This is a genomic window from Paenibacillus sp. JNUCC 35 (assembly GCF_058269095.1).
Window position 1 is genome coordinate 4194325 of the sequence record NZ_CM177771.1, and the last position, 56494, is coordinate 4250818.

60 protein-coding genes and 3 pseudogenes (2 of these 63 running past the window's edge) are annotated in these 56494 nt (G+C 51.9%); 11 read left to right on the plus strand and 52 right to left on the minus strand.

All coding sequences use genetic code 11. The annotated features are described in order from the left end of the window. The 4 genes from AC2TF6_RS18850 to lpdA all read right to left on the minus strand — a co-directional run. Positions 1–962, minus strand: partial view of a dihydrolipoamide acetyltransferase family protein gene (locus AC2TF6_RS18850; protein WP_491308029.1) — the 5' portion only. 442 nt of this gene lie to the left of the window's left edge; 962 of the gene's 1404 nt are visible here — the first part of the coding sequence; it begins with the start codon at positions 960–962; its stop codon lies beyond the left edge, outside the window. 14 nt (positions 963–976) lie between these two features. Further along, positions 977–1957, minus strand: a complete 981-nt coding sequence (locus tag AC2TF6_RS18855) for an alpha-ketoacid dehydrogenase subunit beta (protein ID WP_491308030.1) — start codon at positions 1955–1957, stop codon at positions 977–979. Positions 1958–1983: 26 nt separating this feature from the next. After that, a complete protein-coding gene (locus AC2TF6_RS18860; protein ID WP_491308031.1) occupies positions 1984–2985 on the minus strand; it encodes a thiamine pyrophosphate-dependent dehydrogenase E1 component subunit alpha in 1002 nt (333 codons plus the stop codon). A 120-nt stretch (positions 2986–3105) separates the two neighbouring features. Next, on the minus strand, positions 3106–4530 hold the full coding sequence (gene lpdA, locus AC2TF6_RS18865) for a dihydrolipoyl dehydrogenase (protein ID WP_491308032.1): 1425 nt from the start codon (positions 4528–4530) through the stop codon (positions 3106–3108). A gap of 340 nt (positions 4531–4870) precedes the next feature. Between lpdA and AC2TF6_RS18870 the strand changes: the two genes are divergently transcribed. Continuing rightward, positions 4871–5128 (plus strand): DUF2627 domain-containing protein, encoded by a 258-nt coding sequence (locus tag AC2TF6_RS18870; protein ID WP_009674884.1) that lies wholly within the window; start codon positions 4871–4873, stop codon positions 5126–5128. A 234-nt stretch (positions 5129–5362) separates the two neighbouring features. On the opposite strand, the gene AC2TF6_RS18875 is transcribed toward AC2TF6_RS18870, so the two are convergent. Next, entirely contained in the window at positions 5363–5728 is a 366-nt protein-coding gene (locus AC2TF6_RS18875) for a carboxymuconolactone decarboxylase family protein (protein ID WP_491308033.1), read from the minus strand. 143 nt (positions 5729–5871) lie between these two features. Then, the gene (locus tag AC2TF6_RS18880; RefSeq protein WP_491308034.1) at positions 5872–6081 is read right to left on the minus strand and encodes a hypothetical protein; all 210 of its coding nucleotides are present in this window, start codon (positions 6079–6081) and stop codon (positions 5872–5874) included. 216 nt (positions 6082–6297) lie between these two features. Between AC2TF6_RS18880 and brfA the strand changes: the two genes are divergently transcribed. After that, positions 6298–6552 carry a ribosome rescue factor BrfA gene (gene brfA, locus AC2TF6_RS18885; protein WP_016423985.1) on the plus strand — a complete coding sequence of 85 codons (255 nt, stop codon included), beginning with the start codon at positions 6298–6300 and terminating at the stop codon, positions 6550–6552. Here the strand turns inward: brfA and AC2TF6_RS18890 are convergent. After that, a complete protein-coding gene (locus AC2TF6_RS18890) occupies positions 6495–6770 on the minus strand; it encodes a hypothetical protein (protein WP_042228594.1) in 276 nt (91 codons plus the stop codon). The two genes, brfA and AC2TF6_RS18890, sit on opposite strands and share 58 nt — an antisense overlap. A gap of 108 nt (positions 6771–6878) precedes the next feature. Between AC2TF6_RS18890 and AC2TF6_RS18895 the strand changes: the two genes are divergently transcribed. Next, entirely contained in the window at positions 6879–7148 is a 270-nt protein-coding gene (locus AC2TF6_RS18895) for a hypothetical protein (RefSeq protein ID WP_009674880.1), read from the plus strand. A 129-nt stretch (positions 7149–7277) separates the two neighbouring features. Here the strand turns inward: AC2TF6_RS18895 and AC2TF6_RS18900 are convergent, their stop codons facing one another. Both AC2TF6_RS18900 and AC2TF6_RS18905 read right to left on the minus strand, forming a co-directional pair. Further along, positions 7278–9200 carry an ATP-binding cassette domain-containing protein gene (locus tag AC2TF6_RS18900; RefSeq protein WP_491308035.1) on the minus strand — a complete coding sequence of 641 codons (1923 nt, stop codon included), beginning with the start codon at positions 9198–9200 and terminating at the stop codon, positions 7278–7280. Beyond that, positions 9181–10134: an energy-coupling factor ABC transporter ATP-binding protein gene (locus tag AC2TF6_RS18905; protein WP_491308036.1), complete on the minus strand. Its 954-nt coding sequence runs from the start codon at positions 10132–10134 to the stop codon at positions 9181–9183. Before AC2TF6_RS18905 ends, AC2TF6_RS18900 begins: the two co-directional genes overlap by 20 nt. A 77-nt stretch (positions 10135–10211) precedes the next feature. Here AC2TF6_RS18905 and AC2TF6_RS18910 point away from each other — a divergent pair, with 77 nt between their 5' ends. Continuing rightward, positions 10212–10811, plus strand: coding sequence for a biotin transporter BioY (locus tag AC2TF6_RS18910; protein ID WP_491308037.1), 600 nt, complete (start codon positions 10212–10214; stop codon positions 10809–10811). Between the two features lie 74 nt (positions 10812–10885). Here AC2TF6_RS18910 and AC2TF6_RS18915 read toward each other — a convergent pair whose 3' ends face one another. Then, on the minus strand, positions 10886–11335 hold the full coding sequence (locus AC2TF6_RS18915; RefSeq protein WP_377660323.1) for a FixH family protein: 450 nt from the start codon (positions 11333–11335) through the stop codon (positions 10886–10888). A gap of 317 nt (positions 11336–11652) precedes the next feature. On the opposite strand from AC2TF6_RS18915, the gene AC2TF6_RS18920 reads away from it, so the two are divergent. After that, the gene (locus AC2TF6_RS18920; RefSeq protein ID WP_491308038.1) at positions 11653–13485 is read left to right on the plus strand and encodes a UbiD family decarboxylase; all 1833 of its coding nucleotides are present in this window, start codon (positions 11653–11655) and stop codon (positions 13483–13485) included. 354 nt (positions 13486–13839) lie between these two features. Here the strand turns inward: AC2TF6_RS18920 and AC2TF6_RS18925 are convergent, their stop codons facing one another. Further along, positions 13840–14307 (minus strand): DUF6884 domain-containing protein, encoded by a 468-nt coding sequence (locus tag AC2TF6_RS18925; RefSeq protein WP_491308039.1) that lies wholly within the window; start codon positions 14305–14307, stop codon positions 13840–13842. A 336-nt stretch (positions 14308–14643) separates the two neighbouring features. On the opposite strand from AC2TF6_RS18925, the gene AC2TF6_RS18930 reads away from it, so the two are divergent. Beyond that, positions 14644–15567, plus strand: a complete 924-nt coding sequence (locus AC2TF6_RS18930; protein WP_491308040.1) for a S66 peptidase family protein — start codon at positions 14644–14646, stop codon at positions 15565–15567. Between the two features lie 349 nt (positions 15568–15916). Here AC2TF6_RS18930 and AC2TF6_RS18935 read toward each other — a convergent pair whose 3' ends face one another. Next, positions 15917–16675: an NPCBM/NEW2 domain-containing protein gene (locus AC2TF6_RS18935; RefSeq protein WP_491308041.1), complete on the minus strand. Its 759-nt coding sequence runs from the start codon at positions 16673–16675 to the stop codon at positions 15917–15919. 187 nt (positions 16676–16862) lie between these two features. Between AC2TF6_RS18935 and AC2TF6_RS18940 the strand changes: the two genes are divergently transcribed. Further along, positions 16863–17441, plus strand: coding sequence for a hypothetical protein (locus AC2TF6_RS18940; protein WP_491308042.1), 579 nt, complete (start codon positions 16863–16865; stop codon positions 17439–17441). A 628-nt stretch (positions 17442–18069) separates the two neighbouring features. Here the strand turns inward: AC2TF6_RS18940 and AC2TF6_RS18945 are convergent. The 12 genes and pseudogenes from AC2TF6_RS18945 to AC2TF6_RS19000 form a co-directional block, all read right to left on the minus strand. Continuing rightward, complete coding sequence (locus AC2TF6_RS18945; RefSeq protein ID WP_491308043.1) at positions 18070–18615, minus strand: hypothetical protein; 546 nt, start codon at positions 18613–18615, stop codon at positions 18070–18072. Between the two features lie 122 nt (positions 18616–18737). Next, a complete protein-coding gene (locus tag AC2TF6_RS18950) occupies positions 18738–19184 on the minus strand; it encodes a site-specific integrase (protein ID WP_491308044.1) in 447 nt (148 codons plus the stop codon). A gap of 25 nt (positions 19185–19209) precedes the next feature. Continuing rightward, positions 19210–19440, minus strand: a pseudogene (locus tag AC2TF6_RS18955) (sporulation initiation factor Spo0A C-terminal domain-containing protein); the annotation flags it as partial. A gap of 249 nt (positions 19441–19689) precedes the next feature. Then, complete coding sequence (locus AC2TF6_RS18960; RefSeq protein WP_491308045.1) at positions 19690–24012, minus strand: polysaccharide lyase family 8 super-sandwich domain-containing protein; 4323 nt, start codon at positions 24010–24012, stop codon at positions 19690–19692. Between the two features lie 34 nt (positions 24013–24046). Further along, complete coding sequence (locus tag AC2TF6_RS18965) at positions 24047–25105, minus strand: Ig-like domain-containing protein (protein WP_491308046.1); 1059 nt, start codon at positions 25103–25105, stop codon at positions 24047–24049. 297 nt (positions 25106–25402) lie between these two features. Next, positions 25403–25527: pseudogene (locus AC2TF6_RS18970) on the minus strand (sporulation initiation factor Spo0A C-terminal domain-containing protein); the annotation flags it as partial. Between the two features lie 144 nt (positions 25528–25671). Further along, a complete protein-coding gene (locus tag AC2TF6_RS18975) occupies positions 25672–26211 on the minus strand; it encodes a hypothetical protein (protein WP_491308047.1) in 540 nt (179 codons plus the stop codon). 147 nt (positions 26212–26358) lie between these two features. Then, a complete protein-coding gene (locus AC2TF6_RS18980; protein ID WP_491308048.1) occupies positions 26359–26898 on the minus strand; it encodes a protein kinase in 540 nt (179 codons plus the stop codon). 309 nt (positions 26899–27207) lie between these two features. After that, a complete protein-coding gene (locus AC2TF6_RS18985) occupies positions 27208–27663 on the minus strand; it encodes a DinB family protein (RefSeq protein WP_491308049.1) in 456 nt (151 codons plus the stop codon). A gap of 56 nt (positions 27664–27719) precedes the next feature. Next, positions 27720–27836, minus strand: a complete 117-nt coding sequence (locus AC2TF6_RS18990) for a hypothetical protein (protein WP_491308050.1) — start codon at positions 27834–27836, stop codon at positions 27720–27722. Positions 27837–28131: 295 nt separating this feature from the next. Further along, on the minus strand, positions 28132–28776 hold the full coding sequence (locus AC2TF6_RS18995; RefSeq protein ID WP_491308051.1) for a hypothetical protein: 645 nt from the start codon (positions 28774–28776) through the stop codon (positions 28132–28134). A gap of 600 nt (positions 28777–29376) precedes the next feature. After that, positions 29377–29685 (minus strand): hypothetical protein, encoded by a 309-nt coding sequence (locus AC2TF6_RS19000; protein WP_491308052.1) that lies wholly within the window; start codon positions 29683–29685, stop codon positions 29377–29379. A gap of 108 nt (positions 29686–29793) precedes the next feature. Here AC2TF6_RS19000 and AC2TF6_RS19005 point away from each other — a divergent pair, with 108 nt between their 5' ends. Continuing rightward, positions 29794–30648 (plus strand): hypothetical protein, encoded by an 855-nt coding sequence (locus tag AC2TF6_RS19005; protein WP_491308053.1) that lies wholly within the window; start codon positions 29794–29796, stop codon positions 30646–30648. A gap of 168 nt (positions 30649–30816) precedes the next feature. Here the strand turns inward: AC2TF6_RS19005 and AC2TF6_RS19010 are convergent. The 27 genes and pseudogenes from AC2TF6_RS19010 to AC2TF6_RS19140 form a co-directional block, all read right to left on the minus strand. Beyond that, positions 30817–30942: pseudogene (locus tag AC2TF6_RS19010) on the minus strand (recombinase family protein); the annotation flags it as partial. A gap of 388 nt (positions 30943–31330) precedes the next feature. Next, entirely contained in the window at positions 31331–32125 is a 795-nt protein-coding gene (gene spo0A / locus AC2TF6_RS19015) for a sporulation transcription factor Spo0A (protein WP_317954349.1), read from the minus strand. 199 nt (positions 32126–32324) lie between these two features. Continuing rightward, entirely contained in the window at positions 32325–33659 is a 1335-nt protein-coding gene (spoIVB, locus tag AC2TF6_RS19020) for a SpoIVB peptidase (protein WP_326056725.1), read from the minus strand. Positions 33660–33770: 111 nt separating this feature from the next. After that, a complete protein-coding gene (gene recN / locus AC2TF6_RS19025; RefSeq protein ID WP_491308054.1) occupies positions 33771–35507 on the minus strand; it encodes a DNA repair protein RecN in 1737 nt (578 codons plus the stop codon). 32 nt (positions 35508–35539) lie between these two features. After that, positions 35540–35986, minus strand: a complete 447-nt coding sequence (gene ahrC, locus AC2TF6_RS19030; RefSeq protein ID WP_009674923.1) for a transcriptional regulator AhrC/ArgR — start codon at positions 35984–35986, stop codon at positions 35540–35542. Then, on the minus strand, positions 35983–36453 hold the full coding sequence (locus AC2TF6_RS19035) for a hypothetical protein (protein WP_326056718.1): 471 nt from the start codon (positions 36451–36453) through the stop codon (positions 35983–35985). Before AC2TF6_RS19035 ends, ahrC begins: the two co-directional genes overlap by 4 nt. A 128-nt stretch (positions 36454–36581) precedes the next feature. Further along, entirely contained in the window at positions 36582–37424 is an 843-nt protein-coding gene (locus tag AC2TF6_RS19040) for a TlyA family RNA methyltransferase (protein ID WP_491308055.1), read from the minus strand. A gap of 121 nt (positions 37425–37545) precedes the next feature. Further along, positions 37546–39447, minus strand: a complete 1902-nt coding sequence (gene dxs, locus AC2TF6_RS19045) for a 1-deoxy-D-xylulose-5-phosphate synthase (RefSeq protein WP_491308056.1) — start codon at positions 39445–39447, stop codon at positions 37546–37548. A gap of 94 nt (positions 39448–39541) precedes the next feature. Next, entirely contained in the window at positions 39542–40432 is an 891-nt protein-coding gene (locus AC2TF6_RS19050; RefSeq protein ID WP_491311688.1) for a polyprenyl synthetase family protein, read from the minus strand. A gap of 8 nt (positions 40433–40440) precedes the next feature. Beyond that, complete coding sequence (gene xseB, locus AC2TF6_RS19055; RefSeq protein WP_009674928.1) at positions 40441–40716, minus strand: exodeoxyribonuclease VII small subunit; 276 nt, start codon at positions 40714–40716, stop codon at positions 40441–40443. Further along, entirely contained in the window at positions 40700–42067 is a 1368-nt protein-coding gene (gene xseA / locus AC2TF6_RS19060; RefSeq protein ID WP_491308057.1) for an exodeoxyribonuclease VII large subunit, read from the minus strand. Before xseA ends, xseB begins: the two co-directional genes overlap by 17 nt. Before the next feature lie 3 nt (positions 42068–42070). Next, entirely contained in the window at positions 42071–42943 is an 873-nt protein-coding gene (gene folD, locus AC2TF6_RS19065) for a bifunctional methylenetetrahydrofolate dehydrogenase/methenyltetrahydrofolate cyclohydrolase FolD (RefSeq protein ID WP_009674917.1), read from the minus strand. Positions 42944–43091: 148 nt separating this feature from the next. Next, the gene (gene nusB, locus AC2TF6_RS19070) at positions 43092–43553 is read right to left on the minus strand and encodes a transcription antitermination factor NusB (RefSeq protein ID WP_218229763.1); all 462 of its coding nucleotides are present in this window, start codon (positions 43551–43553) and stop codon (positions 43092–43094) included. A 104-nt stretch (positions 43554–43657) separates the two neighbouring features. Next, on the minus strand, positions 43658–43888 hold the full coding sequence (locus tag AC2TF6_RS19075; RefSeq protein WP_491308058.1) for a DUF2273 domain-containing protein: 231 nt from the start codon (positions 43886–43888) through the stop codon (positions 43658–43660). 14 nt (positions 43889–43902) lie between these two features. Then, positions 43903–44469, minus strand: a complete 567-nt coding sequence (gene amaP, locus AC2TF6_RS19080; RefSeq protein WP_009674929.1) for an alkaline shock response membrane anchor protein AmaP — start codon at positions 44467–44469, stop codon at positions 43903–43905. A gap of 79 nt (positions 44470–44548) precedes the next feature. Then, entirely contained in the window at positions 44549–44959 is a 411-nt protein-coding gene (locus tag AC2TF6_RS19085) for an Asp23/Gls24 family envelope stress response protein (RefSeq protein WP_009674927.1), read from the minus strand. An 85-nt stretch (positions 44960–45044) separates the two neighbouring features. Then, positions 45045–46403 carry an acetyl-CoA carboxylase biotin carboxylase subunit gene (gene accC / locus AC2TF6_RS19090; protein ID WP_491308059.1) on the minus strand — a complete coding sequence of 453 codons (1359 nt, stop codon included), beginning with the start codon at positions 46401–46403 and terminating at the stop codon, positions 45045–45047. An 18-nt stretch (positions 46404–46421) separates the two neighbouring features. Next, positions 46422–46916: an acetyl-CoA carboxylase biotin carboxyl carrier protein gene (gene accB / locus AC2TF6_RS19095; RefSeq protein WP_491308060.1), complete on the minus strand. Its 495-nt coding sequence runs from the start codon at positions 46914–46916 to the stop codon at positions 46422–46424. Positions 46917–47074: 158 nt separating this feature from the next. Then, the gene (locus AC2TF6_RS19100; RefSeq protein WP_491308061.1) at positions 47075–47848 is read right to left on the minus strand and encodes a SpoIIIAH-like family protein; all 774 of its coding nucleotides are present in this window, start codon (positions 47846–47848) and stop codon (positions 47075–47077) included. Between the two features lie 97 nt (positions 47849–47945). Further along, entirely contained in the window at positions 47946–48587 is a 642-nt protein-coding gene (gene spoIIIAG / locus AC2TF6_RS19105) for a stage III sporulation protein AG (protein ID WP_491308062.1), read from the minus strand. Between the two features lie 43 nt (positions 48588–48630). Further along, positions 48631–49407, minus strand: a complete 777-nt coding sequence (locus tag AC2TF6_RS19110; protein WP_491308063.1) for a stage III sporulation protein AF — start codon at positions 49405–49407, stop codon at positions 48631–48633. A 163-nt stretch (positions 49408–49570) separates the two neighbouring features. Next, complete coding sequence (gene spoIIIAE, locus AC2TF6_RS19115; RefSeq protein WP_491308064.1) at positions 49571–50770, minus strand: stage III sporulation protein AE; 1200 nt, start codon at positions 50768–50770, stop codon at positions 49571–49573. A 51-nt stretch (positions 50771–50821) separates the two neighbouring features. Then, entirely contained in the window at positions 50822–51214 is a 393-nt protein-coding gene (spoIIIAD, locus tag AC2TF6_RS19120; protein ID WP_326056325.1) for a stage III sporulation protein AD, read from the minus strand. A 10-nt stretch (positions 51215–51224) separates the two neighbouring features. Next, positions 51225–51428 carry a stage III sporulation protein AC gene (gene spoIIIAC / locus AC2TF6_RS19125; protein ID WP_009674926.1) on the minus strand — a complete coding sequence of 68 codons (204 nt, stop codon included), beginning with the start codon at positions 51426–51428 and terminating at the stop codon, positions 51225–51227. A gap of 15 nt (positions 51429–51443) precedes the next feature. Beyond that, positions 51444–51965, minus strand: coding sequence for a stage III sporulation protein SpoIIIAB (spoIIIAB, locus tag AC2TF6_RS19130; protein WP_491308065.1), 522 nt, complete (start codon positions 51963–51965; stop codon positions 51444–51446). Between the two features lie 4 nt (positions 51966–51969). Next, complete coding sequence (locus AC2TF6_RS19135; RefSeq protein ID WP_491308066.1) at positions 51970–53163, minus strand: stage III sporulation protein AA; 1194 nt, start codon at positions 53161–53163, stop codon at positions 51970–51972. Positions 53164–53232: 69 nt separating this feature from the next. Then, positions 53233–53499: a YqhV family protein gene (locus AC2TF6_RS19140; RefSeq protein ID WP_009674897.1), complete on the minus strand. Its 267-nt coding sequence runs from the start codon at positions 53497–53499 to the stop codon at positions 53233–53235. Between the two features lie 147 nt (positions 53500–53646). Between AC2TF6_RS19140 and comA the strand changes: the two genes are divergently transcribed. The 3 genes from comA to AC2TF6_RS19155 all read left to right on the plus strand — a co-directional run bounded on the left by comA (position 53647) and on the right by AC2TF6_RS19155 (position 55780). After that, on the plus strand, positions 53647–54492 hold the full coding sequence (gene comA, locus AC2TF6_RS19145) for a phosphosulfolactate synthase (protein WP_491308067.1): 846 nt from the start codon (positions 53647–53649) through the stop codon (positions 54490–54492). Next, on the plus strand, positions 54482–55219 hold the full coding sequence (locus tag AC2TF6_RS19150; protein ID WP_491308068.1) for a 2-phosphosulfolactate phosphatase: 738 nt from the start codon (positions 54482–54484) through the stop codon (positions 55217–55219). Before comA ends, AC2TF6_RS19150 begins: the two co-directional genes overlap by 11 nt. A 96-nt stretch (positions 55220–55315) precedes the next feature. Further along, entirely contained in the window at positions 55316–55780 is a 465-nt protein-coding gene (locus AC2TF6_RS19155; RefSeq protein ID WP_009674889.1) for a DUF441 domain-containing protein, read from the plus strand. Positions 55781–55948: 168 nt separating this feature from the next. Here the strand turns inward: AC2TF6_RS19155 and AC2TF6_RS19160 are convergent, their stop codons facing one another. After that, on the minus strand, positions 55949–56494 hold the 3' end of the coding sequence (locus AC2TF6_RS19160) for an aspartate kinase (RefSeq protein WP_491308069.1). The gene runs 711 nt beyond the window's last position; 546 of the gene's 1257 nt are visible here — the last part of the coding sequence; its start codon lies beyond the right edge, outside the window; the stop codon is at positions 55949–55951.

The window sequence follows — 56494 nt, forward strand, 5'->3', positions numbered from 1 at the left end:
TCGACCGCCCAGACCGAGTTCATGATCGGGTAGTCTTTAATGGCATTGACCACAGCTTTCAGAAGAAACGGAAGATAGGTAAGATTGATCCCTTCGCGGCGCATGAATTCTTCTTTGACCTTGCTCCGCAGGGTCACGAGATTCGTTACGTCCACTTCGATCATCGTCCAGGCGTGCGGAATTTCCGATACGCTCTGGCGCATGCGGCTCGCGATCGTGTTGCGGATAGGCGTCACATCGATGAACGTTTCCCCGCGCGAATCGGAATTCTTGTCGAATTCGAGCGGCGTCGGCGGATTCTGCGATAGGTGAATGCCGCTGCTGCGCACCGGAATTTGCGGTTCGGGTCTGTAAGGATTAACAACCGGCGCTTCCGCAGACGGTTGATGCGCCGGCGCGGATGGCGCTTGCTGCGCCGCGGGAGCCGCATGCGTCTGCCGTGCAGCCTGGCTGCCGCCGTTCGGAGCCTCAGGTGCCCCGCCCTGCGCTATGTAGGTTTCGACGTCCTTGCGCGTGATGCGCCCGCCGAAACCCGTGCCCTTGACGCGTCCGAGATCCACGGCGTTCTCCGCGGCAAGACGCTGCACGGCGGGCGAGTACCGGCCGCGCATGCTCTGGTCGGCGCTGTCTTCCGCGATTGCCGCCGCGGAGTCTCCCTGCGATGCAGGGCCGCCGCTTGCGCCCGCGGAAGCCGTTTCCGCCGTCTCCGGCACTTCCAGGAGGCAGATCGGGTCTCCTACGGCCGCGGTCTCGCCGCTGCCTACGAGGATTTTGACCAGCCTGCCTTCGATCGGGCTGGGCATTTCGACGTTGACTTTGTCCGTGTACAGCTCGCAAAGCACGTCGTACTGCTGGATATAGTCACCGGGCTGCTTCAGCCAGGTACCGATCGTAGCGGAAACGAGACTTTCCGCCAGATGAGGCACCGGCACTTCGGCCAGCCGGAATTTTGATTCGCTCATATCGCGTTCCCCCATTAAAACTGCGCGAGTTCTCTCATCGCGTCCGCTAATTTGTCCGTGTTAAGCAGGAAAAACTTCTCCATCGGCGGGTTCATTCCGACGGCCGGAACATCCGGGCCGCATAACCGGCGGATCGGCGCATCGAGATCGTACAGCAGCTCTTCGGCCACGATAGCCGCAACTTCGGCCCCGATCCCGCCTGTTTTGTTATCCTCATGGGCAATCAGAACCTTGCCCGTCTTGGCCGCCGCTTCCAGAATCGCCTCGACATCAAGCGGCTGGATCGTGCGCAGATCGAGCACGTGGGCGCTGATGCCTTCCTTCGCCAGCTCTTCCGCCGCCTGCAGGGCGTAGTGCACCGCAATTCCGTACGCGATCACGGTCAAATCCGCGCCTTCGCGCTTCACTTCGGCTTTGCCGATCGGTACGATATAATCGCCCTCCGGCACTTCCGCCGAAAGCGAGAGGTAGCATTTCTTATGCTCAAAATAAAGTACCGGGTCCGGGTCCCGGATAGCCGCCAGAAGCAGCCCTTTGGCATCGTAAGGATTCGACGGCGCGACCATTTTGAGGCCGGGCGTTCCGAAGAATACCGATTCCGGGCACTGCGAATGATAAATCGCTCCGCCTCCCGCCGCTCCGTAAGGGGCGCGGATGACGATCGGACAGCTCCAGTCGTTATTGGAACGGTAGCGGATTTTGGCCGCTTCGCTGATAATCTGGTTCGTCGCCGGAAAAATAAAGTCCGCGAACTGGATTTCCGCGATAGGTTTCATCCCGTACATCGCGGCTCCGATCGCCGTTCCGACGATAGCCGATTCGGCCAGCGGCGTATCAAGAACGCGGCTTTCGCCGTACAGGTCACGCAGACCTTTCGTCGCGTTGAGCACGCCGCCTTTGCCGACGTCTTCTCCCAAAACAAATACATTTTCGTCGCGCTGCATTTCGTCCTGCATCGCCGAACGGATTGCTTCCAAATAGGTGATTACTGCCACGTTGCTGCCTCCCTCTGCTCTTGCACTTACGCCTGGGCGTATACGTGCTTCAGCGTATCTTCGCCTGTCGGATAAGGAGCCGCGTCCGCGTAGGCTGTCGCTTCATTGATTTCCTTCTGAATCTCAGCCTGCAGCTCCTGGTCCTTCTCTTCGCTCCAGATGCCGCATTCGATCAGATATTGACGGAATTTCGGCAGTCCGTCTTTGGCGCGGTTCTCTTCCACTTCTTCCTTCGTGCGGTACAAGAGATCGTTGTCGGACGTGGAGTGCGGAGGAACCCGGTACAAATCCGCCTCGATCAGCGTCGGGCCTTCGCCCCGCAGAGCGCGCTCGCGGGCTTCCTTCACCACGCGGTACACTTCCAGCGGATCGTTGCCGTCCACCTTCACACCGGGGAAGCCGTAGCCGATCGCCCGGTCGACGATATTGCCCGCAACCTGCTTGTGGTGCGGAACCGAAATCGCGTACCGGTTATTCTCGCACATGAGAATGACCGGCAGCTTGTGCACGCCGGCGAAGTTGCAGCCTTCGTGGAAGTCTCCCTGATTGCTGGAACCTTCTCCGAAGGTCACGAAGGAGACAAGCTCGTCGCCCTTCATCTTGGCGGCCAGGGCAATCCCGACCGCATGCGGCACCTGCGTCGTAACCGGGCTGGAGCCCGTCACGATCCGGTACTTGCGGTGTCCGAAGTGGCCCGGCATCTGGCGGCCGCCGCTGTTGGGATCTTCCGCTTTCGCAAACACCGAAAGCATCAGTTCCTTCATAGTCATGCCCACCGAAAGAACAAACGCGTAATCGCGGTAGTACGGCAGGAAATAATCTTTCTCGGCGTCGAGAGCGTATGCCGCTCCGGCCTGAGCCGCTTCCTGACCTACGCCCGATACGTGAAAGGCAATTTTGCCGGAACGCTGCAGAAGCAGGGACCGCTCGTCGAATTTGCGCGCGAGCAGCATGGATGTATACATTTGAATGACTCTTTCATCGGAAAGTCCTAATTGCTGATGCTTAACGTATTGACCGATGGACATTGGGGCTGCGCCTCCTTTTTGTTACCTGGTCTTAATACTAGACACTATATGCTTATTATAAACGGTATTCTTGTCCAATTCAACGGACATTTGGCACAGACAGCCGGTTTCTACCCTTGGTTAAATGTGGATGGCCCGGCCTTCGGCGGCGAGAACCGCTTCCGCGAACGCCTCCGAAAGCGTCGGATGCGGATGAATCGTGCTGCCGATTTCCCACGGGGAAGCTTCCAGAAGCTGAGCCAGCGCGGCTTCGGCGATATAATCCGTGACGTGAGGTCCGATCATGTGAACGCCGAGCAGATCGTTCTTGTCCGCGTCGATCACGACTTTGACAAACCCGTCGTTCTCCCCGTACACGATGGCTTTGCCGAGCGGCTTGAAGCCGAACTTGCCGGTCTTGATCTTGAAGCCGTTCTCCTTGGCTTCCGCTTCCGTCCAGCCCACGGACGCGATTTCCGGCCGTGTGTAGACACATCTCGGAATGCGGTGCGCCTCGTGTGTGTGCGGCTTCAAGCCGCAGATGTGCTCGACCGCGACGACGCCTTCGTGGCTGGCCGCGTGGGCCAATTGCAGACCGCCGATCACATCGCCGATGGCATAGATGTGGGGGATGTTCGTCTGCATGTGCCCGTTCACGCGGATGAAGCCGCGCTCCAGCTTCACATCGGTGTTTTCCAGCCCGAACTGTTCCACGTTCGGAGCTCTTCCCACCGATACGAGGATTTTGGCGGCGGCGAGCTCCACGCGCTCGCCTTTCTGCTCGGCGGCGACCGTGACGCCGGAAGCGTCCTTGCGGAGCGTGTCCGCGAGCACGCTTGCGTTCGTGAGCACCTTCACGCCGCGCTTGCGGAGCAGCCGGTCCAGCTCGCGGGAGATTTCCTCGTCCTCTGTCGGCACGAGGCGGGGGCCCGCTTCCACAACGGTTACGTCCACGCCGAAATCGTTCATCATCGACGCCCACTCCACGCCGATTACACCCCCGCCGACAATGATCAGGGAATCCGGCAGCGCTTCAAGCGCCAGAGCCTCGTCGCTCGTCAGGATGTGTTCGCCGTCCGGCTCCAGACCGGGCAGGACGCGCGGACGCGATCCCGTGGCGAGGATGAGGTGTTCCGGAACCAGTGTCTCGAAACTGCCATCCGGCATTTCGACGGAAAGCGTTCCGCTTCTCGAAGAGAAAATCGACGGGGCCATAATGCGGCCGATTCCGTTAAAGACGTCGATTTTATTTTTTTTCATGAGATACTGCACGCCCTTGTGAATCTGAGCCACGATGCCGTCTTTACGTGACTGCACTCGGGTGAAGTCCAGGGAAACGTCAGGCGCAATGACGCCGAACTCTTCCGCTTGCCTGGTTGTCGCCAGAACCTCCGCACTTCTCAAAAGCGCTTTGCTCGGGATACAGCCGCGGTGCAGACAGGTTCCCCCCAGTTTGTCTTTCTCCACTAACGCCACTTTCTTGCCGAGCTGGGCCGCACGGATAGCGGCGACGTAACCGCCCGTTCCGCCTCCCAAAATTACGATATCGTACGCTTGTCCACTCATTTTTATGTTCCTCCTGTTCTTTAACGAAGCCTTTGGGTCTTTCATGATTTTTCATGGTTATTCATGGTCATTCATGTTTTTATGTGTATGAACCTGTTATGTATGGCAGGGTTGATTCGTCCTCATTGTACAACGTACAAGGGCCTTCCGTAAAAGTCGGCTGCCGGGCAGGCGCGTGCCCCCGTACGGCCGATCCCCGTCCCGTTCATTGTAACCCCTGTACGCCCTTAAAATATAGTAGGCGTCCAAAATAGACAGAACCATCCGGACACGGTATCATGGGAATAAAGGCGCTGAGCCCTCACTTATTCTCTTCTCTGATTTGAAAAGGAGCCGCATTATGAAAGATAAATTAAGCCGTTTTGTCGCGATCATGCTTCTCGTTATTCCCGGCGTTATGGCGACCTACGGTTTTCTGTCCATGAAAGACGCGTTTTTCCATCAATTCGAGGCGGAAGGCTATATGCATTGGGGCAAATTCGTCCTCGGTTTCATTCTATTCGGTCTCGGCGTCGCCTTTATCGGCGGCTGGACCTTTTTCCGGGACCGCAAGCGCAATTACGTCGCACCGCGGTTCAAAGCGAAGCGCAGACGGTAGTGATCCGTCCGGCCCGCCGGCATGAAGGATTCCCCAGCTCCCGGCGCCCGGTTTGGGCATCGCATGATCCATGACGGAGGATATCCGCCCGGCAGAAATTCATTCCGCTCCGGCCGTTAAGTTGAGGACAAGCACCTGTGCAACCTCCGCTACAGACAAACAGCCCCGCCGCCCGAAAGGTCCTCCTTTCAGCAGGGAGCTGTTTTTTTATGCCGCGGAAAAAATCATCAATCGTTAATGAACGACACCTTGGAGAGCCTGCTCCACCCGTGTGACTCCCTGGGACATGGCATGTCCTCCGCCGATTGCGGCCGCGACCGCTACCGTTTCTCTGATTTCCTCGGCGTTCGCCCCTTTGCTCAGCGCTTCCTGGACATGGTAGAACGTGCAGACTTCATTGTTGGCAAAAAGCCCCATGCCCAGTGCGATCAGCTGCTTGGTTTTCGCGGGAAGCGCACCGTCTTTGAAGCACTCGCCCGTAAATTGATCATAAGCGTCCGCTACCGACGGAAGCTGTTCCTGCAGCTGTGAAATTCCGGTTTTATAGGCGTCGATCTTGGCGTCCATCGCCCCGCCGCCCGCATGTGTTGCAGAACTCATTGTATTCACCCCACTGGCAGATTCCGTTTGGTCTCCTGTAGAGTGCCCCCAGCGCCTTGCGCCCATACGAAAAGCAAATAAGGCGGCGTCGGCACCGTTCCGCGCTCCCGCAACCTGACAGCCTGAACACCGGCCGCTGCGCTTTAGCCTTCTTCTTCGTCTTCGGGCCGCACGGGAAACTCCACGATTTCCCAGGAGATTCCGATTTCCCGGTCCGCCCAGCTGCGGATATTGATCTCAACGGCTTGCAGCAGTTCCTCCTCCGTTAAATGATCCACTTTACGATCCTCTATCTGAAGAAAAGCTTCTTTTATGTTCTCGCCGCCTACGGAAAGGTCTATTCTGATTTTCACGCTTCCCGGCACCTCCTTCCATGTTCGCGGTCTTTGCAGGACAGTAAGCGTCCCGTTAGCTTCAGGCCCGGCCGTCCCGCCTTGCTCGCTTGGTGCGGGTTGTTAGGGCTCACATCTTCGCTGCCCGTACTATTCATTGTCAATCCGGCGCCTTAAGGAGTATACTAGATAGAGTATTCAAAAGTCTGTGAAGACTTAAAAGGAGGCCCATCCGACATGGCGATCAGCCGAGCACGCAAGCTGCGGGACAAACAAATCCGCGAAGGAAAACTCGATCCCGCAATTAAACGGAAATCGTGGGACGGCGTTCAGCCCGCCACCAAATCCACACCGACTCTGCAGGAGAAAAAAAGAAGAGTCGCGCACAAACATAAACGGAACTCGTTCCCGCATACGGAGGACGGTTCCGTTTATTATTTTACACCGGCTTCTTCATCCGGGATCACCCAGGGCAGAGCAAGCGGGTTATGAGCGTTTAAGTAACGGACAAGCTGCTCCTTCTCGTCCGGCTTGAAGGTATATTTGCACGAAAAACCGTTAAACAGCAGCTCCAGGCTGCGGATGCGTCCTTCCGGCGAAGCCAGAATATCCACGACGTAGTAAGAATCCGGTTCGTCTTCGAAATGGACGCCGACGGCAAGATTCAGTTCGTTTTCCGCCGAAATTACTTCCGCATAATCGATCTCCAAAGGGCCTCCAACCTTTCTATTGAATACAACGTGCTGAATTTATTATAATATAAAAATCCACTGCCTGTCTTTGTCCGAAGACGCAGGAGTGACTAAGGAGGAAGAAACATGGCATATGATCCGCAGGTTGTTGAAGCAACCAAAGTAAGCGATAACCCGAAAAACGGCTTGTTTGAAGTCGTTGTCGTTCTGAAAGACCGTACACACGGCCGTATTTTCTTCGAACGCAATCTGCAATCCGGAGAAATCAAAGCATCCCGTATTTCCCGGCTGCTGAAGGAGCCTTGCCCGATCTGCCGCAAAGATTTCCTTTGCAACTGCCTAGATCGGTACCTGGACAACATCTCCGGCCAAGCCCTTCAAAAAATCGAATCCTAACCCTTCCCCGGAAGGAAGCATAAAAAGCCTGTGGAACGTTTATCCGTTCTGCAGGCTTTTTATATACCGGACGTATGAGACGGCTCACGGACACTGCGTCCGCCGGAATTTGCGGGAAGGCCGGTGCGTTTATCCGAGTATGTCGGCCAGGGCGGCCAGGCAGAGGAATACGAGTAGAAAAACACACATCGCGGCATAATCGCGAGCCTGCATCCGTAGTGTCCGGCTTCGGGTCCTTCTGCCTCCCGTCCGGCTGTAGCCTCTGATCTCCAAAGCCGTTGAGAACTCGTCGGCCATACGGATCAGAGAGAACATGAACGGCAGCGCCATAATTCGGAACTCGGCTAGCCCTAGCCCGCTTTTCCCGCTGCGCCCCTGTCCCCTGGCTTTTGCGATACGGCCGAACCGGTTCCACTGCCCGCCGATAAGCGGAATAAACCGGAACATAAGCGAAGCCGTCAGCGCAACGGCCTCCACCGGGAACTTCAGCCCCGCGAGAACGGCCAGCCCCTGCTCCACTCCCTGCTTCATCCGCAAATAGCCCACCGTAAGCGGAAAAAGGACGCCCAGGACAAGCACCAGCATCAGGTTCGATAATGCCCGGACCGCCGCAAGCGCCGCCTGGGGGTCGAAGCCTATCGGGCTTTCTCCTTGACCGGCCCCGATCGTCAGTCCGGCGATTGCGGCCGACAGACCCGTAAAAATCAGAAAAGCGCGCAAAGGCTTCCAGACGGCTCTGAAGGGGACCTGCGACAGCAGAACGGCCGCCGCGGTTATTGCCGCGGATACAGCCAGGCCGATCAGCGACTTTTGCAGCAGGATTCCCGCTGACAAAAGTACATACCCGATCCAGAAGGTTCGGGGATCGAAACGGCGTCCGACCGGCAGGGCGGGGGGAGAGGGCTCCATTGCCGGGGATGGGCCGCTGCCGGAAGACGGAGACCGGTCATCGGCCGATGTGCCTGCCTGTACGGTCTCCGCGGCAGATGAGTCACCCTCGATAGCAGGCGAGCCGGCCGATATGCCGCATTCAGACGGGCCGGCTGAAACTACGCCTCCCTGGGTTGGCGGGCTGCCGCAAAGCACGGCCTCGCGGGGCGCGCTGCCGGGGCTCGCGGGCGCATCCGCGGAGGCCGCGGCGCTTAGCCGCTCCTCCGGCGCGGAAAGACCCGCCGCCGCGTCCGAGCCGTGCCCGCGCCGCGCCCCTGCCGCCAGCACGGCGGCAATCGCCTGCGACGTCTCCTCCGGCGCGGGAAGCCCTGCCGGCACGTCCACGCCGTGCCGGCGAAGCAGGCTGCCGAGCGCCAGCGCTTCCGGCGGCAGAAGCCCCGCGTCCCCCAGCATAGCGGGACGCGCAGCCAGCTCCGCAGGGGTACAGTCGTGCACGACTGTACCCTGCGAGAGCATCACGATGCGGTCCGCCACCGGCAGGAACGCATCGAGATCGTGCGTCGCGACGAGCGCGCCGCCGCCCGTCCGCCGCGTCCAGCTGCGCAGCGTGCCGGTGAGCCTCGCGGCCGCCTCGTGGTCGAGCCCCGCCGTCGGCTCGTCGAGCAGCAGCCAGCGGGGCCGGGACGCGAAGACGGACGCGAGGGCCGCCCTGCGCTGCGTGCCGCCGCTGAGCTCGTGAGGGCGCTCGTCCAGCAGCTCAGGGCCGAGGCCGAACAGCTCCAGCGCTTCGGCTATGCGGGCTTCCCGCTCCTCCCCGCTCAGCTTGAACGGTCTCAGCGTATAGTCAAACTCCCCCCGGACCGTAGCCGCGAAAAGCTGCTCGTGCGGGTGCTGGAAAACAAGCGCCAGCTTCCGCCTCGCTTCCCTTGCGCTTTGTTTGCTGCCCGGCCACAGCTCGGTATCTCCATACCGGATGCCGCCTCCGCCCGGAACGGACAGCCCTCCCAGCATATCCAACAGCGTCGATTTCCCCGCTCCGCTTCGGCCGATGAGCAGCGTGATCTCCCCGGCCACGGCCGTGAAGGATACGTCCCGGACGGCAAAAGAAGTGTCCGGCCCGCCGACGGTTTTCGAAAGGTTTTTAACGTGCAGGTAGTCCATATCGGTTCAAAACCTCCATCAATTCGCCCGGCGTTACCGGCCGCTCTTCAAGGCCGAGGGCTTCCAGCCTGTGAAGCTCCCTTGCGACCTCAACCGTGTAGGGGAGTTCGTATCCCAGCTCCAGACAAGGGGAAGGCGCCGGCATGTTTTCCCGAATTTTGACCCAAGAGCCGTCTTCAGATGATGTTCCGTAGAAAAAATCCCGCACATCGCCCGAATAGGCGATCTTCCCTTCGTCCACAACGATAACCCTGTCCGCGAGAGCGAGTTCATCCAGCCTCTGGGTGATCCAGACGATGGTCACGCCCTGCCCGTGAAGCTGCGAAAGCGCGCCGAGCACCATGCTGCGAGAAAAGGAATCCAGCATCGAGGTCACTTCATCCATCAGCAGAACGGAAGCGCCGACAGCCAGCGCTCCCGCCACAGCCGTCAGCTGTTTCTGGCCGCCCGATAAAGCTTCGCAGTTGTCATCGCGCTTATCCGCCAAACCGACGAGTCTTAATACATGACGGGCTATTTCCGGCATCCGTTCGGGATCTATTCCGGCGTTTTCCATTCCGAAGCATACATCTTCGTACACGGTCTCGCCGATAAGCTGGGTATCGGGATTTTGCAGCACCATGCGCATCCGCTCCCCTGCTGTCCAGCCGGGTTCGATAGATCCGCCCGCCGCCGGAATGAGCCCGGCCATCACTTTCGCCAGGGTGCTCTTGCCGCTTCCGTTGCGGCCGACAACGGCGAGCCACTCGCCTTTATGCAGCTCTATATTTATTTCGTTCAGAAGTGTTTGATCCGCGGCTGAGACGCCCTCCGCAGGCTCTCCTCTTTTTACGACGGACACTTCGTGCATTCTATAGGGAGATTGCGTATGTTTCTCGTGATCGTTTTCCATTTCCCGTGCAAATACCTCCAGCCTGTTCACAAACCTATTCACAAAACCGCCCCTGCTGTGCTACAATGCGGATTGTCAACCGAAATACATAATATAAAGTTAACAAATGATTGGAGAAGATGCAATTGAAACGTTCGTCATTCACCGTCCGCGGGATTACGTTCAGCGCCATGTTTGCGGCACTGCTTGTTGCGCTTAGCTTCGTCAACATTCAATTCGGCTTTTCGCAGGTGCCTTTTACGCTGGCGAATTTCGCCATCATGCTGGCGGGAGCTCTGCTGGGGGCCCGCTACGGCTTTTTCAGCATTGCCCTTGTAGTAGTCTTAACGGCTCTCGGGCTTCCGCTCTTGCACGGAAGAGGAGGACTGGATCTGGTTCTCGGTCCGACAGGCGGGTTTATCTGGGCCTATCCTTTCGCCGCTCTGTTCATCGGCATCCTCGTTCCGCTTATCAAAGGCAGCGGAGTCACCGCTTTCGTGCTTACTTTCGTGACTCTCTTCGTATTCGGCTCGCTGCTGCTTTATGTTACCGGTGTGCCCTGGATGGCCCATGTCGTTTCCAACATGACTCTGACGAAGGCTCTGTCCGTCGGCTGCTTTCCTTATCTCCCCGGCGATGCGGTAAAAGCGTTTATCGGGGCTTTGATCGTCCTTCCCGTCCGGAGAATGTATCCCGTTTCCCGTCTGGTCGGTGCGGAGAGCGCTTGGGCTTCCAGATAAACGGTGCCCAGGCCCCGCGTTTCACAGCAAAAGCCGTGTCTGCTTCCGCAGATCCGGCTTTTTTACGTGCGTTGCTATTTCTTCTTCACATTCTCTTCAAACGTCTTGATCTCTTCGTCGGACACGTTGCCGGCAATAATTCTCTGCTTGGGCATGATGTGCTGATTGCGAGCGATTACATGAGTCCGGACAAAATAAATCCCGTCCTCTTTAAACGTGTTTTTTACGCTATAGACCCCCTTGTCCTCGTAGGTTGCAACCACATTTACGGCGGTGTCGACGTTCTTGATATTCCAGATTTCGAACTGGATATCTCCCGCATCTTTGACGGGCTCCTGGCCCTGCTTGACCTCTACCTTCAGAACGGTTTCCTGGTTCAGCGGCACTTTTTCCGGCGCCATAATGGTCACGGTTAACTCCTTTGCGGACTCCTGCTTGGTCCCGCCAGAAGTGCTTGCCGTCTGCGAACAGGCCGATAGCGCCAATGAAGCGGCCAGTACGGTTAATGCGAGTATTTTTTTCATAGTAGACGCCTCCGGTTATCCGTTTAGCTTGACGGGCCGCGGTAACCTTCTATTCGTATCCACGCGTTCTCACTCTCTTAGAATAGGAGATTTAAGCACGTTAAACAAGCTTTTTTTACAAAATGTTACACGTAACGACTTTTATTACAGCAAACACAAAAAAACTTTAAAACTAGATGAAAAGTGACTATTTCCTGCCGTTTCCGAAAATCCGGAGAGATTCATTTGACACCCGCGCGAAATTGGCTTTAACTGATTTTAAAGGCTGGCGTCTCTCGCGTAAACAGCCGACCTCAAGAGAACGGAGACTATCGACCATGTACGCCCATTTAGAAGACTGCATAGCTGATTTGGAGAAAAACGGACACCTGATCCGCATCAAAGAAGAAGTCGATCCTTACCTGGAAATGGCGGCCATTCACTTAAAAGTCTATGAAGCCGGAGGTCCCGCCCTGCTGTTCGAAAAGGTCAAAGGCTCGAAATTTCAGGCGGTTTCCAACCTTTTCGGCACGCTGGAACGAAGCAAATTTATTTTCAGACATACATGGCAGGATGCCGAAAACATCATCGCCCTCCGAAACGATCCCGTCAAGGCGCTTAAGCAGCCGTTCAAAACCGCGGGCAACGGCCTGGCCGCTTTTAAGGCTCTTCCGTTAAAAAAATCCGGCCTTCCCGCGGACTTCAGGGAAATCTCGATTTCCGATCTTCCCCTGATCCAGCACTGGCCCATGGACGGCGGAGCTTTCGTCACCCTGCCGCAGGTTTATTCGGAGGACCCGGAGAAGCCGGGCATCATGAACTCCAACCTGGGGATGTACCGCGTCCAGCTCACCGGCAACGATTACGAAACGGACAAGGAGATCGGCCTCCACTACCAGATTCACCGGGGCATCGGCATTCATCAGGATAAGGCCAACAAGCAGGGCGCTCCTTTAAAAGTAAGCATCTTTGTCGGCGGGCCTCCCGCTCACACGCTGTCGGCGGTTATGCCTTTGCCGGAGGGCCTGAGCGAAATGACGTTTGCCGGCCTGCTTGCCGGACGCCGCTTCCGCTACAGTTATGCGGAGGGCTACTGCGTCAGCCACGATGCGGACTTCGTCATTACCGGGGAAATTCATCCCGGCGAAACGAAACCGGAGGGTCCTTTCGGCGACCATCTCGGCTACTACAGCCTGACGCATCCGTTCCCGGTTTTGCGCGTGCACAAAGTGTACGCCCGGGAAAACGCCATTTGGCCGTTTACCGTTGTCGGACGTCCTCCCCAGGAGGACACCTCGTTCGGCGAACTCATACACGAGTTGACGGGGGATGCGATCAAGCAAGAGATTCCCGGCGTCAAGGAAGTTCATGCCGTCGATGCGGCGGGTGTGCATCCGCTTCTGTTTGCAATCGGCAGCGAACGGTACACGCCTTATCAGCAGGTCAAGCAGCCTGCGGAAATTCTTACGCTGGCCAACCGGGTGCTCGGCACAGGCCAGCTGAGCCTCGCCAAGTATTTGTTTATGACGGCGGAAGACAAGCAGCCGCTCGATACCCATAAAGAAAAAGATTTTCTCGCCTATATCCTCGAACGGATCGATCTGAGGCGCGACATTCACTTTTACACGAACACCACCATCGATACGCTCGATTATTCGGGTACGGGCCTGAATACCGGAAGCAAGGTGCTTTTTGCCGCTTACGGGGATAAGAAAAGGGACTTGTGCACGGAAGTTCCCGCTGCTCTGACGGAACTTTCTCCGTTCGGAGAGGCACGGCTCGTCATGCCGGGCGTTGTCGCGATGCGGGGACCTGCCTTCGAGACGTACGAGAAGGCTTCGTTGGAGCTGGAGCATCTGTGCGGAGCCATTGCGGGCAAAGGGCCGCTTCCAGGCTGCCCGATGATCGTTTTGTGCGACGACAGCGAGTTCCTGAGCGCGGACTTCGCCAATTTTCTGTGGGCCACGTTTACGCGCAGCAACCCGTCGCACGATATGTACGGCGTGAACAGCGCCTACGAGTATAAGCACTGGGCCTGCGACAACGTCATCATCGACGCGCGCGTCAAGCCGCATCAGGCTCCGCCTCTCGTTCCCGACCCGGAGGTCGAGAAGAACATCCGGCGGCTGTTTGCCCCGGGAGCAAGCTTGGGCGGTGTGCTAAAAAGCTAACCGGCAGCGGCATCTTTCACTGTTTCAGCGACTTCAGCGCCAAGCCGGTATTGAGCTTCACACAGCCCCAAGCGGTCGTACCGGCTAAGCTGCAATCGACCATTTGTGTGGAACATCACAGGCCCCGAGCCTGTGGTGTTTTTTTATTTCAGAAGGGAACAAATCGGTTGGCTCTAACAGCTAAACTGTATTCGGCCAAGACAATCGCGAAAAACAACAGCGGCCAATTGCGAAGATTTCGGTAGGCGCTTCAATCCTTTGCTTACATTTGTCGCACAGTTTTTCCTTCGGCTGGCTCTAATCTTCGGTTTATTTCGATGCGCACGCCATCGCCTTAATCGTTCATAGGACCTTTCATTCCACGTCCGCCTCCGTCGTTATCCGGGCTGTCCAAGCATCAAGCAAATGCAGCATATCCCCGATTCCACGGCTATTTTCCAGAGGAAAATAAACGGCTGCCGTACCCGCCAGCGCCCCGATAATCGGACGGAACTTTTTGCCGCCGAGCACTTCAATCCGTTTGTAGGTTTGAAGCTCCATCTCTTTCCATTGCCGGGCGAGCTCCTCGGAAGAGATGATGTCGGCATTCGCGGCTCCGAAAGCCGTATCGTAATTGCCCGGGACCATATCCGCTGGCATCAGGAAGCCGTGTTTGGCGGATAAAATGACCCAATCGTAGCCGCTGGCTTCCGCGTAAGCCCGCGCTTTCCGGTTCAAGGTTCCGGTGTAAGCGTCTCTTGCGGGTGCCGGTCCGTGAGCGGCATCCCAGTCCCATATTTTTCTTTTGCCGGGAGGGATAATGCACAAGGTGTCGGATTGCATAGTCTGACTTCTCCATTCAAGTGAGTTTGCCTTAAGTGTATCAGAGATCATCCTCCGGCGCTCCCGAAACCGGATCAGATCGGATCGGGCGAATTGACCGTGCAGAGACAACCGTACAGAGACAGACGGAATTTACGTTTCGCCGTGTTGTACAGAAACGCACGGTGGTTTTCGCGACGCGTGTAGACGCCCTCGCATGATGCAGCGTCAGAGGACTATAGGGCGCGTGGCCTCTATCGTTCGAATGTAAACATACGGTTGCGCCCAAGTTACTAGCCTATTCCCTCTCCCTCTCTCATACGTTAGTAATAAACGAGCGGGAAAGGAGGCGATTCAATGGCGATCAAGCCAGGCGCACTGCTGCCCGGCGATACAGTCGGAATCGTCACCCTGGGCAGTCCGCTGAGCGCCGAAACCATTCAGGCACGGATTGCCTATTTGCAAAGCTTGGGGCTAAACGTTCTTCTGGGCCGCTACGTGTACTCCGCAAACGGGTATCTCGCCGGAACGGACCGGGAACGCGCCGAAGATTTTATGTCGGTCTACGCCGATCCCCGCGTGAAAATGATCCTGCCGACAAGAGGCGGTGTAGGCGTCGCGGACATCCTGCCGTACTTGGATTATGCTTTTATCCGGCAAAATCCCAAAATCGTGACGGGCTACAGCGATATTACCGTGCTGCTCAACGCCCTATATAAGCTGGCGGATCTGATTACGTTTCACAGCCTGCTGCTCCTCGACTTCAGGCCGGACACGCCGCCGTACAACTTCGAGCAATTTTTCACGGCGACCTCATCTGTTGCGGCTCCACGCCCCATCGCGAACCCTCCGGGCGTCCCTTTAATTGGGCGAGTCCCCGGCAATGTCTCCGGCCCGATTATCGGAGGGAACCTCACCTCCCTGGTGGGGTCGCTGGGGACGCCATTTGAAGTCGATACCACAGGAAAAATATTGCTCCTGGAAGAAACGCACGAGCCGGTCAACACCGTGTACCGCTACGTCGACCAGCTTAGACTGGCCGGCAAACTCCAGGATTGCGCCGGTATCGTCATGGGCGAATGCACCAACTGCGAGGCCGCCTACGGCAAGACGTACGAGGACCTGATCAGCGAAGTGATCGTCCCCTTGGGGAAACCGCTGCTGACCAACCTTGCTTCCGCGCACGGCTTTTACAAAGCCGCCATCCCGATCGGCGCCAATGTGAATTTGAACGCGTCGGCCGGAACGTTAACGCTGCTGGAGCCGGCTGTAAGGTACTGAACATAAAAAGGCTCACTCCGCCGCAAAGGCGGGAGTGAGCTTTTTTATGTTCTCGGGCTTTCTTAATTGATTCTTGCGAGTCGTTTCAGTAGTTAGCGTCGTTGTAGATCACTAGGGTACATCGAAAAAAGTGTGCTGCTACTTGTGCACTTGTATCTTTTTTAAAATCGAAAGTATTAGAGCAGTAACTGCGATGATTCCAATTAGTTTATTTTCATATCCGACCCTATCTTATGCTTAAGAGGCAACTTTTTTTATTTGTAGTGATCTGGCAATGGCACTACCAAAAATTTTAAACCGTACTTCCCCAATTATTGTTTCATATTCTCCGCTGCTGAAGTTTCTTTCCTTACTCAAATAGCTTGGCTTCAACAAAATCTACATAGGTATTGTCTTTATAAAATTCCTTGGCTTCAGTGAATATAATTTGCATTTTAATGACACCCGTCATGTTAATGTCAATTGGTATAGCTTTATCGCCACCCATCATTTTAGGGCTTGAATAAATTTCCTTCCCATCAGCTAGTACTTTAATAGTAGCAAAATTTTTGGAGTTTTTTGTATGGTCATCAACACCAATAAATCCGGATAGCTTTTTATATTTTCCATCGAGATTGTAGTCTACTGAGCCCATCCCACCTGCTGACAAATAAAAAACACTTTCCATTCCTAACCCATGAGAAAATTTGGATCCTGCAATCGAAAAGTCACCGCTGAATTCAGCAGCATTACTTCTCACATTTTCCCACTTATCTATATGTAAATTTTTCGCACTATCTGTATCTTTCCGTGCGTATTCAATATCAGACAAATAAGTCGAACGTCCCTCCTTTTTCCCCATCCAAATCGTTCCTGTGTCTCCTTCATACTCTACGTTCTTACCAAGGGCTTCACCTATAAATCTTAAAGGGACATATGTAGTTCCTTCATATATAAATCCTTGACCTTCTGAAGGCTTCTTTTCGACACCATCAATCTTATATTTAAGATTGTTATAGTAAACCTCAATTTTAGTACCTCCAACAGCCGCATAAGTTAAACCACTAAAACAAACGGCTCCAATTAAGAAACCACATAATAAGAGTCTAATATTTTTTATTTTATTCATAATTAATGACCTCCAAATGATTAATCTTTAAAAGGAAAAATTGCCCACCAAAAACGTGACTCCTCTTTTATTTTTACTTTTTATAAATTATTAATGAAGTTATCATCCGATTTATAGATCCTAAGTTTCATATTATGATAATATTAAAAATGTTAAAATTATAGCATTTTTTACGAGGGAGAAAAAGATGTTAAATTACGGAGAAGAATTAGTTTACTGGTACTTAAGATTCAATGGCTTCTTTCTTATTGATAATTTTGTATTGCATATGACTGATTCAAGATTGGGAAGAAGTTCTGATTCAGACTTGCTAGGAATTCGGCTGCCTTATGTTTTTGAAGAGATAGGTGGACAAGCTAATGATTGGGACGAACAGTTATTCGGACAAATAGACGGCAACAAAAAAATTTGTTTCATCTGTGAAGTCAAAACTGGAAGATTTAATCCTGATCGAATATTTAATAGAAATCATCTTGAAAAAGCAGTTGGTCGATTTGGTATCTCCCCCAACTTTCAGAATCATATAAACGAGGTAAGCGAGAATGCAGTGACTCAAATAGAAGATTTTCTTGTGGTAAAGGTTTTATTTTCAAGGAAAAAGGAAAACCCCAGAGAAGATTGTATTCACATAAAGTTAAACGATGTAAAAAAATTTTTAAAGAGAAGACTAAATAAATATTTGGATCGTAAATTTAATGATAGGATGTTTTTCCCATCCCCACTAATACAGTATATGGTTTGGGAAGAATCACAAAAGCAAAGGTAATTTGTTACTTTTACAGAGATAAATAAACTCACATCCCAATTCGCATTTCGGCCTCGAACAGGTGTTAAGCATCGTTAATCTCCACTTCATTTGATTTGCCATATCGAATATTATTTCTTGCGCCATTATTATAAGCAATCTCAATGCCCTTAGCTTACGTAATGTTGGAATAATCATAGGACTAAAAGTATGCCTTCCAAATCACCACCGAGAATCCTGCTACATGTGTACTAGCTTTCGCTAATTCATCAAATGTTTTCCAACTATAAACCTAGCCCCTCCCGATACATATTAAGTATAAAAAAACCACTCATAATGAGTAGCTAATCCTTAAATGTTCTATCTACCTCACTCGGCATCGAATACCTTAGAATCATATCCGCTAAACTATTCCCACTCTGTAACCATGGCATTATTTCACTTATTAAATATTGATTTTGATGGATTTTTTATCGTTCTATGTCTTTGAAATCAGTAACAAAACAAGGCATCTTAATTTTTGTGTATCATTTTTGTATCACATCTTATTGTTTATTTAGTGCGTCAAAAGCCCTTTTAAACAATGCATTTTCAACTTGAATATCAACAACTTCTTTTCCCTTTAGGACATGAAAAATCTGAACATACCCTAAAATTCAAATCCACGAGAACCTTTTCGTCTATTTGTTTGTGCAATACGTTTTACGGATGCTGCTTTACGTAATCTTGAATTCTCCAATGCTTCCTTTGTTTCATCACTGGTCAATAATTCTTCAGGAGTGAAGTTTATAATTTGACCATCCATTTTTCTGCATTCAATCCCTGACCTTGTTTTATTTACGACACTTAACGTTTCAGCCGCTGAATTTTCTGCTTCGATTTTACGAATTATAATATCACCTTTATTGAATTTATTGACGTTTGGATTTGTAGGATACTGCAACTCATAGTTTTCTTTATTCAATGCTTTGTTCCGTTTAGAAATTTGAACTATAACAAGCACCAATATGGTTATCAAAGCTATTGCACCAATAACTATTGGTAAGTTAAAAGCTAGTTTAATATTTTTCAAATTTGTAAAAAATGAAGTTGCGAATGGTGTAGATAAAATGATTAGAGCAGTAATTGCAGTCTTAATATTATCTTTCAGCAAATCCCATATACTTTCTTTAAACAGCTTAACTATCTTATTCATCCGTACCACCCCAATAATCTATATCATTACCATCACCTTCCAATATATCATAATTGTTGCGTCTTGACGTTAAGAATCCCTCTAAACCAATACAGTTCAGAGAGATTCTAATTCTTATATTTTCACCAACTTATCAAACACAACGAATTTTTGACTTTCTTAACCTTCCGCTGAACTTTTGGATTCTCAACATTTTCAACAGGATTTTTGGGAATATCGCGCTCAACCTCAAACAGGTAATTGAAGAGCACTTTGATGTTACGAACGTAGTTTGCAATTGTCGTCATCGACACTTCTTTTTTGTAGTCAGCTCGATTTTCTGGATGATTCTTGTCCTTGGACTGCGCTATATTTACTAATGTGTACTTCCCCCGCTCCCGCAAGTACTTGATATACTGACGGATATGCCCCGATTGAACTTTTTTTACTTCCTCAATTTGAAAATGCTCTTGCAAGTACTTACCGAATAGCTTCAATGTTTGCTCATAACTTGCTAAGGTCTTACGTGAAAGGTTTTTGGATGAACAGTACAACATGAAATTATCCAATTGAAAATCAAAATCAGTCATTAAAATACCACTCCTTCATCGGCTTCTAGGAAGACCAATAAACAAGTGGTATTTGTTGGTTTGTCACTTCGATATTTATCCGCTCCGCCACCATCGCGATAAATTCTCTATTCCTCGGTTTCGCCTTGCTGATATTGATTGTGTAGCCGAACAGGTGGCTGTTGCTGTCGATGTTGCCGTGCGTCCAGACGACTTCAATCGCATGGCGGATGGCGCGTTCGACGCGGCTAGGCGTCGTTTTGTATTTTTCGGCAATGGGAACTTTTTTTATGTAACCTATTCAATTTTTCGTTATTCATTGGGTTTGCTCTTGAGAATTGCAACTTCGCGATATTCGTACGACCTGGTTTACCCATAAAAAAAACCCCTTCGAATAGACAACATAAAGACCATCTTAGCAGATGTCTCCATTTCGTTGTCTACCGTAAGGGGATATTACCATCGTAAGAATCTACGTGAGAGGCTCCTATTTTTTTTCAATATAAAGTGCTCTTTCGACTCTGATCTACTTCCTCAAGGATAATAAATTCAGAAGAATGACAACCGCTTCCGCACGAGTTGCCGGTGCCAGAGGAGCGAATGTCTGGTTATCCCGACCTGTAACGAGGCCTTTGCTTACTGCAGTTGCTACCCATCCCCGTGCCCAGACGGGAACATCGGCTTGGTCAACGAAGGATGTTAAATCTGGAGATTCTTCCGCCAAATTCAATGACTTCACCGCCATCACCGTAAGCTCTGTTCTCGTTATATCCTGTTCAGCACGGAATGTGTTGTCTTCATAACCAGAGACAATTCCCTTTTTAACCGCCTTCGCGATGTCCGATTTTGCCCAATGATCAATTAGATCGTGATCGCTGAACGTAAGCTCGCTCTCTTCATTCAGCTTTAATCCTCTAACGAGCAAGGAGGTAAATTCGGCGCGTGTGATCTTCTTGTTCGGCTGGAATGATCCGTCCGGATACCCTAAAATCAACCCTTTTTTAGCAGCTTCTTGTATTTTTTCTTCTGCCCAATGACCATTCAAATCATTTAAAACAACAGCTTCTGTGTTGTCCGTTGGAATTTCGGGCTGTACAGGGCCTCCATTATCCGTACCGTTACCGGTACCATTATCAGTTCCGTTACCGTTGCCGTTTCCGTTATCAGTTCCGTTACCATTGCCGTTACCATTGCCGTTATCGGTTCCGTTTCCATTGCCGTTATCTCCCGGATTCGGTTTAACCGGACCAGGCTCTTCCGTTGAAGCTTGGACGTTAAAATGAAGAGAACTCGGTGTCACCGTCATTTCGCTTCCCTGTTTATCGGCAAGGATCGCTTGGGCCACCTCAATCTTGCCGCTTACAGCATCCGTTGCTTTTTTGGCTTTAAATGTAAGCTTCAATAAGTCGGCGTTCCCTTGGATTTCTTGTCCCTCGCCAGCAATCACGAGCCGCAGACGTCCGGTGTCTTCCGCCTTCGACTTGAGTATGGATACGCCTCTTTGCATAGACTCGGCTGAGACAAACTCCAGCACATGAGCATCATAATCGAGTGTCAAGTCATGGGCATACATATCGCTCACAGCTTTTTTGATTCGGTAGGTAACAATCAGTGGCTCACCCTTAACTACGGATTGATTTCCGCTTAATTCAGTATCCGCATTGGCTAGGACGACGGTCAATTTCTGTGCTTCTTCCATATTGCCGGCCTTGTCTATCGAGCGATATTCGATGTTATGCACACCTTTTTCTCGAATAACGACCTGACCTGCTTTAACTGCCATCCATTTCCCGCCATTGATTCGATACTCGCTCCTTAAAACACCCCAACCGTTCGGATCGTCCACCGCGGTAAAGTGTAGGGCCACGTCCTTGTAATTCTCTTGATCGGCTCCGCTATTTCCATCGACACGTACGGAGGTTGTAGGCGCTTTCGTGTCTTTAAGCAGCACTTCCAAATAAGCTTGGTATTTTCCTTCTTCACTTTTGCGGCTTCGAATCGTTGAAGCGAGGTTACTTCCGACCTGCTGCAAAGCAAAGCTTGCCACTTTGTCGCCTTGCTGTTGTGTCATCACGAACGGAGTCACATCGAATTTACGCCATTGTTCCGGTGTTGTGAACGTAGCCACATCAATTTGTTTACCTGGCGCCGGCTTATTCGCAAAAGTTAAGGTTGTTTCTGTCCAGCTATCGTCAGGCACCTCATAAACGCCAATATCCGAAATATTACCGCTTCCGTCTTTCGTCTCCCCATATACATTAAGGCTCACAGAATGAATTTCCTGCATAGAGGAAGGCAGTGCAAATTTCAGAAAAACTTTGCGATCTGTGTTGCCGCTTCCATTTCGAATATTTAAAAATCCTCTTGTTCCAAAATTGTTGTTCGCATCAGTCCCGCCATTGACGAATGTATCTTCCGTGACTGGAACTCGAACCTTTGCGGCCGGGTCAGGTTCATAATCGGTTTCCCCAGGAAGCTCTACTTCCTGATCCGGGTTAATTTTCAATTGAATCGTATGGCTTTTTCCCAAAGAACCTCTAGTATCTACTTCCAGTTGCAGGGTTGGCAGCATCCGCAATACTTTAACGCTAGGATCATTTGCAAGCACCTGCGAGGCGGCGGCCGCCAGCTCCACTTTCACTTTGGACTGGGATTGCGTTGGGTCTGACACCGAGATCGTAAGCTCATCGCCTTTTTCCTTCATCATGAGCGAAACAGGCTGGTAAGCACGTATGCGATCCAGCGTCCCCGGTACCCAAAAGTGAATGCCGGTCAAGCCCAATTTGGTTTCTTGAACGGCTTGGATTTTCGCCGTGTTGCTCAAGATACGCACATCCGGGTTTTCGCTATAAGATTGGGTAGCCGCCGCATTTAAAGTAGGCAGCAGCACGTAGGAATAAGATTGATCTGTCGGCTTGGTTCCATGATCAATCGCTAAGCTTACATAATTACGCGTGATGGTGTCCGTCGGGCCTGTTGGATTAATATCTCTCCACGAACCGCTTCTCGCCTCCCGTAAAGCGCTGACATTTGCCGTTTCGGGAAAATAATAGCCGATATCGGCTCCGGCTGCCGTACCTTGCAGGTTGGCCCATTTCACTCCTGTTAGATTCTTGGACCAGCCCAGATCACTCGACATAGTCTCGCCGTTCACAATCAGCTTGTTGTTCCCCGCCGAATTAATCATCCGGTTCTCAACAATCGTTTCGACTTTTCGGCTATCGGAGGTTGTGATCCCCGCTCCCAATGCAACAATCTCGTCATCGAACATAAACCACGATTTTTTTCCTGTTAATTTACTGCCTGGCGGAGCCAAGTCCATTCCTGCCGCACCATACAACTGGTCCATCGATGCTCCGCCGACCCAGCTTTTAGATGTTACTTTACTGCCTGTCCTTGGCAAGCCGTCAGAGGTTGTTCCCGGCATCCGATATGAATCCACCGTCGGCCAGAATGCGTCTCTGAACTGAGCGGCATCGTTGTTGTACAAATACGTCATGCCGTCGCCCGTGTACCAGCCCTTCGTATGCTCGCCGTTGATTCCTCCCTCATAGTTGGAAATCCGCGAGGACGACATGCTGATCGCATAGGCATATCCCTTCCGCGCATGAACAATACGGTCCATTGCCGAAAATTGATGATGTCCAATCAAATCCCCGCGAGGCACGACAGACGTATCCTTCATTAAAGCCTTGAAAAGAACAAGATCCCGAATCGGCATGCCCTCATATTTGTTGGACACACTCGTATCCGATAAAACCCATTCTTTGACCATGCTCTTGTAACGGGCCGCAAGCTCAGGAGGAGCAAATTGCGACATCCGATTAATTGTCCACGCAGTTCCGCGGGTATTGTTGTTATACCGAGATACCGCTCGCCCGCTAACACTTTCCATCATATGTCCGCTGTAAATGAGCGGCTCGAACGAATTGGTGATCCAATCGTATGTATTCGCCAAGTTTGGATCTTGAATCGGCCAAGGCGAATCATTCAATATCGTCAAAAGCTTAGCCATATCGCCAAGCAGGACGCTTCCGTAACTTCCGGTATACGCAATATTGTTATGCTGAATAAAAGAACCGTCGGCATAAAAACCGTCGCCGCTTGTTACCGGCGGGAACACCGAGCTAATGGAGCTGCGCGCCTGAACGATTTTCGTTTCACTTTTGCCAATAACCCCTCGAATCAGTACCGCCAATGCTTTATCCAAAAGGTTTGCGCCTGTTTCTTTCAACGTACTGCCCAACCGTAAGGTGGGATCGGGTATAAACTTGTCAATCGTTCGGGTATAACGGGCAACCTGCTCAGGAGAAAGGTGATCATACATTAAAGTCATGATATCGCCGAGAGACAGCGGTGATCCGATTTCCCAGTCCCACCAGTTATTGTATTTCGCTTTATTCTCATTAAAGCGATTCGTATACATCCAATCCAAACCCGCAATAATATCTTGTTTTAGCTGCTCATTTCGGTACAAGTTCGAGCCTTGAGTCGAGTAAGCAATCGCCATGTCTTTCAAACGGTTATAAGAAAGGGTGATATGGCTTGAATCCGTCGTACTTGCATAATCCGCCCACAACGATTTGCGGGCCGGGTCTTTAAGGAGCAGGTCCCAAAAGCCGGTTTTTTGGTCGTTGGTTACTTTCTTGGCATTGGCCTCCACCGCTTGACGAATATCTTCATCGTTCAAATCGATTTGCTGGCCGCCCGTCAAAAACGCAAGCCATTTGTCCCTCATGGAATCAATCGGGTCCGGCTGCTGGGCCTGAACAGAAACGGGATAAGAGGTAAAAATGAGCGCGACTATCGTTAAAGCAATGACTGTATACTGCAAAATGGACTTCTTCATGAAAATAAACACTCCTTTCGTTCATGTAACTGACTTATGGAAAAATCCGCTCCGTGAACCACATCAGGTCACTACGATCGATTTTATGGTCTCCATTCACATCAGCAGCCTTTACCGTTTCCCAATCCGGGCTGCTTGTATCTTTACCGAAATGTGCGGCTGCCATGGCTAAATCACCGACGGTTATTTTTCCATCGTTCGTAAGATCTCCCTGGATGCTTGCTTCTTTTACTGTAATTTCACTTGTCGCCGCAAAAGTACCGTCATCTGTCATCACCGTTACGATTGCCTTCCCCGGCTTCAAAGCTGTTATAACTGCAAGAGGACCTTGAGCCTCCACCTGCACAACATCTTTGTTGTCTACCCGCCATTGCAGTGATAAACCGCTTACATTTTCAGGCGTCACCTTGGCCGTTAAGACTGCGGTTTGCATCTTTTCCAGCGTTACGTTCGTTTGGTCCAGCGCCAGGCCCGTCACGCTGTTCCATTTGACCAAAGAAATATCATCAAACCACACAGTGCCTGTCCCTGTTTCGAAAAAGGGTTCCAGCCGGATATATTTCGCTTCCTCTGGAGCGGATATGATGACTTCCCGCTTCATCCAGTCTTGAGTTCCCGTTAATTCCTCTGTCGAGGGCCCGGCCCCTATCTTTTCATCTTGCGTTTTCCCGTCAAGACCTTTGATGCTTTTAAAAAACTGCGTTCTTACAAATACGCCGATGCCCGAATTGACATCCTTCGTTTTTACCCAAACGCTCAGTTTATACGTTTGTCCACCCGTAATCGGTACATCTTGAGAAAGACCCGTTCTGCTCAGTGCCAAATGTTCAAGCTGGACCGCTTGAGTCCCTGTATGGTAAACATCCCTGGTCACAGAGGCCTTTCCTGTCCCGTTTGCTAACCATAACCCCCAACCGACGGGTTCAACTCCAGCTTCCCATTTTCCTACCCCAGACTTTACACTTTCAAATCCCCCATTTGAAACCAAATCCGGCTGCGGTTCGCTTGCATGGACTGCCGTCCCAAATGAAAGCGCCTGCATCATGAAGCAAAAAAACAGAAATACAGAGATTCTTTTGCTCATCGAAGTCATTCCACTTTGCTCCTCTCTCATTCTGAATTTACAAGAAAAAAATTCCTCTCAACAATATCATAGAGAAGTATTTAGCAGCGTCATAGTTCATTTTTTTGCTCTATCGTGAACGATTTTGACTTTATTAGGTCTATTTTTTACCTTAGGCTGGCATCTTTTGCAATAAACACTTCCCTTTTTTGAGAATTGTCATAATAAAAAATACCGTTATTCATCGGATTTTTGCAGACCCAATAAATAACGTTATTGGTTGATATACTGTATAGAAAATCGGCTTAGAATTACTGAATCTAACCCTCAGCTCACCTTATGCTCAATGCGCAGCTTGTCAGCGACCATCGCCATGAATTCGCTATTCGTCGGCTTCGTCTTCGAGATGTTTATCGTGTACCCAAAATAAAGCTGATGCTGTCGATGTTGCCTAAGCCTTATGTATCAAGGATTTCAAAATGAGGGACAGCTTATTCTAAGTCGTCAAACTATAAAAAAGCCTCATGAATGACAGCAAATGGTGTTATCAGGATGCTTATCGCGGCGAATAGCCGTTGATGAAACTTCTCTTTTATTTAGAAAATGGTTGTAACTTCAACATCATTCCAAATATCTTTTAAGTGCTTCCCATCAATTGTTCCTTTTTCGAGCAAATCAATTTTGCCCGTAAACATTTGGTATTTAGAATCAGGCTCTGACAAGTACCATCCAGCTTTGTTATTAGTTATTGAATATTCTCTACCCCTATATTTAAATTCTACTTCATGCCCAATAGCTAAATCTCTTTCTAAATCTTCATATGAATATGGCATATACTTTGTATGAATCCATTGATTTGAACGAATACCATAAGAACTTTCAGCACACTTAAAAACTTCGTCTAACGAATAATGTAGGGAATCACCTATGACGTTCCAATTTTCATCGCATGAAAATAAATAATAACTATTATTGCTTCTGTCGTTATCGTACTGTGCTATGGAAAGTGACTTGATTAAAACATCATGCTTTACTCCATTTTCATCTTGAAAACGAACATAACCTAATCCTTCGGTCGTCATGAATGTAAACGCTAAAACCCTTGCCCCATCGAGTTTATTGGGTGCAGAAGACATAAACTCCATCCTCCTCACATGGAATCCATGTTTGATTAAGCAGTATGGTATGAATATTTATTTGGTGCAGAAATACAATCGCTTCTTCCTACAGTCACTTCTTCCTGTCTGATACGCCAAGGACATTCAATCATTAACCAACCGTTTTCAAATATAATTCTGAATGATAACTCTGCTCGAAACCCATTCACAATTCATTACTGCCAAATACATTCTTTGGAACTCGTCAAAAAAATTTCTGAAAATGCTGATTTCATTTAGGTAATCATCTGCAACTTCTGTTAAATCACCATAGACCCCATCTTTTGCCAATTCAAGACTGTCGTCCATATTGTATAAGTTATAGTATCCTTCTTCATAAATTAACCCTGTTTGAACCAAAAGCCTTGTACTGCATTTAATAGCTTGTTCAATGTCCAATTGATTACGTTTTATTTTTTCATACAATATACCTAGCAATATCTTTACGAAATGATTATCTTCCGCTTTTTTGCTAAACTCAAACAACTTTCCTTCAATATCATTTATTTTTTCATTAGACATTAAAGAAATTTCAATAATCTCAAATGGTGGATTTTCCTTTACCTCAATTACCTTATCACACCAATCAATGACTTCTTTCTTGCTCCATATACCGCAACCAAGCCCAAGCATATAAACATATGCCAGTGATGCTAAAGAGTTCATCAGAATCACTCTCTTTTTCCTATAAAATCGTGCTTCTATGTAAAGTCTTATTGGAAAACAATACGAAAAGATATCTGCTACCGGATTACAAAGGGGTGCCAATCCTTCCAGTCATGAAATAAATAAAATTTTTAGATACACGTGGAAAAAGTTCAAATACTATAAAAAGTAAAATGGGAGAACGCCAAAATGCAGTATACCCGGCCATGATACATGCCGGGTATAAAATTTATTTTGTTTAAATGAACTAACGTTTCCCGTTAATTCAATGCCAACTCCATTCCGAGTAATGGTGATTATTAGGCCCTGTTAGAGCCTCGCGAACGTGATGTAATCGACTTGGACAGGCTCTGCCGATTCGATCCGAAGTGCCCGGTTGATCTGTCCCCGGTGATATTGCCCATGTAAGAGGACCTGCAACAGGATGTCCCGGACGGACGTTCGGAACGGATCCCCGCTCTGGCTCGCATAGTCGATCATCTCGTCCAACTCGGATTCCTCAAGTCCTTCTATATAGACGCGATATTGCTCGGCGTTTTCTTCGAACATCGTCCGGATCGCCGTCAGGTCTTCCGCTTCCTCCCACAACGAATATTGCGCGCTGCCCTTGCCCTGCAATCGGGACAGCCAGACTCGTTCCGCGACCGCGACGTGCCGAACCAGCTTCAGAAGGTCCTTGTTCTTCGTCTCACTCTCCTCGAGCGCGTCCAAGATGCGTCCGTCCGCCCAGTACAGGTGGTCCATCATGCACTTGATCGTCTTCATTTCGGTTTCCCCCTCTTCGTCTCATCGATGACTTGAATCTACTGGTATCCGTTAGTTTAATCATTTGTATGAACTAAAACAACCTTTTTGGGGTGAATTCCTTGTTGCTGTAACACTTCCAAGGAGAAACGTGCATTTTCAAAGGTATTAGTTGCTTTATCTTCTTTAAGCAATGATTCTGAAGGTACTCCTAACGCCAGCGGCGCCTAACCCTGACATAGTCCTTTAACTATCGTACTCCGTTATCGTAGTAAACTGTGGCATGTCCAAAAAACTGCTCATCAACGAACTAATTGCGCTAATCGAGATTTCAAAGGATTATAAAAACACATTAGCTGAGTAGTAAGGTTATTACATATTGGTGATATAAAATATGTTAACGGTACTTCCGCTTACCATATGTGATTAAAATCAGATCTTCATAAGATTGAATTTAAGTCAAATTTTATTGTTTCACTTCTTTGGGATTCAAACGAGTTCATCATATTCCAATCTAACTGGGAGTTTTGAGACTTTCTTTTTGAAACCATCCGCTACAACTGTAACAGTTATATTTAAATCCTCACCCGAAAAATAGTGACCCGAAAAATACAGAGTTGGAATCTCGACTGGAAAATGTGGATGAACAATTGTTTTGTCTTCAGATGTCCATTGAATACCATAGTAACCTAGAGCATTTGCATGATGACTAGCCCTCCATCCTGGGAATGCGTCGTTACTAAAAAACATTCCATCAAATACTATTTCAACAACTACATACTTGGCTGCTACGTCTCCATTATTTTCAATTTCAAGTTTCCAGTTAGTTAACGGCCTTGTGGAATCAATTTGCTTAGTATACTTGTTTACCCTTAATGCTATATCTCCCTTTTCCGCCATCCAAGGTATTATATTCAGTTTTAAATTAGGACTTAGTACGGCCGCACGATACGCGAAAGTAGCAATAAACAAAGCAAAAATGGCAAATATCATACTTAGAAATGAAATAAAATTAGAAACTTTCTGTAAGTCTGTATTTTTATTTTCGAAAATTGAGGGAGCGACAAAAAGGATTGTACTGAAAAGTATCATTAATATACAAAAAACAACAATTACTAAAGTAGTTTTTTTCAACATAGCTCTCCATCTTGAAATTTATTTCTTTTAAATGATTTATTGATTTGAATTTTATTAATATGAATAGCGATTTAATAAAAAAAATCCTCTCACTCATATTCAATTAATACCAGGGATTGGTTTATTGATCTACGTATATTTCATAAAAAAACGCAAATGAGGTGGAGAAACTTTGAATAAAAGATGTATAGATATAAATGATCACTTAGCATAAATTTATCCCAAACTCTCTTTTAGACTATTTTGAGACTGAACTTATAAAAGCTCTTAAACCGAAATACAATAAATAAAAAAAGTCACCAACAAGATTTTTAAATTGAATAAAAGAGCCAATCTAACTTTGTCTAATTGCATAGATATCCACGTATATCGAATTTTCTAATTTAATGGGGTATGTTCTTTTCTAAGCAAAGTATAAGAACATACCCCATTTTCTTGTTTTCTAGGAATACAAACCTGCCTTAATTGATAAACAAACAATTAAAAGTCTTTGACTGTTGGACCAATTTCGAGAAAAAAAGTAAGCAAATATTGTAGTGTTTGCAACCACAGTAATTATGTGCAATAATTTAACTTAAATGGTATTTTTTTCTTTTATTACTTATCTTTTTCTGCTTGTCGGATTATAACCAAGGTTCCACCTTTTTCTTTCTCTTTGAAATCATAAGAAATCGTATAAAGCTCTTTTTCATTGATTAAATTCCAAGTATTTTCGTTATCAACCTTCAATTTGATTTGTTCGGAATCATTCTGGCTCATATCGGCTATTGTAATCCAGAAATCACTATTTGTGTGATCTTTTGAAACCACTTTTACAATGGCACTCGTTGTACTTATCTTAGTTCCACAGGATGTTGCCACAACTACAATCAAAAGAATAATAAGTGGGATTATGTTTTTTTTCAAATGACTCCCCCCTAGCATTGTTTTCTTTATATTACCTTATAAGGGAGGTGAAGGAAAGGAAGCGGAGTTTGAAATTATTAAATCATAATTAATGTGGAGGTAAGGAAATTGAAAAAAGTGATGAGTCTTGTCTTGCTTTCTATGTTAACAATTGCCCTAATTCCCTCGGTCTCTTTTGCTAAAGATAAGAACTACACAGAAAAACAACTTAACCAGATTTTAATTAAATCTGGAATGCCAGTAAACGTAATTGAAAGCTTGGATGTAGACTATAAACGAACTATTGTCACCAATTCAGGTGAAAACTTGAAATACGCAGGTTCGCAAGTAAAAACATTTCACCGTGACGATGAAACCGGTGAGCTAATTGAGAACCCTGAATCATCTGGAGGCATGTTTCCTCAAGCAGCAATTCCGAGGAGTGACTTAGTTTTTAAAATAACGGTTTTCGATGGTAAGTACCCAGCGTTTAAAGAAGTTTACGGTAATTTCGAATGGCTTACTACAGGTAAAGGACCATCGCCAGGTCCATACGGAATTAATAAAGACATGTTCTCCATTGCAGTACCCGATGGTTGGGAGATACAATCTGGCAAATACGGTGCCTTGATGTATAAGAACTGGTTTAATCCTGTTTCTGGCACATACACGGGATGGGTAGACAACGGAACAAAAGGTTTCGAGAACGGAGGACAACCTGCATCTGATGGATACAGTATGTATGGAGCTGCTTGGAGAATGAACACTTCAGACAATTCCTATATGTACAAAGGAACAACATGGCTGACTATGCGAAGAGTGGACAGTGACGCCCCACAGCGAATTATTGTTCAATATATGGAGGCAAAGGAAAATGCTATCGGACAATTTGGTGTTAGTTTAGCTTGGAAAGCGCTATCTGTGACTTATACACCTACTGCTGGAAGTAAAAATGAAGCTAATGCGGATGCAACATTTGATTAAAAGCTAAAGTCCTCTGAACCCTGATCTGTTTTAATTGAACACTTGTCAAAAACGACTCCAGGATATTATCTGGAGTCGTTTTGCTTCTTACGCAGTAGTAGCTTCTTTCTAGGAGCTAGTAGCTATGGTAACTTGAAAAAGGCATGCGAACCCAAATTGAATGCTTATCAGCTCGAAATATCCTTGAAAGTCGAAAAGGGGTTCATTTTCAAGAACTATAATATCAGCTTTCAACTCACGTGTTATGTACTTCCAGTCTGCAATGATGCCATCATAGTTCCTACCTAAACGGTCAGTATACTTTCCCCGTGCTTGAACAAAGGAACGTACTGCCTTATATGCCCAATCTTTACCGGTTTTAATGTATAAACCTCATGCTCTTTTTTCAAATAAGCAAAAAAACAGTTTTAACGACTGCTCTTACGAAGTAATCGTTTTACTTGACAAGTTTTTGTTTTGGCAGAAGGTTAGAAAATCCTCAGTGTAAAACTCTAATTCAGTCACTTTCATTTTTAGTTTCCCCTATCTCCTTTAAAAACACAAGCCCAATAAACCATAATGGTTTATCGGGCGAGATGGGAAAAGTTTATCGGCTTCAAAACAGATCTATAGGCTTTCATTAATTGAGATTAAAGCAAATTCTGCATGCTAAATCCCTTACCACACAAGGCTTCTAACCCTCTCAACTCACCTTATGCTCAATCCGCAGCTTATCCGCCACCATCGCGATAAATTCGCTATTCGTCGGCTTCGATTTGCTAATATTCACAGTGTAGCCGAAAATAAACGAAATGCTGTCGATGTTGCCGCGCGTCCAGGCGACTTCAATCGCGTGACGGATGGCGCGTTCGACGCGGCTCGGGGTAGTCTTGTATTTTTCTGCAATGGCGGGGTACAGCGTCTTGGTGATGGCGCCGAGAATTTCGATGTTGTTGTACACCATCGTGATCGCTTCGCGCAGATATTGATATCCCTTAATATGCGCAGGTACGCCGATTTCATGTATGATTGTCGTAATGTTGGCGTCCAGATTTTTGCTTTTCGGCATCTGAACGACATTCGCTTTGATGGAACTGGTCGACGTGACAGCCGGCTGGTTGCCCACCAGTTGACGGATGCGGTTCGTCAGAACTTCCATGTCAAACGGCTTCAAAATATAGTAGGAGGCGCCAAGCTGCACGGCTTTCTGCGTAATATTCTCCTGGCCGAAGGCCGTGAGCATAATGATCCGCGGAGCCGGATTTAAGTTCATTTCGCGAAGCTTCTCGAGTACACCCAGGCCGTCCAGATGAGGCATGATAATATCCAGAATGAGAATATCAGGCACATCCTTCTGCGATTCCATAAAACGGAGCACTTCGTTTCCGTTATAGGCGATGCCTGCAATCTCCATATCTTCCTGTTCACTGATAAATTCGGAAAGTAAATGTGTAAACTCTCGGTTGTCGTCCGCTAACAAAACTTGAATCTTTTGCAACTTGAAAGCCTCCTTTATTTGTAAAAAAATCGAGGGTTTTCTAATTCCTTGTTTTATCATTTCGACACGCCCAATCAAATTCCTTCTGTCGAAAAATTATTTTCTTTATTTTTGTGAGCAGTTATTTTATAATAGAGTTTTATTTTGGTATTTCAACATTTTTCGACAAATCGTTCGCAAAAAAAGAAAGAACCAAAGGCTAGCTCGCCTTCAGTCCTTTCGCATCTGATTCGGGCCGGAGCAGAATGCCTGCATCCTGGAGCATCCATTCGATAAAGCAGCCGTACCCGCTGGACGGATCGTTCACGAATACGTGGGTGACCGCGCCGATCATTTTGCCGTTCTGGATAATCGGGCTTCCGCTCATCCCCTGCACGATACCGCCGGTCTTCTCAAGCAGCCGCTTGTCGGTTACTTTGATGACCATCCCCTTGGTGGCGGGACTTCCCTGCTTGGCCACATGTACAACCTCGATATCGAATTTCTCCACTTTCTGTCCGTTCACGACCGTGTAAATTTGAGCCGGCCCTTCTTTTACCTCTTCCGCGAATGCGACCGGAATCGGCGTTCGGGATAAACTATACTCAGGAGCTTCTTCCATTTTGCCGAAAATGCCGAACGGAGTATTTTTCTCAATCGTACCGATCACCTTGCTGTCCCGGAAAATCTGCGCATGCTTCTCGCCGGGCTCGCCGTTCTGGCTCTTGGCAATGGACGTCACGTTGGAGTGAACGACCTCGCCGCTGCCGACCACAATCGGGGTCTGAGTGTCCATATCGGTGATCACATGACCCAAGGCGCCGTAAACGTTCTGCTCGGGCGCGTAGAAGGTCAGGGTGCCCACTCCGGCCGCGGAATCGCGAATGTACAGGCCGAGCCGGTACGACTTGTCCACGACGTCATACGCGGGCTTCAGCTTCAGCTCGAAGCGCTGATGGCCTCTTTGAACCGTCAGTTCCAGCGGCTTCTTGCTTTGACCGGCTTTATTGACGAGACCGGATACCTTGGACACGTCCGCTGAGGGGCTACCGTTGATCGCAACAATCAAATCACCGACCTGCACCTTCGCTTCTTCACCCGGCGAGATCTTCTGTTTCTCGGTCACGGCGACCAGATGATGGCCTACAACCAGAATGCCGGCTGACTTGATTTTGACGCCAATGGTTTGCCCGCCGGGGAGGACTTTCAGGTCCGGCACGACATTGACCTTAACGGTCTTGAGAGGAATGGCTCCGAACAGCTTCAGTTTCATCTCGGTGTAGCCCTGCTGGTTGGATTGGAGGGAAATCGGATCTTTCAAATTAACTTGAAATGAGTGCCGGGAGTTCCCGTTAACCTTGACTATTTCGGGGTCTTCCACCGTAAGCATGGCGTTGACCGGCATGGAAAGCCTGAGTTCTTTGGCTTGCCCGCTAAAAAGCCGGAGCTCATCGGGGAAGGAGGCGAAGCTTTGGAAAGGGGCGGATACACTTAGGATACAAACGAAGAAAACGAGCAGGAGACCAATGAATCTTCTACGACGATTCGATTTCACAAGACACCCTCCTTCTGCTTTCTTGCCCTGACGAACCCTCGTCAAATGCGTACCCTTAAGGTAACCTCCCTCCATTCGTTTTATAACTGCAAATGCTTCTAGAGGCCTCAGTTAGTTCCTTGACTTTTTTTCGTCTGCCAAAGCAAGCATTTCTTGAGCATGATGCAGGGTCGTTTCCGTCACTTCGACGCCTCCGAGCATCCGAGCAAGCTCTTCGATACGTCCGCGGCGGTCAAGATCGGTCACGCGGGTAAACGTGCGTTCCCCCTGTACTTCTTTATGAATGTAAAAATGTACGTCGGCCATGCATGCCACCTGCGGTAAATGCGTAATGCTAAAGACCTGGCAGCTGCGCGAAAGCAGCGAAAGCTTCTCCGCAATCGCCTGAGCCGCGCGTCCGCTGACACCCGTATCCACCTCGTCGAAGACGAGCACGGGGATCTGATCCAGCCGGGCGAAAATGCTCTTCATGGCGAGCATGATCCGGGACAGCTCACCGCCCGAAGCGATTTTGCTGAGTCCGCGGAGCGGCTCTCCGGGGTTCGGCGCCATCAGGAACTCGACAAGATCGATTCCGTCCCGGGTGAATTTAACGGGCTCGTCGCCGATCTCCAGCCCTCCGCCGCCCGCAGGAACCGGCGTATGCGACACCTGGACTCGGAACTGCGTGCGCTCCATATGCAGGTCGCGGAGTTCCGTTTCGATTTCGCCGGCCAGACGGTCCGCGATTTTTTTGCGGGAATCGGACAGCTTCCGGGCCGCTTTCGTGAGCTGGACGATTTCACGGTCGAGCTTTTCCTGCAGCTTCTGGATAATCTCGTCCTTGTTCTCGATCGTGGCGAGTTCTCCGCTGACTTTCTCGCTGTACGCCAGAATCTCCGCAATCGTATCGCCGTATTTACGGCGCAGCGAAGCGATCAAATCGAGGCGGAGCTCGATTTCGTCCAGCCGCTCCGGATTGAATTCAATATCGTCGCGGTAATCCCTGAGCTGGTAAGCGGCATCTTCAAGCTGGTAAAACGCGCTTTGCATCTGCTCCAGCAGAGGAGCGATTCCCGCGCTGTCGATGGCCGCCACGTCCTGGATGCGGGCGATGGACTTGCCTATGGCGTCCAGCCCGCTGCTCGCGCCATACAGCGTATCGTAGGAGCCTGCCACGCTCGAATACAGCTTCTCGGCGTTCGCCAGCTTGCTTTTCTCCTCCGCCAGCGTGACGTCTTCGCCCTCCTTCAAGGAAGCCGTGGCGATTTCGTCCACCTGGAAGCGGTACAGGTCGATCATCTGCAGGGACTGCTTGCTCGTTTCCTGGAGCGCCTTCAGCTCTTTGCGGAGCTTCGTGTAACGGTCGTACGATTCGCGGTATGCCGCCAGGTTGGGACCCACCTCTTTATCTCCGTAAGCATCCAGCCAGTGGATGTGTTCGTCCGATTTGAGAAGAGACTGATGCTCATGCTGGCCGTGAATATTCACGAGCCAGCCGCCGACTTCGCGCAGCATCGTCAAATTGACGAGCTGACCGTTGATCCGGCTGGAGCTTTTGCCGCTTGCCGTGACTTCGCGGCGGATAAGCAGCTGCTCCTCCCCCGCGGCCTCGATACCGAGCTGGGCGAGCGTCGTCCATACGGGGTGTCCTTCGCCGATTTCGAAAACAGCCTCGATCTCGGCCTTCTCGCTCCCGTAGCGGACCAATTCGGAGGAACCCCGGCCGCCGACAATCAAGCTCAGCGCGTCGATAATGATGGATTTACCGGCGCCGGTCTCACCCGTCAGAACATGAAAGCCGGATTTAAATCCGATGTGAACGTATTCGATAACCGCCAAATTGCGGATAGACAGTTCTGTGAGCATAGGTCCTCCCCTGAATTCGCTGCATGACCGAGTCAGATCAGCGACATAATCTGATTCACGACTTTCTGGCTGACGTCCTTCGTCCGGCAGATGATCAGAATCGTGTCATCCCCGCAAATCGTCCCCATGATTTCATTCCATTCCAAATTATCGATCAAGGCGCAGATCGTATTTGCCGTTCCGGGCATACACTTCATGACAACCAGATTTTCGGTAAAATCGATGTTGATAAAATGATCGCTTAGCGCCCGTTTGAGCCGCTGCATCGGATTGTAGCGCTGATCAGCCGGCATCGAATATTTGTATCTTCCGTCATCAAGCGGGACCTTGATCAGATGCAGTTCTTTGATGTCCCTGGAAACCGTTGCCTGAGTCACGTTGAAACCCGCGGTGCGCAGCGATTCAACCAGCTCGTCCTGAGTTTCGATCTCATGGCCCGTAATGATTTCCCGGATTTTAACGTGGCGTTGCCCTTTCATTCGAACACCTCAATGTGAAACGTAATTTGTTTGATCTTGCGTCCGTTCATGTCCACGTACAGCACTCCGGCCGCTTCCGGCACGAGGAGCGAGTACACCAGCAGCATGTCGCGGATAGCGCTTCCTGTCATCTCGAGCGGCTTGCGTTCGCGCGCCACCTTGACGAGATACAGATTGTCCTCTTTTTCAGCAAAATAGTCGATAAACAGGCGGCTGTACAGCTCTTCCTTCTGATTCAGGGTCATCGAAATCGGGATTTTGGTTTTCCCGCCCACCACGTCAAACCCGGCACCGATCAGAAGTTCGACGACTTCATCGTCTTCCGGAACTTCGTTATAGTCCGTAATGCGGATGGGTTGGAAGGAATCAGCGTAAGGCTCATACAGCCACTTTCGGAAACTTATGCCGGCCCATGCTGCGAGAAGTCCTAAGAGCAAAATTAGGATAAGCGTATCCCCGTGCTGCATACCGGATCACCTCGACGTACCTATTCGCTAAGCGAGGCGGGGATTCCTTTTGGCTGTGACGTCTTTTTCCAAGTGTTTTCCTGTGTTTACTTGCGGAAAGCCCTGCTTTCGTTAAAACCGCACTACCATCAATACCGGGTTTCCGGTTTGGCGAACATGGCCTTGGCCTCCGGAACGACACGGTCGATCAGGGATTGAAGAGGTTCTTCCAGCTTTTCCGGATCTTCGGGGTTGCAGGTCCAATACGCAAGGAATTCAATGTTTCCTTCGCCGCCGGTAATCGGGGAAAACGTAAGCCCTTTTAAGTAAAAACCGATCTCCTTCGCGAATCCGAGGACACTTTCCAATACGTCCTTATGCACTTCGGAATCCCGGATCACCCCGGATTTGCCGACTTTCTCGCGTCCCGCTTCGAATTGAGGCTTGATGAGGGCAACCGTCTCCCCTTTTACACCCAACATCGTTTTCAGCGGAGGCAGAATTATTTTCAGGGAAATGAAAGAAACATCGATCGTGGAAAAAGACGGGGGCGGACCGGTCAGTTCCTCCGGCGTCAAGTAACGGAAATTCGTGCGTTCCATAACCTGGACACGCTCATCCTGACGAAGCGACCAGTCGAGCTGGTTATAGCCTACATCGATCGCGTATACATAGCAGGCTCCGTTCTGAAGCGCGCAGTCGGTAAAGCCGCCGGTAGAAGCCCCGATATCGAGCATAACCGCGTTTTTTACGTCGATGTTAAATTGTTTCAGCGCTTTTTCCAATTTCAAACCTCCGCGGCTTACGTAAGGATGCACCGCACCCTTTACTTTTAAAGCGGCCGCGCGGCTAATTTTCATTCCCGCCTTATCGACAGGCTCCTCATCAGCAAAAACAAGGCCAGCCATAATGGCGGCCTTGGCTTTTTCCCTGCTTTCAAAATAGCCTTGTTCGACGAGCAGTACATCAATTCGTTCTTTATCTGTCGCCATTCCATAAGCTCCTGTTATCGTTCGTCTTGTGTGCCGGCTGCCGCCGGCACGTGCAGTTGGTTCCCGTGGTTGACCTTGTCATGTGACGCCAAGCCCTGACCGCCGGGTTCCTCGCGCGGTGTTAGGCATTGAGCCCGGCGGAACGCTGGCGTTTGCGCGGCAGCAGCGTGTGCACCTGCGTAATCAGGTGTTCGGCGGTCAAGCCGACTTCCTGGCGCTGTTCTTTGATGGAACCGTGTTCCACAAAGTAATCCGGCACGCCCATCGTGCGGACACGCACCCCTTCGATGCCCTGTTTCGCGTAAAATTCGAGCACCGCGCTGCCGAAGCCGCCTTGTTCCGATCCTTCTTCCATAGTGATGATCGGCATATGCTCTTTGGCAAGCTGGAGAAGCATGGCCTCATCCAGCGGTTTGATAAACCGGGCGTTGATAACGCGCAGATTAATGCCTTCTTTTCTCAGCATATCCACGGCTTCCAGAGCGACCTGGTTCATCGGGCCGACGGCCAGAACCGCCATCGTATCTCCTTCGGTCAGCGTCTCCCAGGTGCCGATCGGAATCGGCTGCGGATTCTCATCCATCGGGACGCCGAGCCCGTTGATGCGGGCATAACGGACGGCGATCGGCCCCTCGTTATAGTCAATCCCCGTCCGCATCATGCGGCGGAGCTCATTCTCGTCTTTAGGCATCATAAGCACCATATTCGGCAGGCTGCGCAGGAAGGTGATATCGTATACACCCTGGTGCGTTTCCCCGTCGGGTCCTACAAAGCCCGCGCGGTCAATGGCAAACATGACATTCAGCTTGGGACGGCAAATATCATGCACGACCTGGTCGTAGGCACGCTGGAGGAAAGTCGAGTAAACCGCAAATACCGGTTTCAACCCCTCCGCCGCCATGCCTGCACATAATGTAGCGGCATGCTGTTCGGCGATACCTACATCAATCATACGCTGGGGGAAGCGGGCGGCGAATTTCATCAGCCCCGATCCTCCCGGCATGGCCGGCGTGACTGCCACTACGCGCTCGTCTTTCTCGGCAAGCTCAATAAGGGTATTACCGAACACTTCGGTATACATGGGATTGCCCACGGCTTTAAGAAACTGGCCGGACTCAATCTTGTACGGGCTGGCTCCATGCCATTTGTGGGAATCCATCTCGGCGGGAGAGTACCCTTTGCCCTTGGTCGTAATGACGTGGATGAGCACGGGGCCCTCCACTTTCTCGGACTGCTTCAACGTTTCAAGCAGCAGAGGCAGATTATGGCCGTCAACCGGACCGATGTAATTGAAACCAAGTTCCTCGAACCAGACACCGGAAACAAGCAAATATTTCAGGCTATCCTTAACTTTCTCCGCCGTCTTGGCCAGAGTCCCTCCGATAGCCGGGATTTTCTTAAGGAGACTTTCGACTTCTTCTTTCGCTTTGCGGTAGTGCTTGTCGGACCGGATCTTGCTCAAATAATTGTGGATCGCGCCCACGTTCGGAGCAATGGACATTTCATTGTCGTTCAGAATAACGGTCAGATTCTTCTTCTCGTGGCCGATATGGTTCATCGCTTCAAGCGCCATACCGCCCGTCATGGCTCCGTCGCCGATCACGGCAAAAACACGGAAGTCTTCGCCTTTCAGATCCCGGGCCATGGCCATCCCCATCGCCGCCGATAGCGAGGTGCTGCTGTGTCCCGCTTCCCATACATCGTGGTCGCTTTCCGCCCGCTTGATGAAGCCGCACATCCCCTTATACTTGCGCAGGGTATCGAAACGGTCTTTACGCCCGGTTAAAATTTTGTGCACGTACGCCTGATGCCCCACGTCGAAAATAAATTTGTCACGGGGGCTGTCGTACAGCGTATGCAGCGCGATGGTCAGCTCCACTATGCCCAGATTGGAGGAGAGGTGCCCACCGGAAGCAGACAGCTTTTCAACGAGAAATTGCCGAATTTCCCCTGCCAGCTGTTCAAGTTCCGACGTAGACAACCTCTTTAAATCCTCTGGCTGGTTAATATGATCGAGCAGCACATTAATTTCCTCGCTTTCCAAAGGTGAAAATTAGCAAAATTTATGAAATACGTTCATTTGTTCGTGTATTTGATTTCACCATTATACCATAATTTCAACGGTCACGCTTCATCAGGTAATCGGCCAGCTCCAGCAGCCTTTGCGGTTTCGGCAGAACCCCGCCTGCGATGGCCGTTTTGGCTTCGTCCGTCAGCAGCGCGACCCGCCGCTCCGATTCCTCCAGCCCGATGAAAAAGGGATACGTCACCTTCTGCTGCTTCTCGTCGCTGCCGACGGCTTTGCCCAGCTTCTCCTGCGTGCCGGTCACATCCAGAATATCGTCCTGGATCTGAAACGCCAGCCCGATCGAACGGCCGAAGTCCGTAAGCGCTTCAAGCTGCTTGTCGTCCGCGCCCGCAATCCGTCCGCCCGCGCGGAGAGAGAAGATGATAAGATCGCTCGTTTTGTGCTGATGGATATATTCCAGGCCGCTAAGCTCCGTAATGCCCTGCTCGCCCTTCATATCGGCCACTTGCCCGCCCACCATTCCCCGGGCTCCGGAATATTCGGCGAGTTCCTCGACGATGTTCAGAACCTGTTCGGCCGGAACACCGTGCCGGCGCGCCTGTGAAGCGCTGTAAAACGCCTGCGTCAACAGAGCGTCTCCCGCAAGGATGGCCATGGCTTCCCCGTAAACTTTATGGTTGGTTAGTTTGCCCCTCCGGTAGTCATCATTATCCATGGCAGGTAAATCATCGTGGACCAGGGAGTACGTATGCACCATTTCAATGGCGCAGGCTACCGGCATAGCGGCTTCCTTGCGTCCTCCCAGCGCTTCCGCCGCCGCAAGTACGAGAATCGGCCTAAGCCGCTTGCCTCCCGCGTCGATCGAATACTGGGCGGACTGCCGCAGCACATCCGGAATGTCCCAAAGCCGGGGGAACAGCTCCTGAAGCTCTCCCTCGATTTCTTTCGCATAAGAAGCGATATATTCTTGGATGTTCATGTCTGTGTTCAACGGGATTCCCCTTTATCCTCGATCATATTGGCTCCGAACGGCTTCTTCGAGAGGCCGGCTTCGCTTTCCACGAGCATTTCGATCTTCTTCTCCACCGTTTCAAGCTTCTGCCCGCACAGGTGAGACAGCTTCATGCCCTCCTGGTACAGCTCGATCGCCTGCTCGAGAGGGACATCCCCGCTCTCCAGCTTCGCAACGATTCCTTCCAGCTTGTCCATCGCTTCCTCGAAGCTGATGGCGGTTTCTTCCTGCAGCTTACTTTCGTTCCCCATTTGTTTTCTCCTCCATCGCCCAGACGTGGCAATCGAGCCGTCCGTCGGTCAACTGAACTCGGACCATGTCGCCGATCTGAACCTGCTCGATCGAATTTAATACGCGTTTTTCTTTCTCGTCGTAAACCAGGCTGTACCCGCGCTGCATCACTTTAAGCGGGCTCAACGCATCCAGGTGGCGCAGCGTGGATACGAGCTGCTGCCTGCGTCCCCTGGCGACGCCCTGCATCGCCAGCGTAAGCGCCCGCTCCGCGCCTTCGACGCGCTTGCGGGCGTAGCGTACCTGCTCCTGCGGGTTGAAGCCCGACAGGGTGCGCTCCAGACGCATGCGGCGGTCGCCGGCCCGGCCGACAAGCTGACGCATGCGGAAAGAAAGCTGCTCGCCCAGCCGGTCCAGCCGCTGGGCCGGATGCTGCAGAAGCTGCCGGTGCGGATTCGTCAGGTAAGGCGAGCGGCGGAGCCGCTCCAGCCGGTCCTGACGGCGCTGCAGCTGCTGCAGCAGGCCGCGGTGCAGGCGCTGGCCGAGATGAGCCATCTGCTGCTTCAGCTCCAGATGGTGAGGCACCGCCAGCTCTGCCGCAGCCGTAGGCGTCGCCGCCCTGAGATCGGCGACGAAGTCCGCGATGGTGAAGTCGGTCTCGTGGCCGACGGCCGAGATGACGGGGATCGCGGAGGCGAAGATGCTGCGGGCAACGATTTCTTCGTTGAACGCCCACAGCTCCTCCAGCGATCCCCCTCCACGGCCGACGATCAGCACGTCGACTTCACCGAGGCTGTTCATCGTCTCGATCGCGCGGACGATGGACGGGGCTGCCTGAGCGCCCTGCACCAGTACCGGATGCAGCAGAATCGGCACATTCGGGAACCGGCGCTGCAGGGTGATGATGATGTCCCGGACGGCGGCCCCCGTCGGCGAAGTGATCACGCCGACGGCTTTGGGCATCCGGGGAATCGGCTTCTTCCGCTCGGTGCGGAACAAGCCCTCGCTATCGAGCTTCTGCTTAAGCTGCTCGAACGCGAGGTACAAGCCGCCGATTCCGTCGGGCTGCATCTGCGTCACGTAGAACTGGTACTGCCCGTCCCGTTCGTAGACGGAAACGTTCCCCCGGGCGATCACCATCGTACCTTCCTTCGGACGGAAAGGAAGCCGCTGGTTGTACGACGCGAACATAATGCTTTTGAGGCGGCTGTCTTTATCTTTAAGCGTAAAATACATATGACCGCTGGAATGATGCGTAAAGTTGGAAATCTCCCCGCGCACCCAAACGTCCTGGAGGCGGTTGTCGCCTTCCAGCTTCATTTTGATATAGCGGTTGAGATCCTTAATAGATAATACGGCGCGCTCGCTCATGCGTTACACGCCCGCTTCTGTACCCGTATTGGACGCGCGGCGGGCCGAGCTCAGCGTATTCTTGAGCAGCATCGTAATGGTCATCGGACCTACACATCCCGGAACCGGTGTGATGTAACCCGCGATTTCTTTGACGGCGTCGAAGTCGACATCTCCGCACAGCTTGCCTTCGGCGTTGCGGTTCATTCCGACGTCGATCACGACCGCACCCGGTTTCACGTGCCGGTCCTCGATCACGCCGGCTTTGCCTACCGCCGCAACCAGAATGTCGGCCTGGCGTGTAATATCCTGAAGATTCGGCGTGCGCGAGTGGCAGATCGTAACCGTAGCGTGCTCGCGGAGCAGCAGCATCGCCATCGGTTTGCCGACGATGTTGCTTCTTCCGACGACGACGGCGTGTTTGCCTGCCGGGGATACGCCGATTTTTTTCAAAACTTCCATGACGCCGGCCGGCGTACAAGGAAGCATGCCTTCTTTGCCGATCATCAGGTTGCCCACGTTAACCGGGTGGAAACAATCCACGTCTTTCTCCGGAGTTATCTCGTCCACAACCTGCTCCTCGTTGATGTGGCCGGGAAGCGGAGACTGTACAAGAATACCGTGGAACTCCGGATTCCGGTTATACTCATGGATCAGCTTGACAAGCTCCTCCTGGGAAGTATCTGCCGGAAGACGATGCACATGAGACTGGATGCCCACCTGGGCGCAAGCTTTTTCCTTGTTATTGACATAGACATGGGAAGCCTGGTCATCGCCTACGATAATCACCACGAGTCCGGGTGTCGTACCCCGGGTGGAAAGTTCCTCGACTTCCTGCTTGATTTCTTCCCGGATGGAACGGACGATTTCTTTGCCGTTAATCACTTCTGCTGCCATGACGGTTCTCCTCCCTAGTTATCCGTTAATGGTTTTCTTTGTTTTCCTGTTGTGCGTGTTGTTTTCCTATTGTAGCCCGCTATAAGCAGATAGCGCAAAGCTGCCCGGACGACTCCTCAGAAGTCCCGGCAACCGTGCGCCCGTTTCATTACTCTTTGCCGCTGCGGATATTTTCCCTCAGCGCATCTACGTCTTTGATCATTTTGCCGAGTACGCCATTCACGAATTTACCGGAATCGTCCGTACCGAAATGCTTCGCCAGATCGATGGCCTCGTTAACGACGACCTTTGGCGGGACATCTTCCTGAAACAGCATTTCGAATGCGGCCAGACGCAGCACTTCACGGTCTACGCGGGACAGCCTGTCCATTTTCCAGCCTTTCAGGTAACCGGCCAGAAGCTGGTCGATCCGGTCCCGGTTGCTTAACGTGCCGTCCACGAGTTCACGGATATACTCCGGCATAATTTTTTCCTTATGATCTACCTGGGCCTCGTTATCGTTCTCCGCTTCATGTACGGCAACGTTCACCGCTTCCGCCGCCGAAACCCCGTTCATATCGATCTGATACAAGCTCTGCAAAGCTATTTCTCTGGCTACTCTACGCCTCATTGTATGCCTCCCACATCTTAAACCGCTAGTTCGTTCGTCTACGTCTAGTATACGTCATTTTAAATCCAACCCAAACAAAAAAATCCAAGGATGAACCCAGGATTTCAGCGAAACATTCTCCATTTTTGCGTAAGAAATTGCCAAAGGTTCTGGAACGGGAGCAAAAGTTCCTCTCCCCGATCTACTTTTTTGCCGATATAATACCCCAGGAACACGATAAATGCAAAGATCAGCATATCCCAGAAGCCGAAAAACAGATAGACCAGGCCCAGAACAAGTCCGGCTCCTCCGCCGGTTATCGTTCCGGGGTGCTCCTGCCACAATTTTCTCCACATGAGAGGACCCACCTCTATTCTACCCGGCTTTTAAACGTTGGGGTATTCTGCACGATATTCGCCACATAGACGGATACGCCGGAGACCGGGATTCCCGTAATCTCTTCCACGTGATTCTTGATCGCGGACTGTATTTCCTCCGTAAGTTCCGGAATGGAGGTTTCCCCGTCCACTACGGTACGGATGCCGATCTCAAGTCCCGCTTCACTCACCTTCACACGGGCACGCAGATCGCGAACGCCGCGGCTTCTTCCGGCCGCTTTCAACGACAGATTCTCCACCGTTTCCACCGAAATCCGGATATCCCCGTATTCACTGCGCTGGTCGATAGACGGCGCTTGCGTACGGCTTCTGCGGACGGATATGTAAAAAAAGCGGATGCTGATCAGAAAAATGACGATTCCGGCACCGATCACCCATGCCTTGGATAAGGTAAAACCGCTGTCAAATACATCCTGGAGAAAATAATCGGTCGATCTCATCGGAATGAGCTGAAAAGCTGCGAGTACGGCGATGGCGGATAGGAACATGATCGCGAGGCTGAATAGAAATAACAGGAGTCTGTCCAATAGTTTGACCACAGCAAATGGCTCCTTCCGAAATAAGTGAGGAACCCCCGTCCTTAGCGGTTGGGGGTCAATGTGTAGCCGCTGCTATTTATTATTTTACGCGCAGTGCGGCTGAATCCTCTTCAACCGGCTTCTCAGCCGTCTTGAATTGGACGTCGTGAATGTGAACGTTTACTTCCACGACACTCAGCCCTGTCATCGATTCGATTGCCAATTTCACATTCTGCTGGATCTTGCCGGCCACTTCGGGAATCCGGTGTCCGAATTCCATCACGATCGACACATCGATCGCCGCCTCGCGTTGACCGACGTTCACCTTGATGCCTTTGGCAAAGTTTTTGCGTCCGAGAAGCTCGGTAATGCCGTTGACAAATCCTCCGCTCATGCCGGCCACGCCTTCAACCTCGACGGTAGCGAGTCCCGCAATCACTTCTATGACTTCCGGAGCGATCTGAATGGTGCCCATATCTGTCTTCTCATAATCCGCTGCAATCATCGTCATCCTATGCACACCTCCTGCACGTTTGGGATAAGCCCACTAATTTAATACTATACCATTCCGGAATTTTTATGACAACGAATCCCGCTTAGGATTCCGGGTCGTTCACGTCGTGCTCTTCCAGGAATTTAATATCGAAATCTCCGCTCAGGAATTTGCGATGATTCAAAAGCTTCAAATGAAAAGGAATCGTCGTATGGATGCCATCGACTTCAAACTCGGCCAAAGCCCGCTTCATCCGGTTCACGGCTTCCTCGCGGGTCGCTCCCCATACGATCAGCTTGGCGATCATGGAATCGTAATGCGGAGGAATCACATAACCCGGGTAAGCCGCACTGTCCACGCGGACGCCTATACCGCCCGGAGGCAGGTAGAAGTTAATGCGTCCCGGCGACGGCATAAAGTTGCGCTCGGGGTCTTCCGCGTTAATCCGGCATTCGATCGACCAGCCGTTGATCTGAATATCTTCCTGCGTAAACGGAAGCGGGTTGCCTTCGGCGGCGCGGATCATTTCCTTGATCAGGTCGACGCCCGTTACGTATTCGGTGACCGGATGTTCGACCTGGATACGGGTATTCATTTCCATGAAATAGAAGTTCCCTTCCGGTCCGAGCAAAAATTCGAGCGTACCCGCGCCGGAGTAGTTGACGGCCTTCGCTGCACGAACGGCCGCTTCCCCCATCGCCTGACGAATTTCCGGCGTCAAGGTCGGGCAAGGCGCTTCTTCGACGAGCTTCTGGCGGCGGCGCTGCACCGAGCAGTCGCGTTCGCCCAGATGGACCGCGTTGCCATGCTTGTCCGCAATGATCTGAATTTCGACGTGCTTCATGCCCGTGAGGTACTTCTCCAGGTAAACGCCGGAGTTGCCGAAGTTCAGCTGAGCCTCCTGCTGGGCCGTCATGATATGCTGGATCAGCATATCCTCGCTCTCGGCGATCCGGATGCCTTTGCCTCCGCCGCCGGCGGTCGCTTTGATAATAAGCGGATAGCCGATGTCACGGCCGAGAGAAATGGCTTCGTCGAGGTCTTCGATCAGTCCGTCGGAGCCGGGAATAACGGGAACGCCCGCTTCCTTCATCGTCTGCTTCGCGACCGCCTTGTCCCCCATTTTGGTAATGGCTTCCGGGGAAGGGCCGATAAACGTAATGTTGCAGCTTTCGCAGATCTCCGCGAAATCCGCATTCTCCGCCAAAAACCCGTAACCCGGGTGAATGGCGTCCGTATCCGTGAGCGTGGCCACGCTCATGATATTTGTAAAATTCAAATAGCTGTCTTTGGAAGGCGTAGGTCCGATGCAGTACGCTTCGTCGGCAAGACGGACGTGAAGAGCGTCCCGGTCCGCTTCCGAATAGACGGCAATCGTCTGAATGCCAAGTTCACGGCAGGCGCGAATAATCCGCACGGCAATTTCACCGCGGTTTGCAATTAAGACTTTCTGAAAACCCATTTTGTTCCCTCCGTTCAATTACTCCGGCTTCACCAAGAACAGAGGCTGGCCGTACTCGACAAGTTGGCCGTTCTCGACCAGAATTTCAACGATTTCGCCTTTTACTTCCGCTTCGATCTCATTCATCAGCTTCATGGCTTCCACAATGCAGACGACCGATTTCTCGTTCACGTTAGAACCTTTCGAAACAAACGGGGCAGATCCCGGAGAGGAAGCCTGGTAGAATGTGCCTACCATAGGCGATACGATTTTATGTAAGGTAGAATCCGATTCCTTCTGTTCATCCGCTTTCGGAGCTTCTGCTGCCACTTGTGCGGGAGCGCTTCCGGGTACCGCTTGAGCAATGACCGGCGCGTACGCTTGCTGCACGGGAGCCGCCGTAACGACTACGGACTCGGTTTTGTTAGGTTTGCGTATCGTCAAACGCGCACCCTCGTTTTCAATTTCGAGTTCCTGCAGGGACGTCTGGTCCATTAGTTTCATTAATTCTTTAATTTCGCTCAGCTTGAACATCCATGTCACTCCTTCAAAAATGGTGAACCGATGCCGTAATACGACGTATGTATTATATCACAACCGCAAGAAATGGAAAGAGTCCAGTTTATCCGGACTCTTTCCACTCGTGATTAATATGCGGTTTATGCGGCCGAGAGGGCTTTTCTTAAGGCCGTTTATTTCACGTACTGGACCGAAATTTCGGGTCCGACCTTCAGTTCTTTCATCACCGTTTCCACAATGGAAACCGCTTGGCTTTTCTCGAGCTTATCCGATTGTACGGTCACTTTCCACTTGCTTCCGTCCTGGGTCAGAACCGCATTCGGATAGTCTTTGGAGAGAACATCCTCCACATTCGTCACGCGCGTGTTCGTGTCTTCGATCTGCTGAAGCTCCTGCTGTGCTTTGCCCACCGCATCGGAGGACTGATTTTTATCGGTGATGAGCGTCAGCAGCTCTTCGGTCTTCTTGGAGAGGGCGTCCTGGCGGTCGAGCTGAAGCTTCGTCAGGTAGTCACGGCCGGATTTGCTGCTGGCCTGCGTCTGCTGGCTGACTTTGGCTTCCGCCGAAGCCGGAGCGGCGGCCGCATCTTTGCCGTCCTTCGAGGCGGTTGCGCCTGTTTTGGAGTCCTGCGCCTTGGCGTCGCCTGCCTTGGCCTCCGCTTTCGCATCGGTTTTCGTGTCGGTTTTGGCATCGGTTTTGGCATCCGCTGTCGTCTTCGTATCGCCCGCCTTCGCACCGGCCGCTTTGTCTGCGGAAGCTTTACCCGCTTCGGCGACGGCCTGTTCCGGCGACACCTGGCTGAGATCGATTTTGACTTCGTCCGCTTTTGGAGCCGTGGAAGCGACGTCCACCTTGCTGACATCCTCGGTAAACAGGTAATAAGCGGACAGTACGACCATCAGGCTCAGCATGGAAACGAGCCATATTGTTTGTCTTTTGGCATTCATGGAATAATTCCTCCTAACGGATTAATAAGTAATGGGATGGCTGTAAAGCCGCTTTACATTTATGCCGGAATGCGGAGTCCTCCTTGCAAGCTCCCCGCTATTCGGCCGTTTTCCTCGGGAGAATGGAAATCCGGTGAACCGGAACGTCGATGCCCCGGGCGACGGCTTCGATCATCATTTTCTTGACGGTCAGATCTTCGGCCCCTTTGGCGACTACAAGTACGCCGCTTACTTTGGGTTTGATCGTCTTGACGACAAGGGGCTGCTGATCGCCCGACACCTGATAGAGCACAACTTTGCCTTCCTTCGTAACCTGGGAAATATTCCGGTTGGCGCCATTGATATCTTTTTCCGTCGTCAGCTGCTGATTTTCCTTCGAATCCTTCTCCACGACGATTTCTTCCGTAGATTCGATCGTAATCAACACTTCCACGTCTCCTACGCCGACTACTTTACGGAGAATATCGCGGAGTCGGGATTCGTAAGCTTCCTCGTATTCCCGGAAAGGCGTCTTGTCCTTGGCCGCTCCGCCCATAAACGTCTCTTTGCCCGGCTGGGTCGAAGGAGACGCCCGGCTGTCGCCGGCAGGCTCCACTTCTTTGAAATTGAGAAACGAGCTTAAAATCATCAAGGCGGCACCGACCAGACCGAGCAGTACAATCCAAAGAAAGGAATTGGAACGTTTGCCGTCCTCGCCTGTCCCGAACCATTTACTCCTCCACTGCTTCCAAAAGCCCATCCGCTCACCTCACCATCGCTCCCTGCCGCTTCTTCTGGTTTTTTTAAAGCTTCGACTGTTCCTTCGTCCATTGCACTGAAATGTGAGACGGGTCAACCTTCCAGCCAAGCTCCGCCGCCTTGGCGAGCTTCCGCTCCGCTTCCCGCTGCGCCGGGTTCGGCTGCTCTCCGGTCTGGGCGGGAACGGCTCTGCCGCCCGGACCGCTTGTGCCGCCGATGCGGACGTCTACGGGCGCGATGGGCGCGACCGGCGTCATGCCGGAGCCTCCGGCTCCACCCGCGAGGGAGCTGCCGTAGGCGTCCGGTTCCGCAGCCGGAGATTCCGCTTCGTCCAGCGTCAGCTCGACGCTTGCCACCGATGCGGCGCCCTGCCCGTCCACTGCCGTCTTCACCCGGAGATCCCGGATGGGATAAGGCGTTTCCTTCTGCAGCGTCTGCCTCATCTCGGCGGCAAGCTTCTCTTCCAGCAGGCGGACCGCTTGTTCCCGGCTGCCCGCCTGGAGCCGGTCCGCCTGCTCCATGACTGCCTGCAGCGATGCCGGCTGGCCGGAAGGACCGGCCCCTGCGGGTGTCTGACGTCCGCCTGCCGCGCCGCCGCCCCCAAGCTGCTGTCCCAGCTGAGCCTCGGCGAGAAGCTTTGCCGGGTCCCAGCTTTTGCGCGTCAACTGCAGCACGGGCGAAAGAAGCGTCAGCAGGATGAACAGGCTCATCGCCGTCCGGACATACCGCTGCATCTTGTTCGTCGGGAGCATCAGCTCGATAAACGTGGCGAGCAGAATCAGGGCGACGACCGTCTTAAGCCAACCGCCTAGCCAATCCACGGGGCAAGCCTCCTTCTTAGGCGAGCAAGCCTCCTTCTTAGGCGAGCAAGCCCCCATCCGGCCGCTCCAGGTTGTTTGAGCTTGTTCGCCTATGCTTGTATATATTCGTTCGCATCTCGGGATATACCAATTTTTTTGACGGAAACTTGCGGGTCATACCAGCCTAGCGCACCATCACGGCGATATTCCCGGCCGTTATCATAATCGTCAGGGCCAGGAAGAACATGAGGCCTACGGCCGATAAGGCGGCGAACACATACACCATGCTCTTGCCGATCGTAGACAAGCAGGCGATGATGGGGCTGTCGCCCAGAGGCTGCATGACCGCCGCACAAATGTGATAGATCAGAGCCAGCACCAAAATTTTGATCGCCGGGAACGCGCACAGCAGAATCACGATGACAACCCCGGTCAGGCCGACCGCATTCTTCACAAGCAGCGAGGCTCCCAGCACGGTCTCCGTCGCGTCCGAGAACAGCCTGCCCACGATCGGGATAAAATTGCCCGCAATATATTTGGCGGTCCGCAGCGTCACGCCGTCGGTTACGGCTCCCATGCTCCCCTGCACGGAAATGACGCCCAGAAACACGGTCACGAATACCCCAAGTGTGCCGATGGCGATTTTCTGGAGAAGCTTCGCCAGTTGGGTTACTTTATACTTGTCCGTCATGGAACTGACGATATGAAGAACGGCCGAGAAGAACAGCAGCGGAAACACGAATACGTAGATCACCGTACCGATGGTATGGATCATGAACACGATCAGGGGATGCAAAATCGCCACCGACGTGATCCCCCCCGATGAAGCGAGCAGAGACAGCAGAAGAGGCATAAGGGCGATCATAAACTGGATCATGGACGAGATCGCGCCGTTGGCGTATTCGATGGCCACCTGAAAACTGTTCACGGCTATGATAAGCAGCACGAGATAAGACACGACGAAGGCGACCTTGCTGACATTGTTGCGTTCAAACGAGGTCTGCAGCGTCTCCAGCAGCATGCTGAACACGGTCAGAATCACAATCGACACGAGAAGCTTCCCGTTGACCACAATCTCGTGAAACAGGTATTTCAGCGCCCCTTTCCACAGGTTGGAGAAATCGAACGTTTTGGCCCCGGTGATCAGATCGGAAAAGCTCGGAGGCCGGTTATCGGGAAAATAGCCCCGGTATTCTTTCATCAGCTTGTCCCAGAATTTCTCGACGGACTCCGTGTCAAGCTGGTTCGTCTGCTCTTTTACAAGTGTATCGATCGGGTTGGCGGGGTTTAGATTTTGCGCCCCCGTGTGGCTGAGGAAGCCCAGAAATAGTGCGACGAATAAGACGAGGGTTGTCCACGTCCGGTGCGACAGCTGCTGCGCCAATGCTCTCCACTCCCTATCCGGTCCGCCTCCGGCACACGCTTGTCCGGTTGATCAGGTGGCCGGAAACAGTTTAATCACGGTTTCGATAATGACGGTGATGATCGGAATGGCCATGACCATAATGAGAATTTTGCCGGAAAGCTCGATTTTCGAAGCGATTGATTCCTGCCCGGCATCCCTTACGATCTGCGCCCCGAATTCCGCTATGTACGCGATGCCGATGATTTTGAGGATCGTTTTCAAAAACACCATATTGACGCCGGACTGCTGCGCCAGATTATGGAGCACTTCAATGACCGAAGCGATTTTGCCGATCAGAAAAAGAAAAATCAGGATGCCCGTAAACGCCGCCAGCAGGAAAGCGAACATCGGCTTCTGTTCCTTGATAATGAGGATGAGGACGGTGGCGACCAGGCCGAGTCCGACGATTTGAATAATCTCCACGTCATCCCCCCTACTGGAACAAAAAGATGGTTTTGATTTCCTGGAACAAATTATCGAGCAGCCTCACCACCATAAACAGCACGACGACGAAACCGATGACGGTTACCCAATGGGCCATGTCTTCCTTCCCCATCTGCTTCAACACCGTGTGGATCATGGCGATAATAATCCCGATCCCGGCGATCTGGAAAATGGCGTTTACATCTACGTTCATGTTCGGCACCCCACTTTAATACATCAAAATAACGATCAGTGCTCCCACCAGGACGCCTAGGCTCTTCCACATCGCTTCGTATCGCTTCTGCTCTTCCGCAGCCGTCGTCTCTTCGGCCTGGAGCTGGAGAACCGACAGGCGCAAATGCTTGGCCTGATCGGTACGGTCGCTGGCCCCGAGCGTCTGCCCGAGCCGGAGGACGACCTGCAGCTCGGCCGGTTTCATCGCGGAGTTCCGCCAGCCGTGCTGCACAGCGTCGCGCCAGATGGCGCTCAGCGTGTCGTCTTGCGGCTCCGACAGGCGGTCCGCCACCTCGCGGAACACGCCCGCCAAAGGCGCCCGCGTCTGCTCGCTCAGCGTGGCGATCGCGTCGGGCAGCGGCGTCGAGCCGTAGACGATTTCCGTCTCCAGCCGCTGGAGCGCCTGGATCACTTCCCGGATCTGCTGCGGCCGTCTCCGGTACCTTCTCGCTTTGGCGAATCCGAAGCCCGCCCCGGCTCCGAGCACGAGCGTGGCTCCCGCAAGTTTGACCCACATCACTTCATCCCCTTCCGCCGGTTGAAAATAAAGTCTCCCAGCCGCTTGGCTTCTCTTCGGCCGGAGTACCGTAAGCGCCGAAGACGGCAAGCTGGCGGCCGTCCCCGTCCAGCACTTGCACGAGGCGCCCGCCCGCGGCCGAGCGGCCGAGAATCACGTAGCGGCCGAAAACGCCGCTTTCGAGCAGTTCCCGCAGGGCCGGTCTGCGCTTCACATCGCCCAGATCCCGTCCGTGAGCCGTGGCGATGATCCGGATGCCCGCATGAAGGGCCTCGCGGATAGCCTCGGCGTCTTCATGACGCCCGATCTCATCCACGATCAGCACCTCGGGGGACATCGAGCGGATCATCATCATCATGCCCTCCGCTTTCGGGCAGGCGTCCAGCACATCGGTGCGCGGCCCGAGGTCGAAGCGCGGCACCCCCCGCTCGGAAGCGGCGATTTCGGAGCGCTCGTCGACGATGCCGACTTTCCAGCCGGCGCGCCCCCGCGGACGATCCGGCGCGTCCGGCCTGCGGGCGGGCTCCAGGCTCCCGGCTTCGAGACCGGCACCGGTTGACGAGGTCCGGATGCCGCCCGGTCCGCCCGGCAAGCTCGGCCCGCCGCCCGGGTTGCCGCAAGGCCCCGCTCCGGGACCGCCGGCTGCCGGAAGCGGGGTTTCGCCGCTGCTGATCATCCGCGCCAGATCGCGGATCAGCGTCGTTTTTCCCAGCTGGGGAGGCGAAATCAGGAGCGTATGGTGAATCGTGTCCGCCTCCCGGTCAAGGAGATGAGGCAGGACCGGTTTACCGGCTCCGGGGAGTTCCCTCGCGATCCGGATGTTAAACGAGCTGACATCGCGGATATGTTTGACGCTTCCCCCTTCGAGGACGACCCGCCCCGCCAGCCCTACCCGGTGACCTCCCGGAATCGTGATAAAGCCGCGCTTCAGTTCCTCCTCGAAAGAATAGAAGGAGTGGCGGGTCAACAGTTCGAGCAGACTTTTGCACTCTTCACGGGACGGCCTGTACGCCCGCGAGGCGTCGGCGTCCGTCAGCCCTTCACGCGTAACGAACGCGCAGCGCCGGTCAAATACGATCTCAAGGGGACGGTCCTGACGGATCCGGATTTCTTCCAGCCCCGAACGCAGGTGCGCCGGCAGCGATTCCAGTATCCCGCGTATGGAAGCGGGCAGATGGGCGAATACGGACGCAAGCACAGCCTCACCTCCGGAATTGTCTTGTCCTTTGTCTTTATATGTATGTCCCGGTGCGGTGAATATGTCGGTTTACTTTTTGAGAATGCCGATAAAAATGCAGCTGACGCCGGCCACGACCCAAAGCATTTTACCGAAGGAAAGTTTCTCCGCAATGCCGACCAGTCCGATAGTAGTCGTCGCCAGAAGAATCAGCGGTCCCGCCATGGCTAGACCCGTATTAACGAGGAGCGCTTTTTCAATCTGGTTAAAACGGATCATCAGCAGCGCCGCAATAATTTCCAGCGATCCCGACAGCAGACGCAAAGACGCCATGCTGAGCACGATTTTGTTAATCACAGCCGTCACCTCTCCTTTTTTTGCAGCTATTCGATTCACCATATGCGGGCCTGTCTGATTTTAGGCATACGCGGCACCTACCCAGAAGCGCCCGCATAAGATGACTACGAAATTTACTCCACCGGAAAGTACTGAGGTGAGGACGTTATGGAAGAGTCTTCTTGCAAAAAGTGGCATCCGACTCTCGCCGATCCGACAGGGTGCCGTCAGAGCAAACCCCGGGCACTCGGGAAAACGATGGTGATGGATAAAGGCCTCGGCCTGAACGCTTACGACGATTTGCTGCAGGCCGCAGGAGAACATGTGGACTATATAAAGCTGGGCTTCGGCACTTCCCCGCTCTATCCGCGGGAGCTGCTCCGGCACAAGATCGAACGGGCGAAGGCCTTGGGGATCGACGTCTATCCCGGAGGCACATTTTTGGAGGTGGCGGTTCAAGAAGGACTTATTTCGTCTTATTTCGACACCGTCGCGGCTTTGGGCTTCACCTGTGTCGAAATATCGGACGGAACGATTGAGCTGGACCGCAGTCTCCGCAGCGAGCTGATCGTCCGGGGAATCGAGGCCGGGCTTAAGGTGATCACGGAGTACGGCAAAAAATGCTGGGGGTCTTCGGTAGAAGCGGAGGCGCTGGTCGCTACGGTAACCGGGGATGTGGGAATGGGCGCGGAGCTCGTTACGATCGAAGCCCGGGAATCGGGGATGGGAGTCGGTATCTTCGACGAGAACGGCGCCTGTAAAGACGAAGAGCTGAACGGTGTGCTCCGCTCGGTCCCCAGCCCCGATATTCTTCTCTGGGAGGCTCCGCTCAAAAACCAGCAGATTCACCTGCTGGAGCTGCTGGGTCCGGACGTTCACCTGGGCAACGTCGCTCCGGCCGATGTGATCGCCCTGGAGGCGCTGCGCCGCGGCCTGCGTTCCGATACGCTTCACTTCGGAGAAAGGCTCAGAAAGAGCGCCCGGGAAGAAGGCGCCAAAGTCCATGCGGATTGACGTCATCCCTTCCCTGAGCGAAGTGCGCAGCGAACTGCTGGCCGGACGGACCGCTATCGTCATCGACGTGCTCCGGGCGACGACCACGATCGTTGCCGCGCTGGAAAGCGGCAGCGCCGGGGTCCTTGCCGCCGAGTCCGTCCAGCAGGCGGTCATGCTGCGCGGCAAGCGGGATGTGCTCGGCGGGGAACGCCGCTGCCGGCGCATTCCCGGCTTCGACCTCGGCAACTCGCCGCTGGAGTACACGCCCGAAGCCGTTGGCGGCCGCCGGGTCGTGCTGACCACGACCAACGGCACACGGGCGCTGCAGAAGGCGGCTCCGGCGGATAAAATCGTGGCCGCCGCCCTGCTGAACGGCGAGGCGTGCGCCAGGGCCGCCGACGGGTGGAAGCGCGACATCGCGCTTCTGTGCGCGGGAACGGCCGGCGCGTTCTGCTTCGAGGACGGCCTCTGCGCCGGACTCATCGTCTCCGCGCTGCAGAGGCTCTGCGGGAGCGCCGCCGACGTCTGCGATCTCGGCCGCAGCCTTGCGGCCTGCTACGAGCGGCATGCGGACGATCCCGCCGCGCCGCTGGCGGCCTGCGACAGCGGGCGCAGGCTGGCTTCCATCGGCTGTGAAGCGGACATCGCCTTCGCCGCCCGCGTGAATGTCTCGGATATCGTCCCCCTGCTGAAAGACGACGTCCTCGTTCCCTGGACGCCGGCCAGGGAGCATCTTCCCCGCTGAACAGGGAGAGGGTTCTGCAGGCCTGCAAGAGCCGCTTCGTTCTAAAACTTGTCCCCGCTCATACAATAAAGAGAGACTGGTACAAGGGGTTTTCTCATGAACGGAGATTTGCTTCTCGTAATTCTGATCATTGTCGGCCTGATCGGACGCTCCCCCATCATTACAACGGCGGCTTGTGTCCTGCTCGTCGTCAAACTGATCAGTCTGGACCGCTATCTGCCCGCCATTGAACGAAGAGGGCTGGAGCTCGGGCTGCTGTTTTTGACGATGGGCGTGCTGGTCCCTTTCGCGAGCGAAAGGATTTCGTATAAAGATATCTTGACGGTATTTACGACTTGGCCCGGCATTCTCGCTCTGTCCGGCGGCGCCATCGCCACTTACATGAACGGCAAAGGGCTCGATTTATTGAAAATCGATCCGCAACTGATCGTCGGGCTCGTGATCGGCTCTATTTTCGGCATCATTTTTATGCGGGGGATTCCCGTCGGGCCCTTGATGGCGGCAGGCATTACAGCCGTTTTGCTGAAAATATTCACGTTCGTCGCGGATCGAATCTCCTGAGTTCCGAACGTCCGGATTTTTACAGCCTGTAAATAAAAAAGCGCCGAACTGTCTTCAGACAGTTCAGCGCCTTGCCGGCCTTCCGAGGCCGGTTTTATTTTGGTTATTCTCATGCTTCAGCTTATAAGGTCGCGGTTGCGGGACGACTAACCCGACCGGAACGACGAATTAACGTCTGTCCTCCGGGCCGCCCACGAATACCTGCTCCTGGGCGTCAAGCCCGTAAGCCGTGTGGAGAGCTTGCACGGCTTCCGCCAGCAGCTTGCCCTCGATCACGCAGGAAATTTTGATTTCCGACGTGGACACCATATTGATGCTGACGCCGATTTTCGAGAGCTCGTCGAACATTTTGGCCGCCACTCCCGGTGTGCTGACCATACCTGCGCCGACGATCGAGATTTTAACGAGATCGCCTTCGGAAGTCACTTCGCGGAATCCGATCTCGCCACGGATGCCTTCGATGGTCTGAAGCGCCTTGTCGCGGTCGGAAAGCGAGACGGAGAAGGAGAAATCGGCCAGGCCGTTTAACACGCCGCTTTGTACGATAATATCCACGTCAATCTGCTGCGCCGCCAGGGATGTAAATACTTTGGCCAGCTGGCCCGGTTTGTCCGGTACGCCCAGAATGCTGATTCTTGCGATATTTTTATCGTAGGCGATGCCTCTTACGACAATTCCTTGTTCCATCTCCGCTTCCTCCTTGACATACGTGCC

Coding starts and splice junctions, on each gene's coding strand:
- AC2TF6_RS18860 (WP_491308031.1), bottom strand. CDS start 2,985: ATGTCCATCGGTCAATACGTTAAGCATCAGCAATTAGGACTTTCCGAT.
- lpdA (WP_491308032.1), bottom strand. CDS start 4,530: ATGAGTGGACAAGCGTACGATATCGTAATTTTGGGAGGCGGAACGGGC.
- AC2TF6_RS18870 (WP_009674884.1), top strand. CDS start 4,871: ATGAAAGATAAATTAAGCCGTTTTGTCGCGATCATGCTTCTCGTTATT.
- AC2TF6_RS18875 (WP_491308033.1), bottom strand. CDS start 5,728: ATGAGTTCTGCAACACATGCGGGCGGCGGGGCGATGGACGCCAAGATC.
- brfA (WP_016423985.1), top strand. CDS start 6,298: ATGGCGATCAGCCGAGCACGCAAGCTGCGGGACAAACAAATCCGCGAA.
- AC2TF6_RS18895 (WP_009674880.1), top strand. CDS start 6,879: ATGGCATATGATCCGCAGGTTGTTGAAGCAACCAAAGTAAGCGATAAC.
- AC2TF6_RS18900 (WP_491308035.1), bottom strand. CDS start 9,200: ATGGACTACCTGCACGTTAAAAACCTTTCGAAAACCGTCGGCGGGCCG.
- AC2TF6_RS18910 (WP_491308037.1), top strand. CDS start 10,212: ATGCAATTGAAACGTTCGTCATTCACCGTCCGCGGGATTACGTTCAGC.
- AC2TF6_RS18915 (WP_377660323.1), bottom strand. CDS start 11,335: ATGAAAAAAATACTCGCATTAACCGTACTGGCCGCTTCATTGGCGCTA.
- AC2TF6_RS18920 (WP_491308038.1), top strand. CDS start 11,653: ATGTACGCCCATTTAGAAGACTGCATAGCTGATTTGGAGAAAAACGGA.
- AC2TF6_RS18925 (WP_491308039.1), bottom strand. CDS start 14,307: ATGCAATCCGACACCTTGTGCATTATCCCTCCCGGCAAAAGAAAAATA.
- AC2TF6_RS18930 (WP_491308040.1), top strand. CDS start 14,644: ATGGCGATCAAGCCAGGCGCACTGCTGCCCGGCGATACAGTCGGAATC.
- AC2TF6_RS18935 (WP_491308041.1), bottom strand. CDS start 16,675: ATGAATAAAATAAAAAATATTAGACTCTTATTATGTGGTTTCTTAATT.
- AC2TF6_RS18940 (WP_491308042.1), top strand. CDS start 16,863: ATGTTAAATTACGGAGAAGAATTAGTTTACTGGTACTTAAGATTCAAT.
- AC2TF6_RS18945 (WP_491308043.1), bottom strand. CDS start 18,615: ATGAATAAGATAGTTAAGCTGTTTAAAGAAAGTATATGGGATTTGCTG.
- AC2TF6_RS18950 (WP_491308044.1), bottom strand. CDS start 19,184: ATGACTGATTTTGATTTTCAATTGGATAATTTCATGTTGTACTGTTCA.
- AC2TF6_RS18960 (WP_491308045.1), bottom strand. CDS start 24,012: ATGAAGAAGTCCATTTTGCAGTATACAGTCATTGCTTTAACGATAGTC.
- AC2TF6_RS18965 (WP_491308046.1), bottom strand. CDS start 25,105: ATGACTTCGATGAGCAAAAGAATCTCTGTATTTCTGTTTTTTTGCTTC.
- AC2TF6_RS18975 (WP_491308047.1), bottom strand. CDS start 26,211: ATGTCTTCTGCACCCAATAAACTCGATGGGGCAAGGGTTTTAGCGTTT.
- AC2TF6_RS18980 (WP_491308048.1), bottom strand. CDS start 26,898: ATGAACTCTTTAGCATCACTGGCATATGTTTATATGCTTGGGCTTGGT.
- AC2TF6_RS18985 (WP_491308049.1), bottom strand. CDS start 27,663: ATGAAGACGATCAAGTGCATGATGGACCACCTGTACTGGGCGGACGGA.
- recN (WP_491308054.1), bottom strand. CDS start 35,507: ATGCTCACAGAACTGTCTATCCGCAATTTGGCGGTTATCGAATACGTT.
- ahrC (WP_009674923.1), bottom strand. CDS start 35,986: ATGAAAGGGCAACGCCACGTTAAAATCCGGGAAATCATTACGGGCCAT.
- AC2TF6_RS19035 (WP_326056718.1), bottom strand. CDS start 36,453: ATGCAGCACGGGGATACGCTTATCCTAATTTTGCTCTTAGGACTTCTC.
- AC2TF6_RS19040 (WP_491308055.1), bottom strand. CDS start 37,424: ATGGCGACAGATAAAGAACGAATTGATGTACTGCTCGTCGAACAAGGC.
- AC2TF6_RS19050 (WP_491311688.1), bottom strand. CDS start 40,432: ATGAACATCCAAGAATATATCGCTTCTTATGCGAAAGAAATCGAGGGA.
- xseB (WP_009674928.1), bottom strand. CDS start 40,716: ATGGGGAACGAAAGTAAGCTGCAGGAAGAAACCGCCATCAGCTTCGAG.
- xseA (WP_491308057.1), bottom strand. CDS start 42,067: ATGAGCGAGCGCGCCGTATTATCTATTAAGGATCTCAACCGCTATATC.
- folD (WP_009674917.1), bottom strand. CDS start 42,943: ATGGCAGCAGAAGTGATTAACGGCAAAGAAATCGTCCGTTCCATCCGG.
- nusB (WP_218229763.1), bottom strand. CDS start 43,553: ATGAGGCGTAGAGTAGCCAGAGAAATAGCTTTGCAGAGCTTGTATCAG.
- AC2TF6_RS19075 (WP_491308058.1), bottom strand. CDS start 43,888: ATGTGGAGAAAATTGTGGCAGGAGCACCCCGGAACGATAACCGGCGGA.
- AC2TF6_RS19085 (WP_009674927.1), bottom strand. CDS start 44,959: ATGACGATGATTGCAGCGGATTATGAGAAGACAGATATGGGCACCATT.
- accC (WP_491308059.1), bottom strand. CDS start 46,403: ATGGGTTTTCAGAAAGTCTTAATTGCAAACCGCGGTGAAATTGCCGTG.
- accB (WP_491308060.1), bottom strand. CDS start 46,916: ATGTTCAAGCTGAGCGAAATTAAAGAATTAATGAAACTAATGGACCAG.
- AC2TF6_RS19100 (WP_491308061.1), bottom strand. CDS start 47,848: ATGAATGCCAAAAGACAAACAATATGGCTCGTTTCCATGCTGAGCCTG.
- spoIIIAG (WP_491308062.1), bottom strand. CDS start 48,587: ATGGGCTTTTGGAAGCAGTGGAGGAGTAAATGGTTCGGGACAGGCGAG.
- spoIIIAC (WP_009674926.1), bottom strand. CDS start 51,428: ATGAACGTAGATGTAAACGCCATTTTCCAGATCGCCGGGATCGGGATT.
- spoIIIAB (WP_491308065.1), bottom strand. CDS start 51,965: ATGTGGGTCAAACTTGCGGGAGCCACGCTCGTGCTCGGAGCCGGGGCG.
- comA (WP_491308067.1), top strand. CDS start 53,647: ATGGAAGAGTCTTCTTGCAAAAAGTGGCATCCGACTCTCGCCGATCCG.
- AC2TF6_RS19150 (WP_491308068.1), top strand. CDS start 54,482: ATGCGGATTGACGTCATCCCTTCCCTGAGCGAAGTGCGCAGCGAACTG.
- AC2TF6_RS19155 (WP_009674889.1), top strand. CDS start 55,316: ATGAACGGAGATTTGCTTCTCGTAATTCTGATCATTGTCGGCCTGATC.